This window comes from Methylocystis sp. H4A (genome assembly GCF_015709545.1).
Taxonomy (GTDB): domain Bacteria; phylum Pseudomonadota; class Alphaproteobacteria; order Rhizobiales; family Beijerinckiaceae; genus Methylocystis; species Methylocystis silviterrae.
The window spans coordinates 111,259-166,618 of record NZ_JADNQY010000023.1; the positions used below are offsets into that span (position 1 = coordinate 111,259).

Below are 55,360 nucleotides of genomic sequence, written 5' to 3' on the forward strand. Positions count from 1 at the left end.
GTCCAGGAGCGGCTTGGCAAGCCGATAACGAGCTGGGATCAGGTCCTGCGGCCGGAAAATTTAAAGAAGCTCGCCGACTGTGGCGTCTACATGCTCGACAGTCCGGAGGACATGTTCGCGATCGCGCTCAACGACCTGAAGCTCGATCCCAATTCGAAAAATCCGAAGGACCTTTCGCGGGCCGCCACCCTCTTAGGAAGTCTGCGCCGCTATGTGAAGAAATTTCATTCCTCTGAATATATCAATGCGCTGGCGAACGGCGACATTTGCGTCGCCATCGGTTGGTCGGGCGACAGCCTGCAAGCGCGCAATCGCGCCCGCGAAGCCGGAACCGACGTCGATATCGCTTACGTGATACCGACCGAAGGTTCGCTCCTGTCGCTGGACAATCTCGCGATTCCAAAGGATGCGCGCCATCTTGAGGAAGCCTATCTCTTCATCGACTATCTGCTTCGACCCGACGTCGCCGCGCGCAATTCGATCGCCACCAATTTCGCCAATGGCGTCGCGCCGTCGCGACCGCTGATTGACAAGGCGGTCGCGAATGATCCGTCGGTCTATCCGAACGACCTCACCATGCGGCGCCTGTTTACCGTCACGGCGCCCGATCAGACGGTTCAGAAACTGATCACCCGAATGTGGACGACGGTGAAGACCGGACGATGAAGAGATCTGGCGCCGACGTGCGCCCGACGGAACGCGTCACGCATGACGCGTGAACCCAGCCGAGCGCCGCAGTCTACTGCTCGCTCAAGATGCGCTTCAGAAGTTCGATGACTTCGGCGAGCCCTTTGTCCTTGGAGGCGAGCTCCTCGATTTTCCGCACCGCGTGCAGCACCGTGGTGTGATCGCGGCCGCCAAATCTACGGCCAATCTCCGGCAGCGAGCGCAGCGTCAGCACTTTCGAGAGATACATGGCGATCTGCCGAGGCCGCACCACATTAGCGGTGCGCCGGGAGGACAAAATGTCGGAGCGTGAAATATTGTAGTGGCTCGCCACGAGCTTCTGGATATCGTCGATCTTGACGCGTTTGGGATCCTGTGTGCGCACGAGATCGCGAATGGCCGTTTCCGCGGTCTCGACCGTCAGCGGCGCCCCGGTCAGCGTCGCGTGGGCGAGAAGCCGATTGACGGCGCCCTCAAGATCACGGCCGTTGGTCGCGATCGTCCGCGCCACATAGGAGATGACCTCCGGCGGCACGTGGAAACTGGATTGCGACTCCTTCGCCGATGCAATGCGCGCGGCGAGGATCTTGATGCGCAAGGACTCGTCTAGAGGGCCGATGTCGACGCAAAGCCCGCCCTTGAATCGCGACAGCACGCGCTCGTCGAGCGTGTCGAGCTCGGACGGCGGCCGGTCGGCCGCGACGACGACCTGACGGCCGGCGTCAATCAGCGCATTCAGCGTGTGGCAGAATTCCTGCTGGATTGATTTGCCTTGGAGAAACTGAACGTCGTCGATGATCAGCACGTCGATGCCGCGCAGCTTCTCCTTGAACGCCAGCGACGTATGCGTGGTCAGCGACGAGACGAAGCCGCTCATAAAGCGCTCAGCCGTCAGATAAATCGTATGGCGGCGGTTGTCGTTCGACGCATGCGCGAGCGCCTGCAGCAGATGCGTCTTGCCGAGCCCGACCGCCGCATGGGCGTAGAGCGGATTGAACATCGGAAGATCGCCGGAGCGCGCCTCCGCGACGCGGCAGGCGGCCGCGTAGGCGAGCTGGTTCGACGGCCCGACGAGAAAGGTCGAGAAAGACAGCCTACGATCAAGCGGCGAGCCGACGAAAGCGTCGGCGTCGTGACGCATGGTCATCGGGCGAACGGCGCGGCGTGCATTTCCTTCGTTGGCCGCTTCGAGAGCAGGCGCGAATGACGCGACGGCGCGCGCGGCGCAGTGCGTCGTGTTGGACTCGACCTGATCTGCGCCGTCTTCACGCGAGCGAGCTTTGCGCATAGGCGAACGTACGTCGATGACGACTCGCTCGACCTTCGAGAATTCGCTCGCGACGCGCGCCTTGATGCGCGGCGCATAGTGCGACTGCACCCAGCTTTTCAAAAATTTGGTGGGCACCGTCAGATGCACCGCGCCGCCGTCGATACGCTCGAGCTCCAATCGCGTGAACCAGGAATTGTAAACCGCGTCGCCGAGGTCGCTCCTCAGTCTGTGTCGGACTCGGTCCCATTTCGAGCGATCTTCAGCGGTTACTCCGTCGTCTGCCAATTGTTCTCTATGATCGGACATATCAGACCTTTTTTCCGAAACGAGCGCCAGAAAGGGAGCCCTCGGCGAATCTCGCCGCTGGCGCTGATCGAAAGGAACCTGGTTGGATCGCGTAATTGCGGCCGCGAACGGCGCTAAATCAACACTCTTGAAGGCGGCCCAATCGCGAGCCGCGCGCATCTGCCGACGCTGGCGTCTTGCGTGAAACAGACGCCGCAAGACGTCCCGAACGACCGCATGTTGATGCGATCGTTGACGCTGCGCGCTCCCTGGACTGTCTCGGCCAACCGCCCCTTCGCCATGGCAAAGCTCTCCCCTGGTCCGGGATCAGCGAGAATCCCGGATTGATGCGCGTCGCAGGAAACGGAATTTACTCTACGCCCTTGCGAACTGATCACTTGAGTTTTCAAGCCGAACGGCTGGAAGGCGGCAATGCGTCTCGCTCTGTGGGCCCCATCCGCGCCGGGGAACGCAGGTCGTTCCCCTCACTATTGCGCGCCCATGAAAAACTGACGCCGACCGCCCTTCGTTCGACCCTTCGAAGCTACACGTCAGCGCCATCACGCGCAACGACGCTCGCAATTAAATCTGTCATAATGATTGGACTTTTGTCGCGTGGCGCCGTGAACTTTCTTCATCTTCGACGATAAGCCGATGATTCGCCGCTCTTAAAATTCCGCGGGTGACATGCGCGTCGGGGCGACCGCTGCGCGCGGAGTAAGCGCCAAAAATAGTGTCAAGTGCCCGCGCTATTTCCCGTTCGTGACAGCTTGATTGCAAGAGATTGAATCGGGAGAATTTTGAATGATCACGACTTATTGCTGCGAAAAAAAATTCCTGGCCGTGTCATCTGCGCTTCATGCGACGAATTGCCGTCGCCGTCCTGCGCAATAAAAAAGCCCGGCTCTCGCCGGGCTCGAAAAATGCTGCGTCCACGTTACGCGCGGCGAATTCTCTATGCTTGTGCGGCCAGCGCCTTCACTCGCGCGGTCAGGCGCGAAACCTTTCGCGAGGCCGTGTTCTTGTGAATGACGCCTCGCTGCGCGGCGCGCATCACGATCGGCACGGCATTTTGCAGCGCGTCCGCCGCCACCGAGGCGTCGCCCGAGGCGATCGCCTCCTCGACTTTGCGCACAAAAGTGCGCATGCGGCTGCGACGCGCCCGATTGACCGAAGTGCGGCGGGCGATCTTGCGAACGGCTTTCTTGGCCGAACTCGTATTGGCCATGCTTTGCGTGTCCTTGAGAGTGACGGCGATGCCGCCCAAAAACCAAACGGCCGCGAAATCGCGGCCAAGTGGCGTGGTTTATAAGCGCGACGGCCACCTTTCGTCAATGGCCGCCCTATCGATTGGCGAAGGCCGGCTTCCGCTTTTCCACGAAGGCGTTCATGCCTTCCTTTTGATCGCCCGTGGCGAAAAGTGAATAGAAAAGCCCTCGCTCATGTCGGATTCCCTCCGCGAGCGTCGATTCAAAAGCGCGATTGACCGCCTCCTTGGCCATGAGAACCGCGGGAAGCGACATAGACGCGATCGTCGCGGCCGTCTTGATCGCCTCGGCGAGAAGATCGGCGGCCGGGACAATCCTCGCGACGAGGCCGGCGCGCTCGGCCTCCTCGGCGCCCATCATCCGACCCGTCAGTATGAGATCCATCGCCTTGGCCTTGCCGACGGCGCGGGTCAGCCGCTGCGTGCCGCCGGCGCCGGGAATCACGCCGAGCTTGATTTCCGGCTGGCCGAATACCGCCGTGTCCGCCGCGAGAATGAAGTCGCACATCATCGCGATTTCGCAGCCGCCGCCCAACGCGAAGCCAGAGACGGCGGCGATGATGGGCTTGCGGGCACGCGCCACGACGTCCCACCGGCCGATGAAATCGTCGAGAAAGGCGTCGACGAAGCCCTTGTCGCGCATCTCCTTGATGTCCGCGCCAGCGGCGAAGGCCTTCTCGGAGCCGGTGAGGACAACGCAGCCGACGCCGTCATCGGATTCAAACTTCGCGAGCGCGTCGTCGAGCTCGGCGATGAGCCGCGCGTTCAGCGCGTTGAGCGCTTCAGGCCGGTTGAGACGGATCAGTCCGACTCGGCCCTGCGTCTCGACTGCAATCGTGTCATAAGTCATGCGCGCCACCTCGCCAGTCCAGCGACTTCGCCGGCTCGCGCGCTTCATATCTCAAAATCGCCGCTCGCGTCCGCCCTTTCTCCAAAACCAAGCGTGACCGCGCGGGCGTGCAGATCGTCGAGCGTCACGTCGTCCAGTTGCCGGAGCGCGCTTTCTTCGGCTTCAGCGATGATCGGCTCCAGCACCGCCGAGAGCAGCGGCGGCGCCACGTCCGGCTCCTCCTCTTCAGCGCGCAAGGCGACGCGAACGATTTCGCCGACGGAGAGACGGCGCCTCTCGCGGGCCAGCGCATAGCCCCCCGCTGGCCCTCTTACGCTTTTGAGAATCCCCGCTCTCACCAGGGCCTGCAGGACCGTCTCCAAGCGTCGCGGGGGAAGATCGTGACGCGCGGCGAGCTGCTTTGACGACACCGGCCGACCGCGCGCATGAAGCGCCACGTCGAGCGTCGCCATGAGCGCAAAGCGAGCGGTGCGCGGCAGGAGCTTCATCACGCGCCTTCTCCGGTCAGTCCCGTCGACCCGAAGCCGCCGGCGCCGCGCGTCGTTGCGTCGAGATCGTCGACCTCCTCCAGCATCACATGCGTCACCGGCGCGATCACGAGCTGGGCGATGCGCATGCCGCGAATGATCTCGAAGGGCTGCCCCCCAAGATTGATCAGCAGTGTCTTGATCTCGCCGCGATAGTCGCTGTCGATGGTGCCCGGGGCGTTGAGCACGGTGACGCCGTGCTCCGCGGCGAGGCCCGATCGCGGACGAACCTGTCCCTCATAGCCTTGAGGCAGAGCGATCGAGAGTCCTGTGGGGATGAGATCGCGGGCGCCCGGCTCCAGCACCAGCTTTTGCCCCGGCGCCAGCGCGGCGTGGAGATCAAGGCCCGCTGCGCCTTCGCTGGCGTAAGCCGGGGATGGCAGACCATCGCTGTTCGGCAGTCGGCGGATCGCGACTTTCATGACGCTTCGCCGATCATCTGCGCCAGGCGCGCCACGAGCCGCTCGGCGAGGTCTTCCTTGCGAAGCCGCGGCCAATCTTCGACGCCCCCTCGCGAGACGAGGTGGGCCTGGTTCGTGGCCCCGCCAAATACGCCGGTCCCCTCGCTGACGTCGTTGGCGACGATGAGATCACATCCTTTTCGGTCGAGCTTTTCCTGCGCGTTGCGGATAAGGTCGCGCGTTTCCGCAGCAAAGCCGACGACCAAGCGAGGGCGGTTCGGTCCGCGTGAGACGCTCGCAAGAATGTCGGGATTTTCGACAAGCGACAGGCTTGGCGCGCCGCGCGCGCCTTTCTTGATCTTGTCGACCGCCGGCTCCGCGCGCCAATCGGCGACAGCCGCTGCGGCGACGAATATATCCGCCGGAAGCGCGGCCTCCACGGCGGCCAGCATGTCTCGCGCGCTCTCTATATGTATGGTTTCGCAGCCGGACGGATCTGAGAGGGCGACCGGCCCTGAGATCAACGTCACACGCGCCCCCGCGCGCGCCGCCGCCGCCGCAATGGCGTGCCCTTGCCGCCCTGAGGAACGGTTGGCGATGTAGCGAACCGGATCGATCGGCTCATGTGTGGGCCCGGAGGTGACGACGACATGCAGCCCTTCGAGCGCGCCGCCGCGCGTCCGCAAGCCTTCGGGCGCGGGCAACCGCGTGTCCTGCTTCAGCGCCGTCTCGATCGCTTCGACGATCTCCAGCGGCTCGCTCATGCGCCCTGGTCCATATTCACCACAGGCCATGTCGCCGACGTTCGGGCCGACAAACCAAGCGCCGTCGCCGTGCAGCGTCGAGACGTTACGCTGGGTTGCGGGGTGAAGCCACATGCGCACATTCATCGCCGGCGCAAAAAGAACGCGCTTGTCGGTCGCGAGCAGCAGGGTGGTCGCCAGATCGTCGCAGAGACCGCGCGCCGCGCGTGCGAGGAGATGCGCCGTCGCGGGGGCGACGACGAGAAGGTCAGCGTCGCGCGACAGCTGAATATGGCCCATCTCTTGCTCGTCGGTTGCGGAGAAGAGATCGTCATAGACTTTTCCGTTCGCGAGGCTGACGAAGGCGAGCGGCGTCACGAACTCCTTGGCCGCCGCCGTCATGACGACGCGCACCCGCGCGCCGCGCTCGCGCAGGCGCCGCACGAGATCCAGCGATTTATACGCGGCGATCCCCCCGCCGACGATCAGCAAGACGCGTTTAGCCTCGAGGCTCCGCGCACAACCCACGCCCGCCACTGAAAAAACTCCGATCGCCGCAGGCGGAGAATACAGATTTTATGCGTAAGGCCAAACGACTTCGCTCGTCCGATCGGGAGAGCTTTTCCGCTCGTGGGACGCTTGCGCCAACATTCGCCGCTCTGCGATAAGGTCGCGCGCGACGCTTTCCGGCAGGGCCACGCCGACAAGCATGGTCTCTCCCCGGTTAAAACGCGGCTTCGCTTGCCCCAAGAATTACCGAAACACGTTGGGCTTCAGCGATGCGACGCCTCGTCGCGCATGCCCAACCATCGCCCCTGCGGGGAATGACATTCGATTAGACCTTTCGCAGCGCGGTGCTAGTGTGCGCCGGCGCCGCATATGTCGAGTCGAAAGGAAAAGGTGTGCGCAATGCCGCTTAGCCTTGCCCCGCGTGTTCTTGCCCCGCGTGTTCTTGCGCTCGCTCTGGTCGTGAGCGCCTTCGTCACGGAGTGCGCGGCTCGCTCGCCGCCGTCGTCGGCTCAGCCCGTCATCGTCAGCCCCGACGCCACGACATCTGCTCCGGCGGAGAAACTCGCGCTTCGCGGGCGCACGCTGATTCCGCTGCATTCGACGCTCATCGGGCAAGGCGGCGTGACGCGGCTGAACTTCTCCGGCGCGCTGTCGATTCACAACGCCTCGGCGACGAATATTCTCGCGATCGAAAAGATTGAGTACCGCAGCGGCTCGGGTCAGTTGATCGAAAGCTACCTGAATGATCCCATCTATCTGAAGCCTTACGCCTCATTGCAGGTCACCATTGCGCAAGACGACGTTCGCGGCGGCACCGGCGCAAGTTTCACGGTCGACTGGTCAACGGCGCAAGGATCGGACGAACCCTTGATCGAAGCCGTGATGACCTCCTACACAGGTCCCCACAGCTACGCCATCCTCTCGCCGGGCCGCCGCGTTTCCCGGCCACAATGATCGCTCACGCGAAGGCGCCGCGTCGCTTTGACGCGACGGCGTCATGATGACCCTTGCGACAAAAAGCGCGCCGCGCGTGCGCCGCCTGACGCTCAGCGACTTCCGCTCCTATGCGGCGCTCGATTGCCGCTTCGAGTCGACGATCATTGCGCTCTTTGGCGAGAATGGCGCGGGCAAGACCAATCTGCTTGAAGCGCTGTCGCTGTTCTCGCCTGGCCGCGGCCTGCGCCGCGCGGAACTCGCCGAATGCACGAGACGCGGCGGCGCCGGCGGGTTCGCCGTGTCGATCGAAGTCGAGGCCGACGGGGTGGCGACGCAGCTCGGCCACGGGCTGACGCCGTCAGGCGAGCGGCTTTTTCGCGTTGATCGCATGCCTGTGAGCTCTGCGCGGGCCTTCGCGGATCATGTGCGGGCGCTCTGGCTCACGCCGGCGATGGATGGGCTTTTCTCGGGCGCAGCGGGAGAAAGACGGCGCTTTTTGGATCGGCTGGCGCTCGGCGTCGACGCCGAGCACGGCGCGCGCGCCAACAGGCTGGAGCGGGCGCTGCGCAACCGAAACCGGCTTCTCGAAGAAGGCGTCGCCGACCGGCGCTGGCTCGACGCCGCCGAGCAGGAGATCGCCGCGCTCGGCGTCGCCGTGGCCGCCGCGCGGCGCGAGACCGTTTCGCGGCTCGTCGCGCTGATCGCCGCCGGACGCGACGACGCCTCGCCCTTCCCTTGGGCGGACGTGACGATCGAGGGCGAGCTGGAGCGGCGGCTGGCGCTCGATCCGGCGCTCGCGGTGGAGGAGTGGTACCGCGGTGAACTCGCCGCGTCCCGACGCCGTGACGCCGCCGCCGGACGGACGCTGATCGGTCCGCAGGCCAGCGACCTCGCCGTGCGCCATGGTCCGAAGAACGAGGCGGCTCGGGCCTGCTCAACCGGCGAGCAGAAAGCCCTGCTGATGGGCCTGACGCTCGCGCACGCCCGCCTCGTCGCCGCCATGACCGGACAGGCGCCGCTGGTGCTGCTCGACGAAGTCGCCGCCCATTTCGACGCAAAGCGTCGCGAAGCCTTGTTTCAGGAGCTTGAAACGCTTGGCGGGCAGATATGGATGACGGGCGCGGACCCGCTGCTGTTTGCGTCATTGCAGGGACGCGCGCAGATCATGCGGGTGACGCCCGGGAAAGTGGAGGAAGCCTAGCCCTCCCCTGTGATGACCGAAGCACCATCGACCTGGCGCGTCCGCCAGCTTGCGTTCCTGATCGCCGCGTGGGCCTCTCCCATGCTATCCCGCCGCCATGGCCATGCTTCCCGCGCAGGCGCGCGTCCTGCTCAAATCCGTTTTCGGCTATGACGACTTCCGTCCCGGTCAGGCCGAGATCATCGCCGCCGTGCTCCGTGGCGGGCCGGTGCTCGCGGTCATGCCGACCGGCAGCGGCAAATCAATGTGCTATCAGCTTCCCGCGATCATGGAAGGCGCGCTGACGGTGGTCGTCTCGCCGCTCATCGCGCTGATGCGCGATCAGGTGCAGCAGATGCGGGCGCTCGGCATTGCGGCGGCGACGCTCAACTCCATGAACGGCGCGGAAGAGAACGACGAAGCCCGCCGCGCGATGCGGGACGGCGCGTTGCGACTGCTCTATGTCTCGCCCGAACGCCTGATGATGGACGGACTCATCGCCGATGTGCGCCGCGCCGGGGCGCGACGCCTCGCCATCGACGAAGCCCATTGCGTTTCGGAATGGGGCCATGATTTCCGTCCCGAATATCGCGAGATCGGTCGCGCCGCCGAAGCGCTCGGCGACATCCAGGCGATCGGCCTCACCGCCACGGCCGACGCCGCGACGCGCGAGGACATCGCCAGGAGACTTTTTTCCTCGCCGCCACAGCTCTTCCTGCACAGTTTCGATCGGCCCAACATCGCGCTTAATTTCGCTCTGAAGGACCAGCCGAAATGCCAGCTCTCGCACTTTCTCGAAAAGCACAAAAGCGAAAGCGGCATCGTCTATTGCTCGTCGCGCAAGCGCACCGAAGACCTTGCGTATTACTTTCAGGAGCAAGGTTACGACGCGCTCGCCTATCATGCGGGGATGGATCAGGCGACGCGCAATCGCAATGGCGACCGTTTCCTGCGTGAAGACGCCGTCATCGCCGTCGCGACCATCGCCTTCGGGATGGGCGTCAACAAGCCGGATGTGCGCTTCGTCGCGCATGCCGATATGCCGTCGTCCGTTGAGAGCTATTATCAGGAGATCGGGCGCGCGGGCCGCGACGGGCTGCCGGCCGATACGCTGACGCTCTACTCGCTTGATGACATGGCCTTCCTCCGCCGGCGCATCGACGAAAAGGACGTGAGCGAGGAGCGCCGCCGCATCGAACACGACCGCTTCTCCGCGCTGGCCATGCTGTGCGAGACGCCGCGCTGCCGGCGCCAGACGCTGCTCGCCTATTTCGCGGAAGAAGCCGCGCCTTGCGGATGCTGCGACGTGTGCCAGGGCAAGGTCGCGGTTTTCGACGGCGTCATCCCGACGCAAAAGGCGCTCTCCGCCATCTATCGCACCGGCCAGCGCTTCGGCGCCGGACATATCGCAGACGTGTTGAGAGGCGAAGCGACCGACGCCGTGCGCCGGCATGGGCATGACGCGATCAAGACTTTCGGCGTCGGAAAGGAATTTTCCAAATCGCAGTGGTCGTCGATCATGCGTCAACTCTTCGCCGCCGGCGCGCTGCGAACCGCAAGCGCGGAACATAGCCCGTCGAAAGACGGGCGTCCTTACGGACGCCCTATGGGCGGTTTCGCGCTGACGGCGAAAGGCGAGAAGATACTCTTCGGCCGCGAGACGATCATGCTGCGCGGCGATCCGCTGACGCGCAGCGACCGTCGCAAAAAAGCCGCCGCCGGCCTCGACGAGACGACGGATCGCATTCTCGCGGCCCTCAAGCGCAAGCGGCGCGAACTTGCGCAGGAGGAAGGCGTGCCCGCCTATGTCGTCTTCGCCGATCGCACGCTGATCGACATGGCCGAAAAGCGGCCGGCGACGCTCGACGACATGCTCGCGGTGCACGGCGTCGGCGAGAGGAAAGTCGCGCGTTACGGCGACGCCTTTCTCGAAGCCTTGGCGGAGGCGCTGCGTTAGCTTTTTCCCCGGCGCCGAGGCATAACCCTGGCCGGGAAGCCGGCGCGGGCCCGCCGCCCGGCGGAAAGGCTGTGAAACCGCCGGAAAGCGCAGTTATTTCCGTGCATTTTGCAACCATTCCGGGGTAAAATCGGCCTTCTCGAATCGAGGGTCGTTCGACCCCCCGACAAATAGGTCAAATGAGCGAAGAAACCGAACGGAACGACCCGGCGGAATATGGCGCAGGGTCCATCAGGGTGCTGCGTGGCCTCGACGCCGTGCGCAAGCGTCCCGGCATGTATATCGGCGACACGGACGATGGCACCGGCCTCCACCACATGGTCTACGAGGTCGTCGACAACGCGATCGACGAGGCGCTCGCCGGCCATGCCACCCATGTCGACGTGACGCTCAACGCAGACGGCTCCTGTACGGTCTTCGATAATGGCCGCGGCATTCCGACCGACATCCATCACGAGGAAGGCGTCTCAGCGGCCGAAGTGATCATGACGCAGCTGCACGCCGGCGGAAAGTTCGACCAGAACTCCTACAAGGTTTCTGGCGGTCTGCACGGCGTCGGCGTCTCCGTGGTCAACGCCCTCTCCGTGTGGTTGAAGCTGCGCGTCTGGCGCGACGGCAAAGAACACGCAATCGAGTTCGCCAATGGCGACGCGGTCGCGCCGCTCGTCGTTGTGGGCGACGCGCCGGTCGTCGACGGCGCGCCCAAGCGCGGCACCGAAGTGACGTTCCTGCCGTCCTCCGCGACCTTCACGATGATCGAGTTCGACTTCGCGACGATCGAGCATCGGCTTCGCGAACTCGCCTTTTTGAATTCCGGCGTGCGCATCGTTTTGACCGACGCGCGACACGCCGAGGTCAAGCGCGAAGAGCTTTATTACGAGGGCGGACTCGAGGCTTTCGTGCGCTATCTCGACCGCGCGAAGACGCCGCTTGTCTCGGCGCCGATCCTCATTCACGGCCAGCGCGACCAAATCAACGTCGAGGTCGCGCTGTGGTGGAACGACAGCTACCACGAAAATGTGCTGGCCTTCACCAACAACATTCCGCAGCGTGACGGCGGCGCGCATCTCGCTGGATTTCGCGGCGGGCTGACGCGCCAGATCACAGGCTACGCCGAATCCTCGGGCGTCGCCAAACGCGAGAAAGTCGACCTTACCGGCGATGACTGCCGCGAGGGACTGACCTGCGTTCTGTCGGTGAAAGTGCCGGACCCAAAATTCTCCTCGCAGACGAAGGACAAGCTCGTCTCCTCGGAAGTGCGCCCGGCCGTCGAGAATATCGTCAACGAATTGCTCGGCCAGTGGCTGGAGGAGCATCCGGCCGAAGCCAAGACCGTCGTTTCCAAAGTGTGCGAAGCGGCGGCGGCGCGCGAAGCGGCGCGCAAGGCGCGCGAGCTGACGCGCCGCAAAGGCGCGCTCGATGTCGCCAATCTTCCAGGCAAGCTTGCCGATTGCCAGGAGCGCGATCCGGCCAAGGCCGAACTGTTCATCGTCGAGGGCGACTCCGCCGGCGGCACGGCCAAGCAGGGCCGTAATCGCGAATTCCAGGCGGTGCTGCCGCTGCGCGGCAAGATCCTCAATGTCGAGCGCGCACGTTTCGACAAGATGCTGTCGTCCGAACAGATCGGCACGCTGATCACCGCGCTCGGCACGGGCATCGGCCGCGACGAGTTCAACGTCGACAAGCTGCGCTATCACAAGGTCATCATCATGACGGACGCCGACGTCGACGGCGCCCATATCCGCACGCTGATCCTGACCTTCTTCTACCGGCAGATGCCGGAGCTGATCGAGCGCGGGCATATCTTCATCGCCCAGGCGCCGCTCTACAAGGTGATGCGCGGCAAGTCGACGCAATATCTGAAAGACGAACGCGCGCTTGAAGATTATCTGATCGAAAGTCTGCTCGACGGCGCCGTGCTGCGCACCGGTTCGGAAGATCGCGCCGGCGCTGACCTGCGTCAAACGCTCGAAGATACCCGCGCGTTCCGCAATGTGATGCTCAGCCTGCATTCGCGCTACGACCGCGCTGTCGTCGAACAGGCGGCGATGGCCGGCGATCTGACGCCGCAGACGGATGAAGCGGAGGCGAAGCGCTACGCCGACGACATCTCGCGACGCCTCGATGCGATATCGGAGGAGACCGAACGCGGCTGGACGGGCGAGGTGCGCGACGGCGGCCAAAGTCTCGAATATGTCTTCAAGCGCACGCTGCGCGGCGTGACTCATGCCGTGACGCTCGACGCCTCGCTGTTAAATTCCAGTGAGGCGCGCAAGCTGCATGAGCGCGCCGAGAGCCTGCGCGAAATCTTCGCCGCGCCGGCGACTCTGATCCGGCGCGGCGACGAGGCCCCGCTCTCCGGTCCGCTGGCGCTTTACGACGCGATGAACTCGATCGGCCGCAAGGGCCTGATGATCCAGCGCTATAAGGGTCTCGGCGAAATGAACGCCGAACAGCTCTGGGAGACGACTCTCGACCGCGACGCGCGTTCGCTCCTGCAAGTGAAGGTGAAGGAAGCCGTGGAGGCGGACGACATTTTCGTCAAGCTGATGGGCGATGTGGTGGAGCCGAGGCGCGAATTCATTCAGGAGAATGCGCTGAACGTCGCCAATTTGGATGTGTGAGCCAAAGGCCCTCATCCTGAGGAGCGCGCAATGCGCGCGTCTCGAAGGACGAGGGCCGCCTCCAGAAACCAACGACAGTCAGCGCAGCCCTCGTGCTTCGAGACGGCGCCTTGCAGGCGCCTCCTCAGCATGAGGACTGCTTAGGCAAACGCGGCGCGAGCAAATAATGCGCTCTCTGTCCCAATTCGCCTGCGGGCGAATCCATCATTGTACGAAAGAGTTCGCGTTTGACACTGCGCGCAACGACGACGACATTCGCGTTTGGATTGATCGAGAAAGGTATCGGCGCCACGGAACTGAGTAATCATGACGGCGCATAGCCCACACTCAGATCTCGGCCTCTCCGCCGATCCCGAACTCGCCTCGGCTATCGCCGGCGAGTTGCGGCGCCAGCAAGAAGGCGTCGAGCTCATCGCTTCCGAAAACATCGTCTCGCGGCTCGTGCTGGAGGCGCAGGGGTCGATCCTCACCAACAAGACTGTCGAGGGCCTGCCCTTTGCGCGCTATTACGGCGGAGCCGAATTCGCCGACGCCATCGAGGCGCTCGCCGTCGAACGCGCGAAGAAACTCTTCAACTGTCGCTTCACCAATGTGCAGCCGCATTCGGGCTCCAACGCCAACGCCGGCGTGTTTCTTGGCCTCCTGAAACTCGGTGATGCGATCCTCTCGATGAATGTCGCCGCCGGCGGCCACATCAGCCATGGCCATCCGGCGACTTTGACCGGGCGCGATTATAAAATTGTCTTCTATGGCGTCAGCCGCGAGTCCGAACGCATCGATCTCGACGAGGTGCGCGATCTCGCGCGGCGCGAAAAGCCGCGCATGATCATCGCCGGCGGCTCCGCCTATGCGCGCGCCATCGATTTCGCGTCGATGCGCGCGATCGCCGATGAGGTCGGCGCCTATCTCCTTGTCGACATGGCGCATTTCGCCGGCCTTGTCGCAACCAGCCTCTATCCTGATCCCCTCCCCCATGCGCATGTCGTGACGACGACGACGTACAAATCGCTGCGCGGCGCGCGCGGCGGCATGGTTCTGTGGAACGACGAAGGCCTGAGCGGCCGGATCAACGCCGGCATATTCCCCGGCGTGCAGGGCTCGGTGCTGCTGCATGGCGTCGCCGGCAAAGCGGCATGCCTTGGCGAAGCCTTGCGGCCGGAATTTACGGCCTACAACCGGGCGGTGATCGACAATGCGCGGGCGCTGGCGCACGCTCTTGCAGATGCCGGCCTGCGCATCATCACCGGCGGCACGGATATGGGACTGATGCTCGTCGATCTTGCCGCGCGCGATTTGACTGGCGATGTCGCCGCCAGGGCGCTGGAGCGCGCCGGCCTCGCCGTCAACAAGAATATGATCCCCTTCGATACGCGTCCGCCCGAGGCGCCGTCGGGCCTGCGCCTTTCGAGCAACGCCGGAACGACGCGCGGGTTCGGCGCCGCCGAGTTCGAAGCGATCGCGGGATGGATCGATCGCGTGCTGAATGAGCCGAGCGATGACGGGTTGATCGAAACTGTCCGCAAAGATGTCGCGGCGCTCTGCGCGCAACACCCAATCTATTAAGCGCCCCCGTGAACGCCGTCCCCATTCGTCTTCTCGTCTGCGTCGGCCCGCGCTGCGACGCCGAAGGGAAAGGCCGCATGCTGCTCGCGTCGGTCGAGACGTCTTTTGCGCAGGCCTTTTCGCAGGAGCTGGCTTCCGGCCGTCTCGCCATTGCGACGCGCGACTGTCTGCGGCTCTGCACGCGCGATCCCGTCGTGCGTTTCGAACCGTCAGGCGACGCCCTGTCCAATCCCTCGCTCGACGACCTCTTGCGTCTCACCCGCGCCGCTCTTGCCGAGCAAGTCCCAGCGCCATCGCGAAGTTACGATGAACAGGAAAAGCTTAGTTGAACCCACTTTGCTTTTCTCAAGAACGGTTCTACGCTTAGTTTTGCGCATTGCAGACGCGTAGGTGTGAAAGGATCAACATGCGTAAGCTCATTCCGTTTTCGTTTCTCTTCCCATTTTTCTTGGCGTTCGCCGCCGCGACGCCCGCCTGCGCTCAGGGCACAACTCAGGAGCGTTCTGACTGCATGGGCGACGCCTTGAGATTCTGCAGCTCCAACATTCCTTTCGTCGAAGAGATCGAATCCTGCCTAAGCGACAATGTGGCGCGACTGAGCCCCGCCTGCCGCCGTGAGTTCGGCCCGACGCAGAGCACGAAGTTGCGCGAAGACCACTTCCAGTAAGTAACGCGCCAAACGCGGCCGTTTGCGCCGCGCTCTATCAGTGAAGCTTGCGCCGAAGGTCGTCGAGCCATGTCTTGGCTCGGCCCAGATCAATCTTTTTTGCTTCCTGCAAGCCGATCTCTTGCGCGAAACTCCCGCCCGACCTTGCAGCCGCTGGCGTGGACTCTCGGGCGCTCCCCGATTGAAAATAACGCGCGAAAATGCGCACGACCACGTAGAAGGTCGGCGTGAACGCGAGGCCGAACAGCGTCACGCCGAGCATGCCGAAAAACACCGCCGTGCCGATGGACTGACGCATTTCGGCGCCTGCGCCCTGCGCGACGGCGAGCGGTAGCACGCCGAGAATGAAGGCGAGCGACGTCATCAGAATGGGCCTAAGACGCGTGCGGGCGGCGGTGACGGCGGCGTCGAATTTCGATTGGCCGGCGTCTTCCGCCTGCTTGGCGAATTCGACGATGAGGATGGCGTTCTTCGCCGCGAGGCCGATCAGCACGACCAGACCGATCTCGACCAATATGTTGCGATCGAGCCCCCGTGAGACGACCCCGAGCATCGCCGCGAGAATGCACATCGGCACGATGAGGATCACCGAAACCGGCAGCAGCAGGCTCTCATAAAGCGCGGCGAGCAGCAGAAAGACGAAAACCACCGCAAGGCCAAACGCGATGGCGGCGGTATTCCCGGCAAGCTTCTCCTGCAGGGCGATTTCCGTCCATTCGAAGCCGAATCCTTGCGGCAGCTTCTCCGCCGCGAGCTTCTCGACCGCCGCGATGCCCTGGCCGGAGGAGACGCCGCGCGCGAGATTGAGCTGCACCTCGGCGGCCGGATAGAGATTGTAGCGCGGCACGCGGAACGCGCCCGTCGTGTCGCGGAACGCAGCGACGGCGCCGATCGGCGCCATCGCGCCCGAGGCGCTGCGGGTCTTCAGATTGGCGATGTCGCGCAGCGTCAGGCGAAAGGGATCATCCGCCTGCGCCATGACGCGGTAGGTGCGTCCAAGGACATTGAAGTCGTTGACGAAGGTCGAGCCAAGATAGACCGAGAGCGTCTCGAAAACGCGCGAGATCGGCACGCCGATGAGCTCGGCCTTCGTGCGATCGACGTCGGCGAAGATTTGCGGCGTGCGCGTGTTGAACAGCGTGAACGCCTGCGTGAATTCTCCCGACTGACCGGCCGCGCCGGCAAGCGTCCACGTCGCGTTGTCGAGCGCAGGAAGTCCGCGCCCGGCGCGATCCTGCACATAGCCCTTGAGGCCGCCGCCGGTGCCGATTCCTGGAACCGAAGCCGGCGCCAGCACGAAGACGAAGGCGTCGTTCAGCTTGGACAGTTGGCCGTAAAGGTCGGCTTGAATCTGCGCGGAGGACAGCCCCTTCTTTGCACGTTCCTCGAATGCCTCCAGCGTGACGAAGATCACGCCCGTGTTCGGCGCATTGGTGAATGTCGCGCCGTCAAAGCCGGTGAAAACGACAGCGTCCTTGACGCCTGCGCGCTTCAAAATAATGTCCGTCGCCGCGCGCATGACCTTGTCAGTGCGATCGAGCGTCGCCCCGGGCGGCAATTGGAAAGCGGCGATCACATAGCCGCGATCGAGTTGCGGAATGAGGCCGGTCGGCGTTCGACGCAGCAGATCGAAGGCGAAAAAGATGAGGATCGCATAGACGGCGAGCATGACGACGCCAAGCCGCACGAGACGGCCCGTCGCCGCGCCATATGCCGTCGACACCTTGTCGAACGCGGCGTTAAAGGCGTCGAAGAAGCGACGCAGCGGCGCATGCGCCCAGCTCAGCCGATGTGTCTTCTCCTCCTCCTCGACATCATGCGGCTTCAACAACATCGCCGCCAGCGCTGGCGACAGCGTCAGCGAAACAAAGGCTGAGATCAGCGTGGCGCTCGCGATGGTGATGGCGAACTGCTTGTAGAACGCGCCCTGCAAGCCGCTGATGAAGGCGGTCGGGATGAACACGCCGCAGAGCACGAGCGCAATCGCGATCAGCGCCCCGCCGACTTCATCCATGGTCTTGTGCGCGGCTTCTTTGGGCGAGAGCCCTTGCGCGAGATAGCGCTCGACATTCTCCACGACGACAATCGCGTCGTCGACGACGATGCCGATGGCGAGCACCAGGCCGAAGAGCGAGAGCGTGTTGAAGCTGAGGCCGGCGGCCTTCATCACGGCGAAGCTGCCGATCAGCGAAACCGGGATCGCCGCCACGGGAATGATCGCCGCCCGCCACGTCTGCAGGAACAGGATGACGACGAGAACGACGAGGACGATCGCCTCGAGCAGCGTATGGACGACCTCATCCACCGACTGCTGGATGAATTCGGTGGGATTGTAGACGACCGTGTAATCCACGCCGGCGGGGAAATTCTTCTTGAGCCGCTCCATCTCCTGCTTGACGGCTTCGGCGGTCTGCAAGGCGTTCGAACCGGGGCGCTGAAAGATGCCGAGCGCCGTCGCAACGTCGTGGTTGAGATAGGCGTTGAGCGTATAGTCCTGCGCGCCGAATTCGATGCGCGCGATGTCGCGCAGGTAAATCTGCCCATCGGCGTCGGCGCGGATGACGATGTCGCCGAATTGCTCCGGCGTGCTGAGCCGTCCCAGAGTCTGCACCGAAAGCTGGAAGGCGCCCGCCGAGGCCGCGGGCGGCTGATTGACCGCGCCCGCGGCGACTTGCAGATTGGCGCCGCGCAGCGCGGCGATGACGTCGCCCGCCGTCAGATCGCGCGCCTCGACTTTCGCCGGATCGAGCCAGACGCGCATCGAATAGTCTCTCGCGCCAAATAGGCGCGCGTCGCCGACCCCGTCAATTCGAGCGATGGCGTCCTTCACATAGAGCGTCGCGTAGTTCGAAATATATTGCTGGTCGCGCGAGCCGTCGGGCGACAGCAGATGGACGACCATCATCAGATCTGGCGAGGCCTTCTTCACCACGACGCCGAAACGCGTCACCTCCTCCGGCAAGCGCGGATTGGCGATGGCGACGCGGTTCTGAACGAGCACCTGCGCGAGATCGATGTTGACGCCCGGCTTGAATACGACGTCGATCGACACGCGTCCGTCGCCGGTCGATTGCGACGTGATGTAGAGCATGTCGTCGACGCCATTGACCTCCTGCTCGATGGGCGAGGCCACGGTCTCGGCGATCACGTCCGCCGACGCGCCGGGATAGGTTGCGCTGATATTCACTGTCGGCGGCGCGATTTCCGGATATTCGGAGACGGGAAGCGCGCCTTGCGCGATCGCTCCCGCAAGCGTCAGAAGCACGGAAAGCACCGCCGCAAAGATCGGCCGCTCGATGAAGAAGTGCGAAATGCGCATAGCGTTCCTGATCTCGACGTCTATCGGTCGCTAACCGCGACAGGCGCTTCCTTGATCTCGCCTTCCTTGGGCTGAACGGTCGCGCCAGATCGAACCATCGGATTCGCGAGCCCGCCGATCACGATCCGATCCTTCGCGTCGAGGCCAGATTGGATCACGCGCAGACCATTGTGAATGGGGCCAAGACTCACCGATTTGGCGATGACCTTGTTGTCGTCGGACACGACAAGCACGGTCTTGCTCGTCTGATCGGAGACGACGGAAGCATCGGGAATGAGCAGCGCCGAGACGTCGCCGCCGAACAGGCGCAGGCGACCAAACGTGCCGGGCGTCAGAAAATAGTCCTTGTTGTCGAAGACGGCGCGGCCACGGATCGTGCCGGAGCGCCGATTGAGCTGATTGTCCATGAAGTCCATGACGCCGCTGCGGGTCCACTCGGTCTCGTCGGCTAGCCGCACCGAAACGCGATTTTTAAACTCGCCCGAGGTTTCTTTCTGGCGCTCGGCTGAGCGCGCATAGCGAATGTAATCGGCCTCGGAGGCGTCGAAGATGAAGTGAATGGGATCGAGCGTCACGATCGTCGTGAGCAAAGTCGCATCCGCCTGTCCGCCCTGAACGAGATTGCCCGAATCGACTCGACGGTCCGACACGCGCCCGGCGATCGGCGCGCGAACCTGCGTCCATTCCAGATTGAGCTCCGCGTTGCGAAGCGCGGCTTCGGCGCTCAAGACCTGGGCCTTGGCGATATCATTGCTCGCTTTGCGCTGATCAACGTCGCGCGCGGTAATCGTGCGGCCCTGCGTCATCTCCTGCGCGCGGGCATAATCGCGGGTCGACGCCACGGCTTGCGCTTGCGCCCGAGTGAGTTCCGCACGCGCGCTGTCGACCGCGATCTGATACGGCCGCTGATCGATGACGAAGAGGACGTCGCCGGCTTTGACGAACTGCCCATCGGTGAAATTGATCTTCTCCAGAGCGCCGGAGACGCGCGCGCGCACCTCGACCTGCTTTAAGGCCTCGAAACGACCCGTATATTCGTCCCAGCGCGGAATCGTCCTGGCGAGCGGGCGGGAGACCACCACTTCCGGGGCCGGACCCTCTGCGCGCGCCACTGCTGATTGGGCGAGAAACACCAACGCCGCGAACGTTTTAAACAATGCGCTTGCGACTCTCCCGTGACCATCGCCGCCGCGCGCCGCCACAAAAGCCAACAGCATCTCACCTCCGGTTTTTGACGTTCGCATTGAACCGGCCGTTCTTGACCGGCGCATAACGCTGGCACGCAGTAAGGGCAGTGCTAGCGGAAGGCAAATCGCGCTGCGCAGCGTCTCTCCCGCCCCGCGTTGCCAAGCATTGCCGAAACGCGCAAACTGCCGCCTCCGGACGGAGGACGAAAACATGCCCTTGTTCCTGGCGCAGTTTGCCTATTCTCCTGCCGCTTGGTCCACCTTCATCAAGGCGCCCCAGGACCGCGCCGCGGCTTCCGAAGCGCTTCTCAGGCACTTCGGCGGCCGCCTCATCGGATTATATTACACGCCCGGCGCAGAATATGACGGATTTGCGCTCTTCGAAGCGCCCGATGAAACCACCGCCGCGGCTATTGAGATCGCGGACGTCGCCGCAGGGCATCTGAGCCGCAATCGCCTCACCAGAGTATTCTCGGCTGACGAGACGAGCGCGATGCTCCTGCAGGCGGCCACGGCCCCGAGCATGACGCCTAAAAGTACGGCGTAGCACATCAATAGGCGCTGAGCAGGTCGACTTTAGCGTTCGCAAGCACCAAACGCCTCGCCAATAGCGCTGCAAGATTTCGCATGATCCGCTCTCCGCTTGCTGGATGGCTCTTGCGGAACGAAGCATAGGCGTTCAGCGGCAGGCGCGGACGGACGCGCTTTCTTCGTTCGTTCCGCGCCGCTTTTCAATTTCCGGAGCGGAAGATCAGCGGCGAGGCGCTAAAAGAGGCGATCAACTCTTCGCGCCTCGTCCAGTGCAGGAGCGCCCGGCGAAAGAGCGAGGCGATTCCCGTCAGCAGGACGATGGAACCGAACTGCCAGATGCAGACCGACACTGCCGCATCCTATCTGAAGGACAACAGCAAGGCCGCCGCCGCCAAGGCCGTCGATGCGAGCGCGGCAAGCCCAATCGTCACGAATGGCGCGGTGGGCGCGCCGCGCTTGTCGACTCTGCGCTGGAGCGGGGAGTCCGCTAACGATGGTTTTATTCGATCAAGCGTCGGCGCGCCATCTCACCTGACTTGCTTGTGCAGAGGAACGCAGACTGTAACCTTTGACGCCGTCGCGACGAAATTGACCCTTGAGACGGCGAACGGTCGTCTTGATTAACGCTCCAAATACCTCAGGTTCCAACGATTGCCATTTTGGATGAACCGGACTCAAGCAGAGGGAGATCAGAATGTCAGACAAGAAGCTTTGCGCCGCCCTTGCGATTGCGGGCGCCTTCGCGACGGCCGTCGCTCTGGCTGAAACGGCTAAGGCCGCGAACGACCAAGAAAAGTGCTTTGGCGTCTCCTTGAAGGGCAAAAATGATTGCGCGGCGGGCCCGGGAACCAGCTGCGCAGGAACGTCAAAAACCAATTATCAAGCCGACGCATGGAAATATGTTCCGAAGGGCACGTGCACGTCTATCGTAACGCCCAAGGGCAAGGGCAGCCTCGAGCCGATTTCGCACTGAGGCCAGGCATGGGCACGCGTTCCGCCCCCGAACATTGCCGCGAGCGCGCAGCGTCCTCGCTGCCCGCTCGCGCTGGAGTCGGTTTCAAGAACGTGCATTTCGCCGACATCGAAGCCTCGGCGCGCGATGTCGGTTTTTTCGAAATCCACGCCGAGAATTACATGGGCGCCGGCGGGACTCCGCACGCGCAGCTTATGCATTTGCGCCGAGATTCGCCCCTGTCGATCCATGGCGTCGGCCTGTCGGTCGGCGGCGGTGAGCCTCTCGACCGCGAGCATCTTGGCCGCCTGAAGACGCTTGTCGAACGCTATGACCCGGCCGCGTGCTCCGAACATCTCGCCTGGTCGACGCAGGGCGCGCGATTTCTCAACGACTTGCTGCCCCTGCCCTACAACGCGACGACGTTGGCGCATGTCGTCGCTCATGTGGATGAAATCCAGGAGGCGCTCGGCCGACCGATCCTCCTCGAAAACCCAGCAGCCTATCTGCGATTCCGATCCTCCGAATATTCGGAGATCGAATTCCTGCGCGAGGTCGTGCGCCGCACGGATTGCCGGCTGCTGCTCGACGTGACCAACGTCTATGTCAGCGCAACGAACCTCGCCTATTCGGCGGACGACTACATCGACGCCTTCCCGATGTCCTTTGTCGAAGAGATTCATCTTGCCGGATATGCCGCGGATGTCGACGAGATTGGCGGCCCTCTGCTGATCGACGCGCATTGCGCGCCCGTCCCTGACGCGGTTTGGCACCTCTATGATCGCGCGCTGGCGCGACGCGGACCGGTCGCGACGCTGATCGAATGGGACAACGACATTCCCTCCTGGCCGACCCTCTTGGCGCAAGCCACGCAAGCGGAGGCGTTCCTTGGAAGGCGGCGGCGTGCTGTCGAAGACAGCTTGAGATCGGAGGCGCTTCATGACGATCTCGGCTGACTTCGATCAAGGCGCATTTGTCCGCGCCCTGCTCGACCCAGAGCTGCCGCCGCCCAACGAGCTCGAAACCCCCGGCGGCTTTCCGCCAGAGCGACGGTTCGCCGTCTATCGCAACAATGTGTGCGTCGGACTGGTCGACGCGCTGGCGGAGCGCTTTCCAATTTGCTTGCAGTTGGTCGGCGATGAATTTTTCCGCGCCATGGCGCAATGCTATGTGCGCGAATGCCTTCCGCGCACGCCGATGCTTTTCGAGTATGGCGACGCGTTTGCGACGTTCGTTTCGGAATTTGAGCCGGCGCGCGAACTTCCTTACCTTCCGGACGTCGCGCGGCTGGAATATGCCGTGGGCGCCGCCTATCACGCCGTTGACGCCGCGCCGCTGCCGTTGGATTTGATCCGCGCCCTGCCGCTCGATCGATTGGAAAGCGCAACGGCTGCCCTGCATCCCTCAACGCAGGTCGTAGCGTCCGCGTATCCGATCGTTTCGATCTGGCGGCGGCACATGTCGGACGACGAGATGACGCCAGTGGAACTGGACCACGGCGAAGAGGCGCTCGTCGTTCGTTCCGAGCTGGCGATCAGCGTATCAACGCTTCCTTCCGGCGGATCGGCTTTCGTGGACGCGCTTAGGCACGGTCGAACCTTCGGCGACGCCGTGAACGCGGCGACCAGCGTCGCGGCGGATTTCAAACTGACCGACTGCTTGCGCGAGCTTTTCTTGACTGGAGCCTTCGTGGCCGTCAGCGTCGCGCACTGAATTTAAAAAACCCGTTTTGGCGTGGCCGCGGCGATCATTGATGGAGCTTGAACGCGATGAGTTTCATAAGAACGATCGCACGCTGGTTGGATGCGATCCCCTATTCGCTGATCGCGCTATTTCTGCGCATCGTCGCCGCGCATCCGTTCTTCGTCTCGGGCCAGACAAAGATCGGGGGACCAACCCTAGGCCGCGAAATTTTCGGCCTCGATCTGTCGTTCCAAATCCCGACAGCGGTGCGCAGCGCGACCTTCGCGCTATTCGCCGACGAATATGAACTGCCGCTCATTTCGCCGACCGCCGCCGCCTATGTGACGAGCGGCCTCGAATTCATCCTGCCGTTGCTGCTTGTCCTTGGGCTTTTGACGCGCTTGTCGGCGTTCATTCTCCTGGGGATGACAATCGTCATCCAGATCTTCGTCTATCCCGATGCGTGGTGGACGGTCCATGCCTATTGGACGGCGATCCTCACCGTGTTGATCGCCCGTGGGCCCGGCGCGATCTCCCTCGACTATCTGCTGTTTCGGCGCCGAAGCTAAGCGAGGCGGCCCCTCTTGAGCGGCGGCGATAAGCGCCGTCGCTGTACCCGAGACGCAAGCTCCATCTGTTCGTCGCCCACGCCTGATTCACCGCTTACGGCGCCTCGACATAGACAACAGATCCTGTCTGCTGAGGCGCAGTATGAGCATGAGCCAAACCGGCGCCGACTCCGAAGAAGATGACCGACCCGACGATGGCTCCGACAATCGCGCTGGTGAATTTCGACATGACGTCCTCCTGTTGTTTTGCTGAGGAGAACGCTACCCGTTACAGAACCGTGCGAATGTGCGCCTTCGCACGCGGCCCTCACGAGGACCGATCGTCTCGCCTGGCTTCTCTGCGCCTTCAGCACGAAAGTGCCTCAGCGGCGGTTTGCCCACACGCCGAGGACCGCTCCGCCGATCGCGCCGGCGACGGCGCACACGAATGCAACGGAAAGTCCTGCCGCGGCAACGCCCAAACCTGCGGCCAGAGCCGAGCCGATTCCGGCAAAGGCGAGTGGAGCCGTCGCGCCGCTGATGTCGTCAGAAGTCTTTGCGTCGGTCGTGGCGTATGGCTTGGCGTATGGCTTGGCGTATCTCTTAGCCGTCTTCGGTGTCTCGGCCATTGTTCTGATCCTCGCTTGCGCTCAGGCTTTCCGCCAGATCGCGCTCGCAAGGACAGATAGGGCGCCACGCTTCGAAAGGACGAGGCGTGCTGGCGCAAGGCAGCGCTAAGGCTTTGAAGCAGCTAAGGAGTGCGCCCACGACCGCTGAGCGCTTGGGCGGCCAGCGCGCCTGACAGTGTTATTCAATCCGCCTTCAGGCGCTGCCGCCGCTCAGGCGATATACCCGGCGCTTTAGCGGCGGCGTAACGGGTAATCTTCGCTGTCGTAGAGCGGCCGAATCTCGCGGCCGAAAAAGTGCTCTTCATCCACTTCCAGGGAACAGCCGGCGAGCGCTTTTGGCGTAAGTTCCTCTACGGCGTAGCGAATAGCCTCTGAGGCGTGCTCGAAGCGCCGAAAATTGAGGGACTTCGAATGCGAATTGGCCGCCTTTGAAAAATAGAGGGCGGCTTCCGTTGTATATTGCTTCGCGTCCATCGATCGCCTCCAGAAACTATTGCATGAAGTCTTCCCGCGCGACGAGTTCGAGAGCGGATTCTACGGCGACCCTTTCCTGCCCATCGCGTTCCCTCTTCATCCGGTACTGCAGGCCAGCGCCGGCGTCCGGCAGATGGCGCGTGACGCTGAACGAATCGGTCCCCGTCGCGGCCCCGAATTTTTGGATCACGCGAACCCCGATCGCGAATTTATGCGAGGGAGAGGCCGTAAGCCTTTGCGCCGGACGCCGAAAGCTTCGGATCGTGTCGTTGTCATTGGTCATGTGGAGGCGCTCCTCGAGTGATCGTCATGAGCGCATTCAGGCGATGAGCCCGCCTGCGCTCGACTTACCGCCGTCGCTTCGCGTCGGCTTCGCGCGCCTGAAGCTTTTCAACGGTCAGCCAGGACGAATCCTTAACGACCGCCGCCGCACCCCCGTCGCGGGTTTTGTCTTTCTTGGGCTTTTTCGCTTCGCGATTACTGCGCCGTTGGCCTTTAGCCATGTCCGCCCCCTCGTGTGAATGGGCCTCGCGCTCAACGTCCACTGCTGCGCTTTTCTGCGCGGACGCTTAGTAGTCTCGTTCCTCCTGAAAGGAACTCGCCGCCCCCTAGCGACCGGCCGCATTGCGGCCGGTCCACCAGGGGCCGGGAAGATGATTAGGCTGCGACCTGCAGCTGATCGGCAGAAGATTTTCCGCTACGACGATCGATGGCGATTTCGTAGTTGAGCTTCTGGCCTTCCGCGAGACCCATAAGTCCCGCGCGCTCAACCGCGCTGATGTGGACGAATACGTCCGGGCCGCCGGACTCCGGCTGGATGAAGCCAAAGCCTTTTTGGGCGTTGAACCATTTTACGATACCGGTCTGCATTGACGTGTCCTTTCGAGAACAGCTGTCTGCGCCATGCAAGATTGCGTGGCGCTTGGGGATCGAAGTTCTGGAGAGGAAGTCAGAAGCCGACGCGCCAAGGGAGCGGAAGCAAGATCGTTCGGCCGAAACTCGATAGGTAATATTTAGCGCATATCGGCGAAAATACAAGCTGTAACGCGGGAAGAACTGAGCGAATATGAGGCCTCGGCCGGCCTTCGAAGGCGAAACATTCCGACCCGTTGATGGATGCAAGAATAGGCTCAGCTTCACCTTCGAGACGAAATAAGGCCCAAAGGAAATTGCTTTCATCGGTCGCAGCGCCCATTTCGTGAACACGCCCGGCTTCGCGGCAGAGCGCCAAGCGAAGGAGCAAGGGTGATGAATGAAAAAGCCGCCCTCCGATTTGCATCATCCGCGTGGTGGGCTGAACATCCCCGGACCAACCTCGTGGTTGTGCACGCGATTCTTTCTCTCTCCACCAATGACCGGACCCCAGAGGAGATATGGCTCTCGCCGACCACCGACGAGTGGCGAAAAGTTACTGAACTCGCCGCGGACTGCTGCGATGACGACGATTTGGCGTTGACCGGCGATAGAATGGCTTGGCGGATCCTATCGAGAACATTTCGCTGAGACGCGCCGCCCTTCTCGATCTAAAGGCGTCGGGAAGCCTCCGACTTTCTGCCCCATTCCGCCTAAATAGACGGCTGACTCGCCAGCTCCCGCGCGTCATCCGCAACGCTCGCGAGTAGGCCAGCAATTCAATTCGCATTCGATCGCGGAAACTCCAGCTTGAACGTCGCGCCGCCGCCGGGCGTGTCCTCGACCCAGATATGGCCGCCGTGTGCGTCCACGATTTCCTTGGCGACGGCGAGGCCAAGGCCCGTGCCGGGAGTGGTTTCGTTCTTTCGCCAGAAGGCCTCGAAGACCAATTCGCGGTCCGCTTCTTCGACGCCGCAACCGTGATCGATCACTTCGAGCGTTGCGTTCTCGGCGACACGAACATGAACCGCGCCGCCTTCCGGCTCGGCGCGCAGCGCGTTGTCGATGACATTCGCGATGACCGACTCGAGCGCCGGCCGATTCCCCTTGACGAGCACCGGCGCGCTCGGCGACTCCAGAACGATCCGGCGTCGCGCCTTCAACGCGAGAAGCGCGGCGTCTGCGATCATCGTTCGCGCCAACGCGACGAGATTGATCGTTTCATCTAGCTTTGTCGTTTGTTCTCCGAGCCGGGCCGAAGCGAGCAGCTGCTCGACGATGTTGCGGATCCGTCGATGGTCCCGTTTCAGATCGTTCTTGAAGGTCGGCTCCTCCGGCGCGTCGAGCCGTACGCCAAGAACATTGACGGGGGTGCGGAGTTCATGGGCCGCATTTGCGGCAAAGCGCTTCTGTCGGGCGACGCCAGCGTCGAGCCGCGCCAAGGCGTCGTTTACCGCGTCAACGAGCGGCCCGACTTCGCTCGATACGTCATTTGCGTCGAGGCGTTGGTGCAGGGAGTTCATGTCGATGCCGGCGGCTTGTTCCGCCGCGCGTCTGAGCGGCCTCAATCCCCATCGCACCGCGAACCAGGCCGCGCCTGCCGACATTACTGTCGCCATGACGAAGTACCAGATCAACCAGCGCATGTCCTCGACGGCGACGTAGAAAATGTCGCTCCAGCGGAATTTCTGTCCGTAGACGGCGATGTGGAGCCTGCCAAAGGGAGTCCACAGCGGCTCCATAAGGCCTGCACGGATGGCGCTTGGGTCGCCCGGCAGAACAAAATGCACATGGGTCGGGCTGATCTCGATGAGCGGCCTCAGCATCGCGACAAGCTCGGGGGATGAGCCTGCAACGGGGTCGCGGCTCAGACCTTTGAACGCGGCGAACTTCATGCCGGGCGCGCGCGCGAGGTCTTCGACCAAGTCGGGCGGTGGCCTGAACTCCAGCATCATTGCGTCATTCATCGCTAATGCGGCGACGACCTGCTTTTTTGCGCGAATCGCTGACAACTCGTCAAGCGAAGTGGCGAAAATGTCGACGCCCGCGAGGCCAAGGCCGATCGTAAAGAGCCAGGCGATCGTAAAGGCGATGATCTGAGCAAAGAATAGACAGCCGACAATACGCAATACCAGAGAATATCGTCTCAATTGAACGGCTCCGTCGCCATATAGCCAACGCCGCGAACCGTGTGGATGACGACTCCGGCATCCCATGCGATGAGTCGCCGCCGCAAGCGGGAGACGGCCGTGTCCAGCGTATTGTCCTGAACGTCGTCGTGTGGAGAAAAGACCTCGTCGAGAAGCGTGTCGCGCGAAACCACACGATTGACCCGCCGCAGAAGAGAATCGAGCAGGACCAATTCTCGCCGGTGCAGTGTGACGATTTTGTTCGAGATACGGACGTCGCGCGTTGTGAGGTCAAAAGATAGCGCGCCCACGACGATCGGCTTTGGCGCGCCGCTTCCCGGACGCCGAACGCAGGCCCGTATTCTCGCGACCAACTCCTCTCCTTGAAAAGGCTTCGTCACATAGTCGTCCGCGCCGAGATCGAAGCTCGACACCTTTTCTCCCGTGTCATCCATAGCCGTCAGCACCATGACGCGAATGCCCGGCCGCAGTTGCCGCGCAAGCGGCATGAGCGACAGCCCATCACCGTCAGGCAGACGACGATCGAGAAGCAAGAGGTCATAGTTTGATCGTTCGACAGCTTCTCGCGCAGCGCTCAGACAGCGGGCTTGATCAACGTCGAAACCGGCCTGGGCGACTAACGACGCCGTCAAACGCGCCGCATCCAGCTCGTCTTCAACCAACAATATTCGCATGTGGGCGCCGCTCCCCTTCGCGCCGTTGATTATCGAATTTGGTCGCTAAATTCGCAAGACAGAACAGATCCGCGCGAAGGGCCGGCTGTTGCCCGAAAGACACAGCGTCTCGAATTCGCGCCAAAATTTCTCGCGTCAGACTCATGTCAGGCGCATCGGCCCCGCTTTGGCTATTTATTCTCCACCAGGCGAAGAACGGCGACGATGCGGCAGATCGGAAGTCCCGCGACAAAGACGAGCGAGAACGCTGATAGGCGTCTCGGACGCGTTCGCGCGGCTCTGTTCGGCTTTGTCGCATTTGTCATGGCGCTTCAAGGAGTTGTTCTCGCTTCGCCCTGGGCGCGAAGCGCTTCTCATGAAGAGATTGCGGCGGTCTCGATCGCGGCGATCGTCGATTGTGCGCAAGTTAGCTCGCGCCTGCCGGCGAACGACGGTCACGCGCATAAGTGCTCTTTGGCTGGCCTCTGTTGCTTGGCAAGTTGCAAGGTGCAGACGTTTGGTCTCCCGGGAGCGGCATTTAGCCTAGCGCCCTGGCGCCGATTGGCGGCCGATGCTGTTAAGCCACACGCGCCCGCACGCAGCCGACTCGCGCTTGCCGGTTGGGCGAGCGCCTGGTCGTCGCGCGCCCCGCCGCAGGCGGCCTAATTCGCGGCTCGCGCCCTGAGCTCAACCTGCTTCTTCTTCTCGTCTGCTCGAGCGCCGTGACAGTCGCTCTGGAGTTTCTCAATGAACTCGTCCGTTCTACTGCGCGGCGTTTCCGCCGGCGCACTGACCCTGCTCATCTCTTGTGACGCCCGCGCCCAACAGGCGCTGCCGACGATCGACGTTGGTGGAGCGCGTCGCGCGCCGACGGCACGCGGCGCGGGAGAGCCCAATTCGACGCCGAGCGCGGCCGCCGGCCAAGTGGCCGCTTCTGAGCCGGGGGGCGCATCTCGCTTCCCAAGTGAGCCGAAGACGCCCGAGGAAGGCTATGTCGTGCGAAACGCCTCGACAGGCACGAAGGCGGATATTCCGATAAGACAGACGCCCGTTTCAATTAATGTCGTTCCCAAGCAGGTCATGATCGACCAGAACGCCACCAACATCCAAGAAGCTCTCGAAAATGTGCCCAGCGTTCATTCCAATAACAACGAGCTGGAAGGCTATAATTTCACCATTCGCGGATTTAGAAGCCTTTACATCTATCGCAATAACCTCGCGATCCCGGCTGGCGAGGGCAATCCAGGCGGGTTCGACACAGCCAACCTGGAGCGCATCGAGGTCTTGAAAGGTCCGGCCTCCGTTCTGTACGGGCGCGCGGAACCTGGCGGCCTCATAAACCTCATCACCAAAGAACCGCTGGCCCACCCGCTATATCGCGTCGAGCAGCAGATCGGCTCTTTCGACTACTATCGCACGCAGTGGGATTTTTCGCAGCCGGTCGCGCAAGTCCCCGGTCTCGCTTACCGCGTTTCCGGCGCTTACCAGAACAACAGATCGTTCCGGACCTTTCAGGGCGGCGAGCGCGTGCTCATCGCGCCGGTCGTCAGCTATCGACCGAGCGACTGGACGGAGTTTACCGTCGACACGCAATTTCTCGGTCAACATGCGCAGAGCGATACAGGCGTCCCGATTTTTGGCGCTCGTCCCGCGCCGATCCCGTTGAGCCGCTCCTTTCAGGAGCCGAACGATCCGCGCGATCGAGTCGAAAGTTTCAACATTGGCTACAAATTCAGACAAAACCTCAATGAGGATTGGAAGGTCACCAACCGTTTCAATTACGCTGCGACGCCATATTTCTCCAAGCCTAATATTGTAGGCTTCTGTGTCGACGTAACCTATTGCGTCGATGCCGACGGCCGGACGCTGCAGCGCTATGCGCAATATCAATTCATAAACGGCAACGCATTTTCAACAAATATTGATCTCGAAGGCAAATTCAACGCGCTCGGTGGGAAGCATATTTTCCTGATGGGGCTCGATTATCTCAACGGCTATTATGACTATTATTTCAGTAGCGGAGCCGGAACCTATCCCATCGATATGTTATCTCCGGTTTATGGAACCGTGCCGCCCTTCGCTTACTTGGACAGTTTGATCGGCACCGGCTTCAAGGGCCATTCGTCGGTGCTCACACGGCAAAAGGGCTTCTATGTTCAGGACCATGTGACTTGGTTCGATACGCTGCATGTGATGCTCGGCGCGCGTTATGATGTTGGCGACGTGACGGTCGGAAGCGTGAACGGCGGCTTCGACGACGTCACGGGCGCGCCTCTCTACAATTCGAGCAAACAGCTGGCGATCGCTGATCGTCTCGCTTCGCCAACGCTAGTCGATACAGGTTGGAGCCCGCGCGCCGGCGTCGTCTATGATGTTTTGCCTCAGCTCAGCGTCTATGGGAGCTATTCGCAGTCATTTGGCCTGAACAATGGCATCTCCGCCGATGGGCAGCCGTTTGCGGCGCAGCGCGGCAAGCAATGGGAAGTTGGCCTTAAGTCGGAGCCTCTTCCGGGCCTATCGGCGACGCTCGCCTTTTATCAAATCACCAAGTCTGGCGTTCTGACCCGTGATTTTTCCTCGGCTAATCCAGCCGCCGTTATGGCGGGAGGTTTGCAACGTAGCCGCGGAATCGAGCTCGACGTTATCGGGCGGGTTTACGATCGCATCGCGATCATCGCCAATTATGCATATATGGACGCGAAGGTGATTTCAGACTCCGCTAAGGATCCCCTGGATCCGTACGGCAGCGGCTTCCTGTATAATCACCTCGTCAACGCGCCGCGCCACGCGGGAAAAATATTCGCCACTTACGATTTCGGCGAAAATGGCCTTGGCTTGCGCGTAGGCGTCGGCGTGACCGCCTCGACCCATGTGTGGGGCGATCTGCAAAATACTTTTCTGCTGCCCGGATGGGCGCGACTCGACGGATTCGCCAGCTACGCGACGCTTGTCGAAGGCCATAAGGTCACCGCTCAGCTCAATCTCAAGAACATCAACAATGCGCAGTATTATACCGGCGTCGACAATTACTATAACGCGTCGGCGCGTTTCAACGCGCTGCCCGCCCCGCCCTTCACGGCGACTGGGCAGATCAGAGTGGAGTTCTAGCGATGCCGCGCGCGCTGTTGGTATGGCTGCATCGCTGGGCGGGATTGGCGATGGCGGGCTTTTTGATCGTGGTCGGGCTGACGGGATGCCTGCTCGCCTTCTGGCTTGAGATCAATCAATGGCTCACGCCCGAACTCTATCCCGGCTCCCGCGCCGGGATAGAGCTTGACGCAGCGACGCTTGTGCGGCGGGCTGAAACCTTGGTTCCGGGCGCGCAAGCGCGCACCGTGTATCTCGGCTACCCTGGTTCCGCTCAGATCGGCATGGAGGCGCGCGACGGCGCGCCGCCGCTCGATTTCGAATACATCCATCTCGATCCGATCGATGGCCATGAACTCGGGCGCGTCACATGGCATGGGCTGCCGAGACGCAAGAACGACATCATGCCCTTCGTCTACGGCCTGCACATGTATCTCGCGATGAGCGGCATCGGCGAGTGGATTCTCGGCGCCGTGGCGCTCATCTGGACGCTCGATTGTTTCGTCGGTTTTTATCTGACGCTGCCGGCGGGCGGCGAGCGCTCACGAAAAGGGTTTTTCGTCCGCTGGAAGCCGTCATGGCTGGTGAAGCTCAAGGGCTCCTTCTACCGCGTCAACTTCGATCTGCATCGCGCCGCAGGCTTGTGGCTGTGGGCGATGCTTCTCGTCTATGCCTGGTCGAGTGTTTTCTTCACGCTGCCGAACTTCTACACGCGCGCGACGCAGCTCGTTCTCGATTTCGAGCCGCCGTATTGGGCGCAGGCGGCAGCGCCGCAGACCGACGCGCGCGCGCCGATGGAATGGGAGGCGGCGCAGGCGAACGGCGACCGGCTGATGGCCGATGTGGCGCGCGAGCACGGCTTTGCGATCGAACGACCGCTGGCGCTCTACAATCTGCGCGACAAGGGCCTTTACGAATATCGCGTGCGCTCGTCACGTGACATTGGCGACAAGGCGGGCTCGACCTCGATCCTGTTCGACTCGCGCTCGGGGGAACTGAAGACCCTTCGCCTGCCGACAGGCCATCGCAGCGGAACGACGCTGACCACCTGGCTCGTCGAGTTGCACACGGCCAATCTCTTCGGTCTTCCCTACCGCATCCTCGTCTGCGCGCTGGGGCTGGTCATCGCCATGCTCTCTGTCACTGGCGTTTACATCTGGTGGAAGAAGCGGGCGGCGCGGCTGGCGCATGTTCGACAAGCGGCGCCGCGGCCTGCGCCCGCGGAGCGAACGCCCGCATAATATTGATGCGGATGGAGCGACGAATGGATTTCGATCAGGTCAAACGCGGTCATTTCATCCATAATCTGCGCCGCGCGCTGCCGCTTTCGGCCCACGCCCGGCCGGCGCTCATCGCATTTCTGCGCGGACGCGGCGTCATCGCGCGCGGCGCCACGCGACTCGTCATTCTCGATATTTTCGACGCCGGTGACGCGGGCGGCGTCATGTGCCGCTTCGCCATCGCCGAGGATAGCGAGGCATCGAGCTTCATCGCGCCGCTGGCGCAAGTCGCGCTCGAGCGCAGATATCCCGACCGCTTGCGCGCCGGGCGCCGGCGACAGCCGCCGCCTGGCGCGACATGAGGGCGACGCTCGTCGCTTTGCTTTGCTTATGCGTCGGCGCCGCGCAGGCGCGCGCCGAGGAGCTGCGGGAGGACGAAGGCAAGGAGACACTGCAAAGCGAGGGAAAGAGGCGCAGCAAAGAGAAGAGCGGCGCCAAAGAGCAGAACAAGGAGCAGAACAAGGAGCGCAGACAAGTCGAGCGGCGCGCCGACGCGCCCAACGCGCAGACGCTCGGGCGCGACCAGAGCGGCGTCTATGTCAACGCGCCGGCGACCAACTCGGCTTTTTCGCCTGAATTCGTCATGCGCGGCTTTCCCGCCGGGGTGACGCTGTTCGACGGCGCTTCGCACGGCTTCACCGCCCAAAACGTCGATCTCTCCACCGTCGATCATGTCGAATTCTTCAAGGGTCCGGGCGCCATGCTGTTCGGCAAGGCGCTCGGGGGTTATGGCGGCGCCGCCAATTACATCCGCAAGGCGCCGACGCAGGAGACCTTCGCCCGCGCCGTCGCCACCAAGGCCAGCTTCGACGTCACGAGGTTCACCGCCGACGTCAACGCGCCGCTCAACGACGAGAAGAGCCTCTTGTTTCGAATGACCGGCTCGGCGCAGAGCCTCGGGAGCTTCGTCGATTTCACGCGCACCCGCAGCTTCGATATCGCGCCGATGCTCGCTTTCACCGCCGATAACGGCGATCGCGTCAGCCTGCGCGCCGAGCACAATGGCGCAAGGCTCGTCTGGCGCGACGGCCTGCCGGCCGATCCGGTGTTTCTGCATGTCCCCAAGGAGTTCTACGCCGGACTTCCGGCGAATGAACATGAAACCCCCTTCTTCGACGATCTCACCTTGCGCTATGAGCACGCCTTCAGCGCCGACTGGAAGGTCGCCGCGGTCGTCGACTATTTCCTCTATGCCGACCGCTGGGGCTGGTTCACCGGCTGGGGCTATGACGGATTCCAATCCGTCGTCTTCGGCAGTCCGGTTCGCGCCCGCACCGCCAACCGCAGCTTCGACGCTCAATTGCGCCTGAACGGGCGTTTCGACACCGGCGCCCTCGCCCACACCGTCTTTCTCGGCCTCGAACATTGGGACTTCTATTTCGGCTACAACAATGACGTCGCCCGCTATGAGGCGGCGCCGCTCAACATCTTCGCGCCCGTCTATTCGCCCGGCGTCAGTTACGCCGGGGCGTTCTGGTCGAATGGCGTCGCGCGCGCCATCAGCCGTTCGGTCTACGGCCAGGACCTGATCGACCTCAACGAGAACTGGCGCATCCTGATCGGCGGGCGCTACGATCTCCTCGCCCAGCGCGAACGCGTGTTCGACCCGCTCGGCGCACTGACCGGCGAGCCGACATCGAGCCTGAGCAAAGGGACCAGGGGCTATTTTTCGCCGCGCGCCGGCATTCTCTATAGGCCCGACGAAGAGACGCAGTTCTTCGCCGCTTACGGCAAATCGCTGATCCCCAACACCGGCGTGCGCATCCAAAGCGGCGAAGCGCCGCCGCCGTAGCAGGACACCCAGTATGAACTCGGCTTCAGGCGCGAGTTGCTGGATCGCAAGGTGAGTTTCGAAGTCGGGCTCTTCGACATCACCCGCGACAATGTCGCGATCCCCAATCCAGCCAATCCGAGCGGCTTCTATTCGGTCGTCACCGGCCAGCAGCACAGCCATGGCGTCGAGGTCAACCTCGGCGGCGAGATCCTGCCGAACCTCAAAATCAACGCCGCCGCCACTTTCCTGCATGCGCTCGTGTCGAAGGACGACAATATCCCCTCGCAGCGGGGTAGCGATCTCTTGGGCGCGCCGCGCCGCGTCTACAACTTTTCCGTCAACTACACATTCGACACGGGCGACCTCAAGGGGCTCGAACTCGGCGCAAGCTACTACTACGCCAGTCGCCTCGAAGCGACGCTGCCCAACACCTATGGCTTCACCCTCGCGCCCCAGCAAATGCTCGGCGCCACGCTCGGCTACGCCCTCAACGACAATCTCAAGCTCGAAATCAACGCCGGAAACCTCACCAACCAATCAAACTGGACCTCAAACGGCGCGCTCTACCATGGCGAGCCGCGGACCATCGCCGCGAGCCTCTCGTACAAATACTGATGGCTTCGACGTTCGCGCATGGCGGCGAGCAAGCGTCGTTCGGCAGCTGAGAGATCTTCTCTCTCCTGCTCCGGTTTGGCGTGTCGGCAGCGCGGCGCTGACCGCGCCGCTGGTCGTGAGCAGGCCGACGCTTCTGACACTGATGCGCCTTTACGAGGCCATCGAGAACGGCGTCGCCGATCTTTCCGATCCGAGGCTCAAGGAGCGCGTTGCCGAGCTAACGGCGATCCGGGATCAATCGCGCATCGACGCGGAGCACGCGGCGGCGGAAATGGAGAAAGCGGGGCCGACGCTCACGCCGCAGGCGCTCGCCACATTCGCCCGGCAGGCGCGCAAGCGGATGCGCGGCGCCAAGGGCGGCTACCGCCGCGACCATCTGCGCGCCCTCGCCCAGAGGGGGTCGAAGTCGGCGAGCGGGAGGTCCGCATCGGCCGCAAGAGCGCCTTGCTCCGCACCCTGGTCGCCGCGTCAGGCGGGAAATCGGCGGGAATTGGCGTCCCCAGTTTTGTTCGGAAGTGGCGCGCCCGAGAGGATTCGAACCTCTGACCTCTGCCTTCGGAGGGCAGCGCTCTATCCAGCTGAGCTACGGGCGCAGGCGCAGAGCTTTTCTACAGGAAGGACCGTTGCGCCGCAACGGCGGCGTCTGCCCGAGACGACGTTCCGGCGACATGCTAAGGCCAAGACCTGAATCCTAAGGGTAAGACCTGAATCTTGAGAGACTGTCTTGGCGTTACTCGATCAATGGCTCGAGCGACTGCGCAACGCGCGCGACGAGCTTGTCGCCAATCCGCGATTCCAGCGCTGGGCGTTGAAAAATCCGGTCACGCGGCCTTTTGCGCGGCGCGGCGCGCGCGCTGGCCTCGATCTCGCCGCTGGCTTCGTCTACTCCCAGGTTCTCGTCGCCTGCGCCCAACTGAAGCTCTTCGACGTTTTGCGCGACGGCCCGTTGAGCCTCGACGCGCTGGCGTCGAAACTCGCGCTTTCTGAGCCCGCCACGCGGCGCCTGCTGGAGGCGGCCGCTTCGCTGGGCCTTGCCGAGCGACGCGGCGCGAAATACGGGCTCGGATTGCTCGGCGCCGCCTTCGCCGGCAATCGCGCGGCGCTCGCGATCGTCGAACACCAGCCGCTGCTTTACGCAGATCTCGCCGACCCCGTGGCGCTGCTGCGCCAGGAAAAGCGCGGGCGGCTCGCCGATTATTGGCCCTATTCGGATGGGGATGCGCCCGAGGCGTTGTCGGCGCAACAAATCGGTCCTTACAGCGCGTTCATGGCTGCGACGCAGCCGATGGTCGCGCAGGAGGCGCTCGACGCCTACGACATTTCGCGTCATCGGCGCCTACTGGACATCGGCGGTGGCGAAGGCGTGTTTCTCGCGGCCGCCGCGGCCCGCGCGCCGCATTTGCAGCTTGCGCTCTTCGATCTTCCCGCCGTGGCGGCGCGCGCCAAAGAGCGGCTCGAAGAGTCGGGCCTGCTCTCGCGCGCCGACATTCATGGCGGCGACTTCCTCAATGACGCTCTTCCAGAGGGCGCCGACGTCGCGACCCTTATTCGCATCGTGCATGACCATGACGACGCTTCGGCGCTGAAGCTCTTGCGCAATGTGCGCAAGGCGCTCGCGCCCGGCGCGACGCTGCTCATCATCGAAGGCATGTCCGGCGTCAAAGGCGCCGAGCCGCTCGACGCCTATTACGGCTTCTACACGCTGGCCATGGGACGCGGCGAGCCGCGCCGCGTCGAAGAGATCGAGGCGCTGCTGCGCGAAGCGGGGTTTGGCAAATTTCGGCTCTTGCGGAATGCATTGCCGGCGCTTGCGAGCATACTTTCAGCTAAGGCAGTCTGAGGCCGTTTGGACTGGATTCTCGATCGCGCTTCGCGCGTCGGGAATGACAGCCAATGGAACGAAGCTGCAGAATGTCATTCCCGACAGGCCGCAGGCCTGATCGGGAATCCCGTTTAAAGCCGAAAGAAAGCTGCGTCTTCGCGCCTTTGGCGGTCGACTCAGTGCGCCCTTCTCCACGCGATCAAGCCTGCGGTCGAGCCGTCCAGCCCTTGCGTCGATTCGTTCCTGTTCTCGACGATCGGCGCCAGGCGGTTGGCGAGTTCCTTGCCCAGTTCAACGCCCCATTGGTCGAAGGGATTGATGTCCCAGATCACCGACTGAACGAAGACCTTGTGTTCGTAAAGCGCGACGAGTCGACCGAGCGTGCGCGGATCGAGATGTCGGTAAAGCAGAACGCTGGACGGGCGATCGCCTGGAAACGTCTTATGCGGCGCGAGGCGTGCGATTTCCTCCTCGCTCAGCCCCTGCCCGCGCAATTGCACTTTCGCTTCCACTAGCGTTCGACCGCGCATAAAAGCTTCGGCTTGCGCCAGGCAGTTGGCGAAAAGCAATTCATGATGATGTTCGTCGGCCGCGGTCGGCTCGGCCGCGACCAGGAAGTCGATCGGGACGACGTCCGTTCCCTGATGCAGCAGCTGAAAGAATGCGTGCTGGCCATTCGTGCCGGGCTCGCCGAAAATCACTGGGCCGGTCTCATAATCAACGGGCGCGCCTTCGCGCGTGACCGACTTGCCGTTCGACTCCATGTCGAGCTGTTGCAGATAGGCGGGAAACCGCGCGAGTCGCTGATCATAGGGGATGACCGCATGCGCGCCGCATCCCATCACGTTTCTGTGCCAGACGCCGAGAAGTCCCATCAGCACGGGGATGTTTTGTTCGAGTGGCGCTTCAAGAAAATGCGTGTCGATGTCGTGTCCCCCCCGCAGAAACTGCAGGAAGCGCTCCGGTCCCACGGCGATGGCGAGCGCAAGGCCGATCGACGACCACAGCGAATAGCGACCGCCGACCCAATCCCAGAAGCCGAAGACGCGCGCGGAATCGATTCCGAATTCGGCGACCTTGTCGAGCCGCGTCGAAACGGCGGCGAAATGCGACTTTACCGCCGCTTCGCCGAGCGCGGCGACGACTCGGGCGCGCGCACTTCTCGCGTTCGCCATCGTCTCCTGAGTCGTAAACGTCTTCGATGAGACGATGAACAACGTGCGCGACAAGTCGAGATTGTGCAGCGTGTCGGAGAGGTCGGCGCCGTCGACATTGGCGACGAAATGCATGCGCGGACCCTCGCCGCGATAGGGCGAGAGCGCGCGCGAGGCCATCGCCGGGCCCAGGTCCGAACCGCCGATGCCGATATTGACCACATCGCTGAACGGCGCGCCTGTCGCGCCGCGAATATCGCCGGAGCGCACGGCGCGCGCGAAGGCGAAAACCTTGTCGCGTTCGGCTTCGATCAGCGGCCGCATGTTTTCGCCGCCGACGAGAAGCGGACGCGACGAGAGATCGCGCAGCGCCATATGCATGGCGGCGCGCCTTTCGGTGTTGTTGACGCGTTCGCCAGAGAACAAGGCTTCGCGCCGCGCGTCGAGATCACGCGTCTTCGCCAGCGAGGTCAGCAGCGCGATCGTCTCGCGCGTCACTCGGTGCTTGGAGAAGTCGAAGAGAAAATCGTCAAGCTTGACGCTGAAATTTTTAAAACGCGCGGAGTCCTCCGCAAAGAGATCGAGCGTTCGCGTCCGCGCCAAAGCGGAAGCGTGGAACTTCAGCGCCTCAAAAGCGACGGCGACGGCGTCCGACATTCTTTTCTCGAAAAGCAAGCGTGTTTCCTTAGCGATTTGTAGCCGATTCGAAGGCGGAGGGCGCGCAACGACTTTACGCCGAAAGGCTGGACCCTAAATTTTTACTGTATTGTGACAGAGGGATGTGAAATCCATATCTGTTCAATGACGGTTTTCTGACAGCAAGGACGACGATGGACGCGATTCACTTCCTCGACGTGCGCGACGGCGGCCCGGTCGCCCATGCGACGGCGCGGATCGACGCGGCGGCCGCGCTTCGCAAGGCCTGTCTTGGCGTGGTTGCGCCGATGGGCCGGGTTTGCCTTCCGCCCATTGATCGTATTGCGGCGAATTGGCTGAAGCGCTCCGCCTCCGCCTATCGGGGGGAGCTTGAGCGCATCGTCGCCATTCTCGGCTTTCCCGGCGCGATGACGCTGAACATGTCCTATCTCTTCGCCTGCACCACCCAGGCTTACGAGGATGAAAGCGGTTTGCCGCGCCTGCGCCGCACGCTCGACTGGCCCTTTCAGGGCCTCGGCAGGGGCGTCGAAATCGCGTTGCAGTCCGGCGCGGCCGGCGAATTTTACAACGCCACCTGGCCGGGGGCCGTGGGCGTGCTCAGCGCGATGGCTCCCGGCCGCTTTTGCGCCTCGATCAATCAGGCGCCGATGAAGCGGCGCACGCAGGGCTCCATCGGCTTCGCCTATGACGCCATCCTCAATCTGCGCGACGCCCTCGCAAGCGAAGGCGGTTGGCCGCCGGACCATGTGCTGCGCTATGCCTTCGAACATTGCGCAAATTTCGAAGCTGCCGTCGAGTTTATCGCCGGCGCGCCGATTGCGCGTCCAACGCTCTTCACCCTGGCGGGGGTCAGGCGCGGCGAGATGGCGCTGATCGAGCGCACGGAACATGAGGCGCGCGTGCTGCGCGGGCCGGTCATTGTCGTCAATGATTGGCAGAAGCCGCAGGCCGGCTGGCAGGCGCGCATGAGCTATGAAAACAACGTCAATCGCAAGGCGGCGATGCGCGCCGTCGCGCCCGACGCGCCGCCCTTTTCCTGGGTGCGGGAGCCCGTGCTCAACCGCCTGACGCGCCTCGCGGTGGAAATGTGCGCCGTGGGCGCAGGCGATTTCGCTGCCCGCGGCTACGAGTGCCCCTATTTGAAAGGCCAGCCGGAGCCAGTGACGCAGGATTTCTTTCTGAACGCGGCCACGCCGACGGCGCTCGCGGCCTAAGCAGGTTCCGAAAAAGTTGCTAGACTTTTTCGATAAGAACCTGCTCCAAAATTTTGACTTTGAGCGATTCCTAATCGATCACATGATTTCATGTGATCGGGAAGCGCTCTAATCAAGTTTCGGCGCGCTGGCGCGCCGCAGCCGATCATTGATCGCCTCGCCCAGCCCCCGCTCGGGTATATGCGCCACAGCGACATCGGCGATTTGGCGCGCGTCGAACTCCCGCAAATGGGCGAAGAGATTAGCCGCCGCCTCCACGAGATCGCCTGATGGCGAAAGATCGAGCACCAAGGTCCCGGGTTCGGCGCGCGCGGCGAGCCGGCCGCCAAAATCAAGCGCCGCTTCGCCTTCGCTGAGTTCATGCGCCTCCAGACGCAGGCGCGCGGCGGGCGCGTAATGGGACGGCGTCATGCCCGGCGCGAGGATTTCAGCGTGCGCCGGCGCCGCAAGCTTTGCCCCGAGGATCTTCTCGATCGCCTCCCGCGCGACCGCGCCGGGACGCAGCAATACGGGGGAGCTTTCACAAAAGGACACGATCGTCGACTCCAGCCCGGCGGCGGTGCGGCCGCCGTCCAGGATCATGTCGACCTTGCCCGAAAGATCTTGCGCGACATGCGCCGCCGTCACCGGGCTCACATGCCCCGACCGGTTGGCCGAAGGCGCCGCGATCGGCCGGCCGAGCGCCGCGATCAGCGCTTGCGCGACAGGATGCGCGGGCGCCCGTACCGCAACGCTCGGCAGGCCGGCCCGGACGAGATCGCAAACCGCCCCGCCCGGCGCGACCGGCGCGACGATCGTCAGCGGCCCCGGCCAGAAGGCCGCGGCAAGACGCAGCGCGAGCTCAGGCAGCATCGCCTCGCGACGCGCGGCTTCGAGATCGGCGACATGCGCGATCAGCGGATTGAACGAGGGACGGTCTTTGGCGTCGTAGATCCGGGCGACCGCCCATGCCTGCGTCGCATCGGCGCCGAGGCCATAGACGGTCTCTGTCGGGAAGGCGACCAGTCCGCCCTCGCGCAGGATCGCCGCGGCGCGAGCAATGGCGGCGGCGTCAGCCGGCGCTACAATCGTCACGCGTTGCGGCCGCTGTAAGGCGGCTTGGGGATCGCCATATGCGCCTCGCGCAGCGCCTTCGACCAGCTTTCGCGCAAATCGCGAAAATACGGATCGTTCGAACCGATCCGGGTCGCCACCTCCGTCTGCAGCGCGTCGCGGCGCAGCAGCGCGATATCGATCGGCATGCCGACCGAGAGATTCGAGCGCATCGTCGAATCCATCGAAATAAGCCCGATCTTCAACGCATCATAAATGTCGGTGTCATAGGCGACCGCCCGGTCGAGTATGGGCTTTCCGTATTTGTGCTCGCCGATCTGCAGATAATTGGTGTCCGGCGTGCATTCGATGCTGTTGCCGGCCGTATAGATCATGAAAAGCCGGAGCGGCCCCCCGGCAATCTGACCGCCGAGCAGCAGGGACACGTCGAAGCTGACGCCCTGCGCCGCAGGTTCCCCCTCGGCGTTGCCCATCTGGGAGCGCGAAAGGCGCACCGCGCGCCCGACGAGCTGCGCGGCATGCAGCATGTTGGGCGTGTTCATGACGCTTTCCACGACGCCGCTCTCGGGATGTTCGATCCCGTCGCCGATCAGGTTCACGACGCCCTGCGTCACCGAGAGATTGCCCGAGGCGGCAAGCATCAGCACGCGCTCGCCGGGCCGCTCGAAAAGATACAGCTTGCGGAACGTCGAAATGTTGTCGAGCCCGGCGTTGGTGCGGGTATCCGCGATCATCACCAGTCCATCGCGCACCAGAATGCCGCAACAATAGGTCATGTGCCTCCGCAGCGGTTCGCGCCAAACCCGGCAGGACTTACAAGTTTCAGGCCATGAGGCAAGTGCGGCAGGGCCACAGCGAAGGAAAATCAGTCGCCGTTTTCGCTCTTGTAAGGAAGCTCGGCCGCATGTTCGGCGGCCCATTCCGCCACCGCTGCGCGCTCGCGCGCCAGATAGTCCGAAACCGCCTCGGCAAGGCGCGGGTCTGCCAAATAATGGGCCGAATGGGTGATCACCGGCCGATAGCCGCGCGCGATCTTGTGCTCGCCCTGCGCGCCGGCCTCCACTCGTTTGTATCCGCGGCGGATCGCAAATTCGATCGCCTGGTAGTAGCAAACTTCGAAGTGCAGGAACGGCAGCGCTTCCACCGCGCCCCAATTGCGCCCGTAGATTGCGTCGTCGCCCAGGAAATTGATCGCTCCGGCGATGTGCCGCGCGCCGCGGCGCGCCATGACCAGCAGGATGCGGTCCGCCATGCGCGCGCCGATCTCGTCAAAGAACGCGCGAGTTAAATAGGGGCGGCCCCATTTGCGCGCGCCTGTGTCCATGTAGAACTCGAAAAACGAGTCCCAGTGCTCCGGACGAATGTCGCTTCCCGTGAGCAGATCGATCGCGAGGTCGTCGCCGAGCGCTTCGCGCCTCTCGCGTTTGATCGCCTTGCGCTTGCGCGCCGTGAGCCGCGCCAGAAAATCCTCGAAGTCGGCATAGCCTTCATTGACGAAGTGGAATTGTTCTCCGGCGCGAGAGATGAAGCCGGCGCCGCTCAGCGCAACGCGTTCCTCCTCCGTGCAAAAAGTGACATGAATGGAGGACGCGCCGCTCGCCTTGCGCAATCCCTGCAAGGCGGCGATCAGCGCGTCGCACGCGCCTTCCGGCGCATCACGCGCGATCAGCAGGCGGTGCCCGGTCACAGGCGTGAAAGGCGCGGCCACCTGAATCTTCGGATAGTAGCGCCCGCCCGCAAGCTCATAAGCCTGCGCCCAGCTCTGGTCGAAGACATATTCGCCGAGGCTATGCGTCTTGATATAGGCCGGCGCGCAGGCGACAAGACGACCCCGCGAATCCTCGACGAGCACATGCGCCGGCGACCAGCCGGCGCGCGCGCCGACCGACTTCGACGATTCGAGCGCGCGCAGGAACGCGTGCGAGACAAAGGGATTGTACCGCTCGCCGACCGCGTCCGGCAGGTCGGGCGGATTGGCGCAGGCGTCCCAAGCCTCAGCCGCGACGGAGTCGAGCGATTCGGCGTATCGAACCGAAAATTCTTGCGCCGAAAATTCTTGCGCCATGTGTCCAGTGGAGCAGCCGCGTTTCAAAGCTTTCTAGCACAGCGCCGCAGCGCCCTCTAACATGGCGCGAAGGGCGACCTCATCCAAGCGCGACGTTTTGATGGAAGCAAAAAGCGAGCCGCATGAGAATTAACAGTCGCGACTACAGAACGATCTGGCTCGATTCGGACGGGCGGCGGGTCCATGTCATCGATCAGACCGCGCTCCCGCATCGCTTCGAGACGAAAACGCTCGCGAGCTGCGAAGACGCCGCTGCGGCGATCAGCGCGATGACGGTGCGCGGCGCGCCGTTGATCGGCGTGACCGGCGCCTATGGCATGGCGCTCGCCGCCTGGCGCGATCCAAGCGACGCCGCGATCGAAAGCGCCCACGCTCTGCTGCTCGCCACGCGGCCGACGGCCGTCAATCTGCGCTGGGCGCTCGATCGGCTGCACGCGCTTCTGCTCGCGGCGCCGGTCTCCGTTCGCGCCGACCTCGCCTATGCGGAGGCCGCCAAGATCGCTGAAGAAGACGTCGCCGCCTGCCAAGCCATCGGCCGCTTCGGCGCCGAACTCATTCATAAAGCGCGTCACGGCGACGGCCCCGTCAACATCCTCACCCATTGCAACGCCGGCTGGCTTGCCACCGTCGATTGGGGCACAGCGCTGGCGCCGATCTACACGGCGGCGCGGCAAGGCGCGTCGATACATGTTTGGGTGGACGAAACGCGTCCGCGCAACCAAGGGGCGAGCCTCACGGCCTTCGAACTGCTGGGCGAAGAGGTTCCACATACGATCATCGCCGATAACGCCGGCGGCCATCTGATGCAGCACGGTCTTGTCGATCTCGTCATCGTCGGCAGCGATCGCACGACGCGCGCCGGCGACGTGTGCAACAAGATCGGCACCTATCTCAAGGCGCTTGCGGCGCATGACAATGGCGTGCCGTTCTATGTCGCCCTGCCGTCTTCGACCGTCGATTGGCGGATCGCCGACGGCGTCCGTGACATTCCAATCGAAGAGCGCGCCGCGCGCGAAGTCACCCATATCAGCGGACGCGGCGCCGACGGCGCGCCGATCGAAATTCAGCTCACGCCCGACGGCTCTGCGGCGCGTAATTTCGGCTTCGACGTCACGCCGTCGCGCTTTGTCACGGGCCTCATTACCGAGCGCGGCGTCTGCGCCGCGACGGAGGAAGGGTTGAAGGAGTTGTTCCCGGACCTCGCCGGCTAACGCTCACTCATGACATGCCGCACTTAGTTTGACGCCTCACGCGTTCCGTAAGTCTTGAAGCGCTCCACCGTGCGCATGATCTCATCATCGGAAAGCACGACGGGTTCGCCGGCGAGCGCGCCGAGGTAGAAGACTTGCGCCAGCGCTTCGAGCTCGACGGCGCGCCACAATGCTCTTCGCATAGTCGCGCCGGTGACGATCGCGCCGTGATTGGCGAGGAGCACGCCGTCGCGATCCGCAAGCCCAGCGACGACAAATCGCGACAGTTCAGCCGTGCCGTAAGGCGCGTAACCGACGCAGCGCACGGTCGGGCCGCCGAAGGCGGCGATCATGTAATGCACAGCCGGAATATCGCGCCGCAAGGTCGCGATCGTCGTCGCATAGGGCGAATGCATATGCGCCATGGCGTTCACGTCGGGTCGGGCGCGATAGATGTCGAGGTGGAAGCGCCACTCGCTCGACGGCGGCAGTGGACCGTCAAACGCGCCATCGCCGTCAAGCGGCATGTGCGCGATCAGACCGGGCGAGAGTTCGCGGCTGGGAACGCCGCTCGGCGTGACAAGCGCGGCCTCGCCGACCCGCAAGGACAGATTGCCAGCCGAGCCGTGATTGAGCCCCAGCCGCTCCATTTCCCGCGCGGCGTCGACGATCGCCGCGCGCGCGTCGCGTTCGTTCATGCGAGAAGCCTTACAGGCGAGGCGCGGGCCGTGGCAAGACAAGCTGTCGTATGCAGACGGCCCGCGCGCCAGGGCGAACGCGAGCGCGCGATGAGAGCGATTGCATGCAAGCCCGCGATATTGCGCGCGCTCGGGTTGCGGTATAGGACGGGCCTCCCCGTCTCGGGGCCGGTAGCTCAATGGTTAGAGCCGGCCGCTCATAACGGTCTGGTTGCAGGTTCGAGTCCTGCCCGGCCCACCAGCAATTCAATTACTTAAATTACGCTTTGAAACCAGTAGCTTGATCACCCCTCCAGTTCACGCACTCAACCGCTGCAGATCAGTCCGGTCCATGTCCGCCGTAGCTCCCTATATATTTCAAAGCGCCCTTTAGCGCCCGCACCTTTCGATCGCTATTTGTCCAAAGCATTATTCCAGAACGGCCAGGGCGCCACCCAGTTTCAGTTCATCCTCACGATCAGCCGGTTATAATCAAATCGATTTGTCAGCCCTCGCCTGGCCCCGCTTCCTCGTGACTTGCGCGGAACGAACGCTGGCAAGCTGCGTTATAGGGACGCTCGCTTCCGCAAACGCGAACGTAAGCTTTCGATCCGTCGAAGCGACGATCTCCCTAAGATGCTTCAAAGCTTGGCTGAGGGATTTTGCGCATGTACATGACGCCCATCGACTTTATCGACCTCGGGTTTCGCACGTTCATGCGCAACCCATTTTCCTGTCCCGAACATATCTCCCTGCGGCAAGGGGAAAGCGACTTTCGCTTGTTGGGCGCACGCGAGGGGATCGTGGTGACGCTCGGTCCGGAGACGTCCTTTTTTGATCGGCCAAGCAGGTCTGTTTGCCGGTGGCCTGGAACACGGACCATCCCGCGCCAAAGTCCTCACTTCGTGCCGAAACGCGCCTGGATCGCAAATGAGTTCGCGACATTCCTTTACGTGTTCTGCGGCGGCGGAGACGTGAAACTCAATCGGATCGCCACTTCGGAGAAGCAAAGAGAGATTTTGCTGACGGCTGGCGAAGGCAACGTCGTCGAGAAAATCGATCTGACGAAACTTGCAGGAGACAATTCGCCGCCGCTTCTGTTTCTCCAGCCTGCCTATCTTTGTTCATCCGCCAATGTCGCGATTGAATCCGTTCCGTGTGACGCATCGACCATGAGTTGGGCGCGAGCGCCCTATGTCTACAGGACTTGCCCAGTCGACGATTCGTCGACGCCTGCGATCCTGTGTCTTGCCGGCAAGACGATGATCTGGTGCGAACGGATCGAGCCCGGCGAGAGTCGGGACTATGCTCTGGGAAACGTCATTGCGATGACCGCCAATGTCGTTTCCAAACTGCGGCCAACCAGCCAGACTCATCCTGAGGATCGCAGGGTCGCAGTCAAACAGGATCGCTCCAGAGCGAATGCAATCATTTCGGCTTGCGCAAAATCCAGCCGCAACAGTTCGATCCGCATGCGACTGCGTGAATGCGCCGCCGCCACGAAAATCCTCTTTGAATCGATACGCGCCCGTGAGGGATTCTTCGTGTGCGAAGTGACGAATGAATCTGACGCGCCGGCCCATGTTTTTATCCAACTCAACAAAAGCGATTTTTATGGCGGCTCAGGGCTCGTTGGTTTCATGATAAAGTTCATATCCAGCATCTTCCGTATGTCGCACCTGTCGCTGGGTCATTAGTCGACTGGCGGACGCGCGCGAGTCAAAGCCGAGCGCCGCAAGGCGCGCCGGTGAAACTCAGGCCAGCGGCAGCTTTCTATCGTGGTTAAATGAACGATGTCGTGGCGAGAAAAAGCCGCTTCGCGACGCGGTCAGTCGAACATCGGGTTGCACGTTGAGCAGGCGCGCATGCCGAACTCGTCTTATTGACGCGCCCCCGCTCTTGAAAACAACGCGGGCCTGCTTAATTCGCCACTGCGGCTCTTTCACGAGGACGTTGCAATGGCTGATGACGAAAATCCCATCGTTGAGAAGAAACTGTCCGACGAAAACCCCACCGTTAAAAAGAACAAATACCTCTTTGCCGGCGTCGGCGCCGTTCTCGGCGGCCTGACTGGCGTCGCAATCGGCGGCGCGCTCATCGCAGTCGTCGGCGCGGGACTGGGCGGTCTGCTCGGATACAATATGCTGAAGCGGCTGTGACGCGTTAATCGTCGCGCTGACCTAGAAACAGCATCACCAGCGCCGCGCAGCCGATGAAGCGGAACGCCGCCTGCTGCATATCGGGTCCGGAGCGCCACATCTGGAACCACTCGCCGCCAACGGCCATGAAGCCGAACAGGTAAAGGCCGACGGCGAGCGCAAGCCCCGCAGTGGCGACATCCTTGGCGGCGTTGAATTGCGTCGCCTGCGCCTTGCGCGCCAGCAATAGCCGCCACACGCCGGCGAGAATGAGCGCGGCGGCGGCGAATTCGATTGCGATGATGAATGCATAAAATATTCGATGCGGCGTAGCACTGGTGACGGCGCGCCACTCGAGCGGGCTGCCGAGCGGCACTTGGTCCATCGACATCACATGGCTGACGACCTGGTAGTTCGTGTCGTAGTCCGTGACATTATTGATCGCGACGAGCAGAATGAGCGCGCCGAGCGCAGCCGTCAGCAAAATCTTCGAATATCTCATCAACATGTCGACCACTCCCGGGCCCAGCCTAGCATGACCTGAGCCATTGATCTTGCGACGCGAGGGCTTACAACACAGTCTGCTCTCCCGTCGGACATGCGACATGATTGATCTTTATTACTGGCCGACCCCCAACGGCCACAAAGTCACGATTTTTCTGGAGGAAGCGGGACTCGCTTATCAGATCAAGCCCGTCGACATCACGAAAGGGGACCAATTCAAGCCAGAGTTTCTCGCGATTTCTCCCAATAATCGCATGCCTGCCATGGTCGACCGCGCGACGGCCGACGGCGGCGCTCCGGTCGCGCTCTTCGAATCGGGCGCGATCCTCGTCTATCTCGCGGAGAAGACCGGACGGCTTTTTCCCGCGGACCTCCATGCCCGCGCGCGAACGCTGCAGTGGCTGTTCTGGCAGGTCGGCGGGCTTGGCCCCATGGCCGGTCAAAACCACCACTTCGCCAAATACGCGCCGGCGAAAATTCCCTACGCGATCGAGCGCTACCGTAACGAGACCGGCCGGCTCTACGGCGTGATGGACGGTCAGCTCGCCAAGACGCCTTTTCTCGCCGGCGAATATTCGATCGCCGACATCGCCTGTTATCCCTGGATCGTTCCGCATGAGGATCAGGGCCAGGATCTGCACGACTTCCCGCATCTCAAGCGCTGGTTCGAGGCGATCCGTTCCCGGCCGGCGGTGATCCGCGCCTATGCGGCGGGCGCGCCCTATGAGCGGTCGCGTCTCGATTTTACGGCGCTGGAGCGCGAAATACTTTTCGGTCAGACCAGCGAGCGCGGCGGCGCGAAATAGGCTATGGCTGCGCGGCTTTTTTAACCAGGGACTCGCCGCATCCATGTCGAACGACCGCCAAACCGCCGCGCGAGAGACCGCCAAGGCGCTGATCGAAGTGCAAGCGGTGCTCGTGAATGTCGATAAGCCCTTCATAACCACCGCCGGCTGGGCGTCGCCGGTCTACATCGACATGCGCAAGATCATCGCCTTTCCGCGGCTGCGGCGGCGCCTCGTCGAATTCGCGACGCGGACGATCGAGCGCGACATCGGCTATGAGTCGCTCGACGTCGTGGCGGGCGGCGAGACGGCCGGCATTCCCTTCGCGGCCTGGATCGCTGACAGCCTCATGCTGCCGATGCAATATGTGCGCAAAAAGCCCAAGGGCTTCGGCCGCAACGCCCGCATCGAAGGCGACGTGATGGAGGGCGGCCGCGCCCTGCTGGTCGAGGATCTGGCGACCGACGGCGGCTCGAAGAAGGACTTCGTGCAGGCGCTGCGCGACTCAGGGCAGCGCTGCGACCATGTCTTCGTGTTCTTCTTCTACGATATATTCGCTGGCGCCCGCGAGGAGCTGGCCGCGCTCGGCATAAGCCTGCATGCGCTCGCAACCTGGCGCGACGTGCTCGCCGTGGCCCGCGAGCACAAATATTTCCCCGATGACGCGCTGAACGAAGTCGAAGCCTTCATCGCCGATCCCGTCGCCTGGTCGGCGGCGCATGGCGGCCTCGCCAAGGCGAAGGGATAGCCCGGCCGAAGCGGGCGCTTTAGCTGCAGCGGATAAATTCGCGATAGAGCCAGCCGAGCCGCTTGCCGCCGGGGCTCGCCACATAGGCCCAGGGCCTGCCGTGATCGTCCTCGCCATAGCGCTGCACGATAATTGCCTTCCCGTCTTCAATGGCGCCGATGACATTTTTGCGCTGATCGCGGATGGCGATCGAAGCGCCCATGACGCCCGTCGCCTTGCAACGATCGCCAGCCAGCGCCGTCGCGCCCCACGCGATCGCGGCGGCGAGAGCGGCGAGAGTGAGGCCGGCGAAAGGCGCGAGTTTCTCGGACATGAAAGGCCTCCCGATTGCGTTGGAAAGACCTATAGTCAGGGTTCGAGAGTTACGAATTGCGCCAACGCACGTGGAGCCGCCATGCGCAGAGTGATGTTTCTTCTTATCGGGGTGTTTTCCGCGCCATCGGCGCACGCCAGCGAACCGCCGCCAGGCTTCGCGCGCCTTGCTGACGTCGCGCCGGGCATCGCTCAGGAGATGCGCTATGCCGGCGCCAATAATTTCACCGGCGCCCCCGTGCCCGGCTATGACGCGCCGCAATGCTGGCTGCGCACTGAGGCCGCCAAAGCGCTGGCCGACGCGCAGAAGGACGCGCGCGCCCGCGGGATTTCGCTCATCGTCTACGATTGCTACCGACCGCTGCGCGCTGTTTCGGCCTTCGTCGACTGGTCGCGCAACGCCGATCAGCGGACGAAGACCGAACATTATCCGCGCCTCGCCAAGAGTGCGCTGTTTCCCGAGGGCTATATCGCCGAACATTCCACCCATTCGACGGGATTGGCCGTCGATATCGGCGTCAAAGGCTGGAATTTCGGCACGCCCTTCGATTTTTTCGATACGCGCTCATGGACGAAAGCTAAAACCTCAAAGACGGCGCGGGCGCATCGCGACGCGCTCGTGGCGCTGATGCGCCGCCACGGCTTTGAAAATTTTCCGCGCGAATGGTGGCATTTCACCTACAAGGGCGCGGACGGCGCGCCGAGCTACGATGTCGAGATCAAGTGACCCGTTCCGCGCCGGCGAGCTGAACTGAACCTTCATGCGTCCCTCCCTGCTTGACCCCTTCTTCGGTCGCGTCGCCTCACTGCCCGGCGTCGGACCGAAAACCGCCAGGCTGTTCGACCGGCTGCTCGCCAAGCCGGGGACGGAAGCGCGGCTCGTCGATCTGCTTTTCCATCTTCCGTCGACCGTCATCGACCGGAGCGTGCGGCCCACGATCGCCGCCGCGCCGCTCGAGACGATGGTGGTGTTGAAGGCGCGCGTCACCGAGCATCGTCGCCCTCAGGGCCGATATTCGAAATCGCCCTATCGCGTGCTTGTCGAGGATGACACTGGCGACGTCGAACTCGTGTTCTTTCTCGCTAATCCCGACTGGATCGAACGCAGCCTGCCGCTTGGCGCGACGCGTTGGATTTCGGGGCGCATCGAGCTTTATGACGGGCGCCGCCAAATCGTGCATCCGGACCGCGTGCTCGACGAAGCCGGATTGGCGAAGCTCCCCGCATATGAAGCCGTCTATGGCCTCACCGAGGGCTTGCAGGCGCGGTATGTCTTACGCGCGACGGAAGAAGCGCTGACGCGCCTACCGAATCTCCCCGAATGGCAGGACGCCAGCGTTCTCGCCGCCAATAAGCTTCCCGCATTCGCCGAGGCGCTGCGCGCGGCGCACCGGCCGGCGAGCGCCGATGCGCTCTCGCCGCAGCATCCTGCCCGTCAGCGTCTCGCGCTCGATGAATTGCTCGCGAGCCAGCTCGCGCTGCGCCTCATTCGCGCCAAGTTGCGGCGTCCCGCGGGTCGCGCGCATAAAGGCGACGGCCGCTACGCCCGAGCGATCGAATCCGCCCTGCCGTTTCGCTTGACGCGCGCGCAGCAGCGCACGCTTGACGAAATCCGCGCCGATCTTGCGTCGGAACAGCGCATGCTGCGGCTCGTTCAGGGCGACGTCGGATCCGGCAAGACGATCGTCGCGGCGCTCGCCATCGCGAGCGTGGCCGAGACCGGCCGGCAAAGCGCCTTGATGGCCCCGACCGAGATCCTTGCGCGTCAGCACTACGATCGGCTTACGCCAACGCTCGCATCCGCGGGACTGCGCATCGCGCTGCTGACAGGCCGCGCCAAACCGAGCGAGCGCGCAGCGCTCCACGCCGCCATCGGAGCTGGCGAAGTCGACGTCGTCATCGGCACGCATGCTCTCGTGCAAAGCGATCTCGCCTTTCACGACCTCGGTCTCGCCGTCGTCGACGAACAGCATCGCTTCGGCGTCGAGCAGCGGCTGGCGCTCGGCGCCAAGGGCGACGCCGTCGACGTGCTGGTGATGACCGCGACGCCCATTCCGCGCACGCTGGCGCTGACCGCCTTCGGCGACATGGACTGCTCGGCGCTCGACGAAAAGCCGCCCGGCCGCACGCCGATCTCAACGCGCGCGCTCCCGGCCGAGAGAATCGACGAAGTAATTGCGGGGCTGCGCCGCGCCTTGGCGGAGGGCGCGCGGGCCTATTGGGTCTGTCCGCTTGTTGAGGAGAATGAGGAGCTGGACCTCTCCGCTGCGCAAGCGCGCCATGCGGATCTCTCAAAGCTTTTCGGAGCGGCGGTCGGCCTCGTTCACGGCCGCATGAAGGGCGGCGAGAAGGACGCGGTGATGGAAGCCTTTCAGCGCGGCGAGGTCAAAATTCTGGTGGCGACCACGGTCATCGAAGTTGGCGTCGACGTTCCGGAAGCGACGATCATGGTCATCGAGCACGCCGAGCGCTTCGGCCTTGCGCAGCTGCACCAGCTGCGCGGGCGCGTTGGTCGCGGCTCGGAAAAGTCCTCATGCCTGCTTCTATACAAGGGCCCGTTGAGCGAGGCGGCGAAGGCGCGGCTGATGATCATCCGCCAGACCGAGGACGGATTTCGTATCGCTGAAGAAGATCTCCGGCTGCGCGGCGAAGGCGAAATTCTCGGCGTGCGGCAGGCCGGTCTGCCGAGCTTTCGGCTCGCCGACCTTTCCGCCCACGCGCGACTCCTCGCGATGGCGCGCGATGACGCCGAATTGATTCTGCGTCGCGATCCCGAGCTTGCGAGCGACAGAGGCCAGGCCTTGCGCGCCCTGCTCTACCTTTTCGAACGCGACGACGCCGTGCGCCTGCTGCGCGCCGGCTGATGCGATGTCAAAAGCGACGCGCGATCACGATTCGGTTGCTGTTGACGCCCTTCACATTATTGGCGACGCCCCAGCAGTTGCTAGTTTTCGTGAAACTTTGCTCGTTGACGAGCACGCCCAATCGCTCAAAGGGAAGATCGTCGAGCGCGCGCCAGACCAGTTGTTCGAGCGGCAGCGCCCCGCCCCTGACCTCGCCAACCTCGTAAGCGACGTGACCGCCCGGTTTCACGACTCGCGCCAGTTCCGCGAAGACGTCGCGAGTCATCGCGCGCCAGTCTTCCGGCGCGCGAAGCTGCGACAGGCGGATGCTGTCGACGTCGATTCCCGCGAACCAGTTGCGCAGCCAATTGTCGCCGCGATAGTCGACGACGTCGAGAAAAGGCGGCGACGTGACGACGAGATCGACCGTCGCATCGACGATGTGCTCCAAACGGGCGGCATCCGCCACGACGAGTTGCGCGTCGCAGGCCGTCGGCGCGTCCTCGGCGAGCAAAGCGCGCGATTTCTTGAAAATCAGCTCCCCGATGTCGCGCCGCGGCGGCGTTTGTTCCCGACGCGCATTGATTTTCAATTGCGCCTTAACAGACACGGCCTGGTTCGGGGGCATCGTATAAACTGAAAAGAATCCGGGCGAGTGGCCCGTCAATCGATTGAGCGCCACCATGCGGATCCAGCTGTCCACGGCGTCGAGACAGCCATCATTTGCGCGGATCAGCAGATAGCGGCGCAGCGCGCATATCTGCCGCAGCGTCTCAGAGTGGTAAAAAGCGAGAAGGTCTTCGCGATCAACTTCGCCGCGCCCCCAGGGCGCGGCCGCAAGCCGCGCCTCGATATCACAAAGCGCAGGAGGCCGCAGCCGCGGGCGCGTCAGCAGCAGCGACAGCGGATTGGCGTCGGAGCCGATGGGCCTCCGCCCCATCAGCGCCGCTTGCAGGATGGTCGTGCCGCGGCCCATGAACGGGTCGCAGACGACGTCTCCCGGCTGCGTCAGCCGATCGATGAAAAAGGCCGGGAGCTGCGGCTTGAAACAGGCGCGATAGCTGATCTCATGCAGCGGATGCGCGCGCCTTTGCCCGGCGGTCCAGAAGGCGTTGAGGTAATAAGGAACGCCGTCTGTGATGACGACGCGGGTTGGCGCGCCAAAATTAGACCGCCGCAGCTCCTGGAAAAATCCGTTTTCCGCGAGCTTTCGCGCAGCGCTCATGCTCAGTCGCGCTGACGATCGGCGAGGCTCGGCAGCGACTTGATCCTCGCTCCGGCCGCGCGGCGCGCGAGAGAAAGCTCATATTGCGTCTGTAGCTCCAGCCAATCTTCGGGCTGGACGCCGAACCAGTGTCCGAGTCGCAGCGCCGTATCGGCGGTGACGCCCCGCTGGCCGTTGAGGATGGCGGTGACCCGATTGACCGGCACGTCGATATCTCGCGCCAGATCCGACGCCGTCAGTCCGAGTTCCTGCAAATGACGGGCAAGAATTTCGCCAGGATGCGACATCCCATTCTCCATCGACGCCAGTTTGGATTTTGACGGGCGCGCGCGAACGCTCTCGCGTCGCAGATGCGTCGGTCGACGCGCATTTGCTGGCGCTTCCCGCCGAACGCCGATCAAAAATCTTCTGGTGAGCTCTTCATGGTAGCGGCCCATGTTCCGCCCCCGCCGAATATTGTTTTCGTAAACCATATTATCTGGTCCGTAAACTCGGCTGAGGTCGTTAAGCGCTTTCGCCCTCGATCCATTTGGCGCGCGTTTCGGCGATGAAGTCGGCGAGGCGCCCGGCGCCGATGGCTGCGCGCAGGCCCGCCATCAGCTCCTGGTAATAGGCGATATTGGCCTGCGTCAGCAGCATCATCCCGAGGATTTCCCCTGCTTTGACGAGGTGATGCAGATAGGCGCGCGAATAATCGCGCGCGGCCGGGCAGGAAGACTGCTCGTCGAGCGGCCGCGAATCGTCGGCGTGGCGCGCATTGCGCAGCGTCACCCGTCCGTGGCGGGTATAGGCAAGGCCGTGTCGGCCGGCCCGAGTCGGCATCACGCAGTCAAACATGTCGATTCCCCGCGCGACGGCCTCAACGATGTCGTCAGGCGCGCCCACGCCCATCAGATAACGAGGTTTTGATTCGGGCAAATGCGGGGCGGTCGTCTCGAGCATGTCGAGCATCACGTCCTGAGGTTCGCCGACGGCCAGACCGCCAACAGCGATCCCATGGAACTCCATGCCGGCGAGCGCCTGGGCGCTTTCGATCCGAAGCCGCTTCGATTCGCCGCCTTGCACGATGCCGAACACCGCCCTGCCCGGGCGCTCGCGAAACGCCTTACGCGAACGCTCCGCCCAGCGCAGCGAAAGACGCATGGCGCGTTCGGCCTCGCCTTCCGAACATGGCAGGCGCACGCATTCGTCGAGCTGCATCTGGATGTCCGAGCCCAAGAGATCCTGAATTTCCATCGAGCGCTCGGGCGAAAGATGATGGCGCGAACCGTCGATATGCGACTGAAACGTAACGCCGCTTTCATCGAGCTTGCGCAGCTTCGCAAGCGACATCACCTGAAAGCCGCCGGAATCCGTCAAGATCGGATAGGGCCAGCGCATGAATTCATGCAGTCCGCCCAGCCGCGCGATCCGCTCTGCGCCCGGTCGCAGCATCAGATGATAGACGTTGCCGAGCAGAATGTCGGCGCCGGCGGCGCGCACATCTTCGACGAACATCGCCTTCACCGTCGCCGCGGTGCCGACCGGCATGAAGGCCGGCGTACGGATTGTTCCGCGCGGCGTCTGAATCTCGCCCTGGCGGGCAAGACCGTCGGTCGCGAGGACAGAAAAGGAAAAACCCTGCGTCACTTGTTGTCCTTCGCGCCGAGTACGGCGAGCTTCACGATGCGATAGCGACCGCTGTCGCTTTCATTGAACCACACGGAGAACTCTGACCCGACCATTATCGTCGCCTCGCGCAGGTCAGATCGCCAGCTCTCTCCATGACCGAAGTCGATTCGTCCGTCGCGCCG

54 protein-coding genes, 2 tRNA genes and 1 pseudogene (1 of these 57 cut by a window edge) are annotated in these 55,360 nt (G+C 63.1%); 28 read left to right on the forward strand and 29 right to left on the reverse strand.

Going from position 1 to position 55,360, the window contains the following annotated elements:
- Positions 1–666, forward strand: a 666-nt coding sequence (locus IYW40_RS09675; protein ID WP_196400445.1) for an extracellular solute-binding protein, incomplete at its 5' end; no start/stop codon positions are given.
- A gap of 73 nt (positions 667–739) precedes the next feature.
- Here IYW40_RS09675 and dnaA read toward each other — a convergent pair.
- The 6 genes from dnaA to coaBC form a co-directional block, all read right to left on the reverse strand.
- Positions 740–2,242: a chromosomal replication initiator protein DnaA gene (dnaA, locus tag IYW40_RS09680; RefSeq protein WP_196400446.1), complete on the reverse strand. Its 1,503-nt coding sequence runs from the start codon at positions 2,240–2,242 to the stop codon at positions 740–742.
- 934 nt (positions 2,243–3,176) lie between these two features.
- Entirely contained in the window at positions 3,177–3,449 is a 273-nt protein-coding gene (gene rpsT, locus IYW40_RS09685) for a 30S ribosomal protein S20 (protein ID WP_014893140.1), read from the reverse strand.
- Between the two features lie 115 nt (positions 3,450–3,564).
- Positions 3,565–4,338: an enoyl-CoA hydratase gene (locus IYW40_RS09690; protein WP_175094405.1), complete on the reverse strand. Its 774-nt coding sequence runs from the start codon at positions 4,336–4,338 to the stop codon at positions 3,565–3,567.
- A gap of 44 nt (positions 4,339–4,382) precedes the next feature.
- On the reverse strand, positions 4,383–4,826 hold the full coding sequence (locus IYW40_RS09695; RefSeq protein WP_196400542.1) for an Rrf2 family transcriptional regulator: 444 nt from the start codon (positions 4,824–4,826) through the stop codon (positions 4,383–4,385).
- The gene (dut, locus tag IYW40_RS09700; RefSeq protein WP_196400447.1) at positions 4,826–5,287 is read right to left on the reverse strand and encodes a dUTP diphosphatase; all 462 of its coding nucleotides are present in this window, start codon (positions 5,285–5,287) and stop codon (positions 4,826–4,828) included. The genes IYW40_RS09695 and dut overlap by 1 nt, the downstream gene beginning before the upstream one ends.
- Positions 5,284–6,546 carry a bifunctional phosphopantothenoylcysteine decarboxylase/phosphopantothenate--cysteine ligase CoaBC gene (gene coaBC, locus IYW40_RS09705; RefSeq protein WP_196400448.1) on the reverse strand — a complete coding sequence of 421 codons (1,263 nt, stop codon included), beginning with the start codon at positions 6,544–6,546 and terminating at the stop codon, positions 5,284–5,286. The genes dut and coaBC overlap by 4 nt, the downstream gene beginning before the upstream one ends.
- 372 nt (positions 6,547–6,918) lie before the next feature.
- Between coaBC and IYW40_RS09710 the strand changes: the two genes are divergently transcribed.
- From IYW40_RS09710 to IYW40_RS09740, 7 genes are all read left to right on the forward strand, one after another.
- The gene (locus IYW40_RS09710; protein WP_246720740.1) at positions 6,919–7,473 is read left to right on the forward strand and encodes a DUF3124 domain-containing protein; all 555 of its coding nucleotides are present in this window, start codon (positions 6,919–6,921) and stop codon (positions 7,471–7,473) included.
- A 43-nt stretch (positions 7,474–7,516) separates the two neighbouring features.
- Positions 7,517–8,656, forward strand: coding sequence for a DNA replication/repair protein RecF (gene recF / locus IYW40_RS09715; RefSeq protein WP_196400450.1), 1,140 nt, complete (start codon positions 7,517–7,519; stop codon positions 8,654–8,656).
- A 97-nt stretch (positions 8,657–8,753) separates the two neighbouring features.
- Positions 8,754–10,592, forward strand: coding sequence for a DNA helicase RecQ (gene recQ, locus IYW40_RS09720; RefSeq protein ID WP_196400451.1), 1,839 nt, complete (start codon positions 8,754–8,756; stop codon positions 10,590–10,592).
- Positions 10,593–10,771: 179 nt separating this feature from the next.
- The gene (gene gyrB, locus IYW40_RS09725) at positions 10,772–13,216 is read left to right on the forward strand and encodes a DNA topoisomerase (ATP-hydrolyzing) subunit B (protein ID WP_196400452.1); all 2,445 of its coding nucleotides are present in this window, start codon (positions 10,772–10,774) and stop codon (positions 13,214–13,216) included.
- A gap of 306 nt (positions 13,217–13,522) precedes the next feature.
- Complete coding sequence (gene glyA, locus IYW40_RS09730; protein WP_196400453.1) at positions 13,523–14,779, forward strand: serine hydroxymethyltransferase; 1,257 nt, start codon at positions 13,523–13,525, stop codon at positions 14,777–14,779.
- Between the two features lie 8 nt (positions 14,780–14,787).
- A complete protein-coding gene (locus IYW40_RS09735; protein ID WP_196400454.1) occupies positions 14,788–15,108 on the forward strand; it encodes a (2Fe-2S) ferredoxin domain-containing protein in 321 nt (106 codons plus the stop codon).
- Positions 15,109–15,185: 77 nt separating this feature from the next.
- Positions 15,186–15,446 (forward strand): hypothetical protein, encoded by a 261-nt coding sequence (locus tag IYW40_RS09740; protein WP_196400455.1) that lies wholly within the window; start codon positions 15,186–15,188, stop codon positions 15,444–15,446.
- Between the two features lie 37 nt (positions 15,447–15,483).
- Here the strand turns inward: IYW40_RS09740 and IYW40_RS09745 are convergent, their stop codons facing one another.
- Both IYW40_RS09745 and IYW40_RS09750 read right to left on the reverse strand, forming a co-directional pair.
- Positions 15,484–18,765 carry a multidrug efflux RND transporter permease subunit gene (locus tag IYW40_RS09745; protein WP_196400456.1) on the reverse strand — a complete coding sequence of 1,094 codons (3,282 nt, stop codon included), beginning with the start codon at positions 18,763–18,765 and terminating at the stop codon, positions 15,484–15,486.
- A 20-nt stretch (positions 18,766–18,785) separates the two neighbouring features.
- Positions 18,786–19,922, reverse strand: a complete 1,137-nt coding sequence (locus IYW40_RS09750) for an efflux RND transporter periplasmic adaptor subunit (protein WP_246720741.1) — start codon at positions 19,920–19,922, stop codon at positions 18,786–18,788.
- A 241-nt stretch (positions 19,923–20,163) separates the two neighbouring features.
- Between IYW40_RS09750 and IYW40_RS09755 the strand changes: the two genes are divergently transcribed.
- Entirely contained in the window at positions 20,164–20,499 is a 336-nt protein-coding gene (locus IYW40_RS09755) for a GYD domain-containing protein (protein ID WP_196400458.1), read from the forward strand.
- A gap of 184 nt (positions 20,500–20,683) precedes the next feature.
- Here IYW40_RS09755 and IYW40_RS21790 read toward each other — a convergent pair whose 3' ends face one another.
- On the reverse strand, positions 20,684–20,833 hold the full coding sequence (locus tag IYW40_RS21790) for a hypothetical protein (protein ID WP_246720742.1): 150 nt from the start codon (positions 20,831–20,833) through the stop codon (positions 20,684–20,686).
- Between the two features lie 344 nt (positions 20,834–21,177).
- Between IYW40_RS21790 and IYW40_RS09765 the strand changes: the two genes are divergently transcribed.
- From IYW40_RS09765 to IYW40_RS09780, 4 genes are read left to right on the forward strand one after another with little or no spacing between them, the layout of a single operon-like run.
- Positions 21,178–21,456 carry a DUF2282 domain-containing protein gene (locus IYW40_RS09765; protein ID WP_196400459.1) on the forward strand — a complete coding sequence of 93 codons (279 nt, stop codon included), beginning with the start codon at positions 21,178–21,180 and terminating at the stop codon, positions 21,454–21,456.
- A gap of 8 nt (positions 21,457–21,464) precedes the next feature.
- Positions 21,465–22,391 (forward strand): DUF692 domain-containing protein, encoded by a 927-nt coding sequence (locus IYW40_RS09770; protein ID WP_196400460.1) that lies wholly within the window; start codon positions 21,465–21,467, stop codon positions 22,389–22,391.
- Complete coding sequence (locus IYW40_RS09775) at positions 22,375–23,148, forward strand: DNA-binding domain-containing protein (RefSeq protein ID WP_196400461.1); 774 nt, start codon at positions 22,375–22,377, stop codon at positions 23,146–23,148. The genes IYW40_RS09770 and IYW40_RS09775 overlap by 17 nt, the downstream gene beginning before the upstream one ends.
- Before the next feature lie 56 nt (positions 23,149–23,204).
- A complete protein-coding gene (locus IYW40_RS09780; RefSeq protein ID WP_196400462.1) occupies positions 23,205–23,687 on the forward strand; it encodes a DoxX family membrane protein in 483 nt (160 codons plus the stop codon).
- A 94-nt stretch (positions 23,688–23,781) separates the two neighbouring features.
- On the opposite strand, the gene IYW40_RS22090 is transcribed toward IYW40_RS09780, so the two are convergent.
- The 6 genes from IYW40_RS22090 to IYW40_RS09805 form a co-directional block, all read right to left on the reverse strand.
- Positions 23,782–23,916 (reverse strand): hypothetical protein, encoded by a 135-nt coding sequence (locus tag IYW40_RS22090; protein ID WP_281432876.1) that lies wholly within the window; start codon positions 23,914–23,916, stop codon positions 23,782–23,784.
- Between the two features lie 133 nt (positions 23,917–24,049).
- Positions 24,050–24,295 carry a hypothetical protein gene (locus tag IYW40_RS09785; protein WP_196400463.1) on the reverse strand — a complete coding sequence of 82 codons (246 nt, stop codon included), beginning with the start codon at positions 24,293–24,295 and terminating at the stop codon, positions 24,050–24,052.
- Positions 24,296–24,526: 231 nt separating this feature from the next.
- Entirely contained in the window at positions 24,527–24,769 is a 243-nt protein-coding gene (locus IYW40_RS09790) for a hypothetical protein (RefSeq protein WP_196400464.1), read from the reverse strand.
- Between the two features lie 16 nt (positions 24,770–24,785).
- A complete protein-coding gene (locus IYW40_RS09795) occupies positions 24,786–25,052 on the reverse strand; it encodes a hypothetical protein (protein ID WP_196400465.1) in 267 nt (88 codons plus the stop codon).
- Between the two features lie 64 nt (positions 25,053–25,116).
- Complete coding sequence (locus IYW40_RS09800; RefSeq protein ID WP_196400546.1) at positions 25,117–25,314, reverse strand: hypothetical protein; 198 nt, start codon at positions 25,312–25,314, stop codon at positions 25,117–25,119.
- Between the two features lie 112 nt (positions 25,315–25,426).
- Positions 25,427–25,639, reverse strand: a complete 213-nt coding sequence (locus IYW40_RS09805; RefSeq protein ID WP_014893112.1) for a cold-shock protein — start codon at positions 25,637–25,639, stop codon at positions 25,427–25,429.
- Positions 25,640–26,017: 378 nt separating this feature from the next.
- Between IYW40_RS09805 and IYW40_RS09810 the strand changes: the two genes are divergently transcribed.
- Positions 26,018–26,272, forward strand: coding sequence for a hypothetical protein (locus IYW40_RS09810; RefSeq protein WP_196400466.1), 255 nt, complete (start codon positions 26,018–26,020; stop codon positions 26,270–26,272).
- A 128-nt stretch (positions 26,273–26,400) separates the two neighbouring features.
- Here the strand turns inward: IYW40_RS09810 and IYW40_RS09815 are convergent, their stop codons facing one another.
- Positions 26,401–27,771 carry a HAMP domain-containing sensor histidine kinase gene (locus tag IYW40_RS09815; RefSeq protein ID WP_196400467.1) on the reverse strand — a complete coding sequence of 457 codons (1,371 nt, stop codon included), beginning with the start codon at positions 27,769–27,771 and terminating at the stop codon, positions 26,401–26,403.
- The gene (locus tag IYW40_RS09820) at positions 27,768–28,445 is read right to left on the reverse strand and encodes a response regulator transcription factor (protein WP_196400468.1); all 678 of its coding nucleotides are present in this window, start codon (positions 28,443–28,445) and stop codon (positions 27,768–27,770) included. Before IYW40_RS09820 ends, IYW40_RS09815 begins: the two co-directional genes overlap by 4 nt.
- A 726-nt stretch (positions 28,446–29,171) precedes the next feature.
- Between IYW40_RS09820 and IYW40_RS09825 the strand changes: the two genes are divergently transcribed.
- The 4 genes and pseudogenes from IYW40_RS09825 to IYW40_RS09840 all read left to right on the forward strand — a co-directional run bounded on the left by IYW40_RS09825 (position 29,172) and on the right by IYW40_RS09840 (position 35,180).
- Positions 29,172–31,532: a TonB-dependent siderophore receptor gene (locus tag IYW40_RS09825; protein ID WP_196400469.1), complete on the forward strand. Its 2,361-nt coding sequence runs from the start codon at positions 29,172–29,174 to the stop codon at positions 31,530–31,532.
- Between the two features lie 2 nt (positions 31,533–31,534).
- Positions 31,535–32,752, forward strand: coding sequence for a PepSY-associated TM helix domain-containing protein (locus IYW40_RS09830; protein WP_196400470.1), 1,218 nt, complete (start codon positions 31,535–31,537; stop codon positions 32,750–32,752).
- Positions 32,753–32,775: 23 nt separating this feature from the next.
- Positions 32,776–33,093, forward strand: a complete 318-nt coding sequence (locus IYW40_RS09835) for a hypothetical protein (RefSeq protein ID WP_196400471.1) — start codon at positions 32,776–32,778, stop codon at positions 33,091–33,093.
- Positions 33,090–35,180: pseudogene (locus IYW40_RS09840) on the forward strand (TonB-dependent receptor). The gene IYW40_RS09835 and the pseudogene IYW40_RS09840 overlap by 4 nt, the downstream one beginning before the upstream one ends.
- A gap of 516 nt (positions 35,181–35,696) precedes the next feature.
- Here the strand turns inward: IYW40_RS09840 and IYW40_RS09845 are convergent.
- A tRNA-Arg gene (locus IYW40_RS09845) sits at positions 35,697–35,773 on the reverse strand.
- Between the two features lie 131 nt (positions 35,774–35,904).
- On the opposite strand from IYW40_RS09845, the gene IYW40_RS09850 reads away from it, so the two are divergent.
- Positions 35,905–37,020, forward strand: coding sequence for a methyltransferase (locus IYW40_RS09850; protein ID WP_196400472.1), 1,116 nt, complete (start codon positions 35,905–35,907; stop codon positions 37,018–37,020).
- 158 nt (positions 37,021–37,178) lie between these two features.
- On the opposite strand, the gene pgi is transcribed toward IYW40_RS09850, so the two are convergent.
- A complete protein-coding gene (gene pgi / locus IYW40_RS09855; protein WP_196400473.1) occupies positions 37,179–38,813 on the reverse strand; it encodes a glucose-6-phosphate isomerase in 1,635 nt (544 codons plus the stop codon).
- Between the two features lie 173 nt (positions 38,814–38,986).
- Between pgi and IYW40_RS09860 the strand changes: the two genes are divergently transcribed.
- Positions 38,987–40,027 (forward strand): hypothetical protein, encoded by a 1,041-nt coding sequence (locus tag IYW40_RS09860; protein WP_196400474.1) that lies wholly within the window; start codon positions 38,987–38,989, stop codon positions 40,025–40,027.
- A gap of 108 nt (positions 40,028–40,135) precedes the next feature.
- On the opposite strand, the gene IYW40_RS09865 is transcribed toward IYW40_RS09860, so the two are convergent.
- The 3 genes from IYW40_RS09865 to IYW40_RS09875 all read right to left on the reverse strand — a co-directional run bounded on the left by IYW40_RS09865 (position 40,136) and on the right by IYW40_RS09875 (position 43,145).
- Positions 40,136–41,101: an L-threonylcarbamoyladenylate synthase gene (locus tag IYW40_RS09865; protein ID WP_196400475.1), complete on the reverse strand. Its 966-nt coding sequence runs from the start codon at positions 41,099–41,101 to the stop codon at positions 40,136–40,138.
- Positions 41,098–41,856 carry a peptidase gene (locus IYW40_RS09870; protein WP_175094433.1) on the reverse strand — a complete coding sequence of 253 codons (759 nt, stop codon included), beginning with the start codon at positions 41,854–41,856 and terminating at the stop codon, positions 41,098–41,100. The genes IYW40_RS09865 and IYW40_RS09870 overlap by 4 nt, the downstream gene beginning before the upstream one ends.
- A gap of 89 nt (positions 41,857–41,945) precedes the next feature.
- Complete coding sequence (locus IYW40_RS09875; protein WP_196400476.1) at positions 41,946–43,145, reverse strand: GNAT family N-acetyltransferase; 1,200 nt, start codon at positions 43,143–43,145, stop codon at positions 41,946–41,948.
- Between the two features lie 122 nt (positions 43,146–43,267).
- Here IYW40_RS09875 and mtnA point away from each other — a divergent pair, with 122 nt between their 5' ends.
- A complete protein-coding gene (gene mtnA / locus IYW40_RS09880) occupies positions 43,268–44,356 on the forward strand; it encodes an S-methyl-5-thioribose-1-phosphate isomerase (RefSeq protein WP_196400477.1) in 1,089 nt (362 codons plus the stop codon).
- Positions 44,357–44,379: 23 nt separating this feature from the next.
- Here the strand turns inward: mtnA and IYW40_RS09885 are convergent, their stop codons facing one another.
- On the reverse strand, positions 44,380–45,033 hold the full coding sequence (locus IYW40_RS09885; protein WP_196400478.1) for a class II aldolase/adducin family protein: 654 nt from the start codon (positions 45,031–45,033) through the stop codon (positions 44,380–44,382).
- A gap of 165 nt (positions 45,034–45,198) precedes the next feature.
- Between IYW40_RS09885 and IYW40_RS09890 the strand changes: the two genes are divergently transcribed.
- From IYW40_RS09890 to IYW40_RS09900, 3 genes are all read left to right on the forward strand, one after another.
- Positions 45,199–45,274 (forward strand) — tRNA-Ile (locus tag IYW40_RS09890).
- Positions 45,275–45,680: 406 nt separating this feature from the next.
- Positions 45,681–46,709 carry a hypothetical protein gene (locus IYW40_RS09895; RefSeq protein WP_196400479.1) on the forward strand — a complete coding sequence of 343 codons (1,029 nt, stop codon included), beginning with the start codon at positions 45,681–45,683 and terminating at the stop codon, positions 46,707–46,709.
- A 261-nt stretch (positions 46,710–46,970) separates the two neighbouring features.
- On the forward strand, positions 46,971–47,171 hold the full coding sequence (locus IYW40_RS09900; protein ID WP_196400480.1) for a hypothetical protein: 201 nt from the start codon (positions 46,971–46,973) through the stop codon (positions 47,169–47,171).
- Between the two features lie 4 nt (positions 47,172–47,175).
- Here IYW40_RS09900 and IYW40_RS09905 read toward each other — a convergent pair whose 3' ends face one another.
- Complete coding sequence (locus tag IYW40_RS09905; protein WP_196400481.1) at positions 47,176–47,658, reverse strand: DUF2165 domain-containing protein; 483 nt, start codon at positions 47,656–47,658, stop codon at positions 47,176–47,178.
- 97 nt (positions 47,659–47,755) lie between these two features.
- On the opposite strand from IYW40_RS09905, the gene IYW40_RS09910 reads away from it, so the two are divergent.
- Together IYW40_RS09910 and IYW40_RS09915 are read left to right on the forward strand one after the other, a co-directional pair.
- Positions 47,756–48,460 carry a glutathione S-transferase N-terminal domain-containing protein gene (locus IYW40_RS09910; protein ID WP_196400482.1) on the forward strand — a complete coding sequence of 235 codons (705 nt, stop codon included), beginning with the start codon at positions 47,756–47,758 and terminating at the stop codon, positions 48,458–48,460.
- Between the two features lie 43 nt (positions 48,461–48,503).
- On the forward strand, positions 48,504–49,187 hold the full coding sequence (locus IYW40_RS09915) for an orotate phosphoribosyltransferase (protein ID WP_123176393.1): 684 nt from the start codon (positions 48,504–48,506) through the stop codon (positions 49,185–49,187).
- Between the two features lie 19 nt (positions 49,188–49,206).
- Here IYW40_RS09915 and IYW40_RS09920 read toward each other — a convergent pair whose 3' ends face one another.
- The gene (locus tag IYW40_RS09920; protein WP_196400483.1) at positions 49,207–49,500 is read right to left on the reverse strand and encodes a peptide-binding protein; all 294 of its coding nucleotides are present in this window, start codon (positions 49,498–49,500) and stop codon (positions 49,207–49,209) included.
- A gap of 81 nt (positions 49,501–49,581) precedes the next feature.
- On the opposite strand from IYW40_RS09920, the gene IYW40_RS09925 reads away from it, so the two are divergent.
- Positions 49,582–50,226 carry a M15 family metallopeptidase gene (locus IYW40_RS09925; protein WP_196400484.1) on the forward strand — a complete coding sequence of 215 codons (645 nt, stop codon included), beginning with the start codon at positions 49,582–49,584 and terminating at the stop codon, positions 50,224–50,226.
- 34 nt (positions 50,227–50,260) lie between these two features.
- Positions 50,261–52,363: an ATP-dependent DNA helicase RecG gene (gene recG, locus IYW40_RS09930; RefSeq protein WP_196400485.1), complete on the forward strand. Its 2,103-nt coding sequence runs from the start codon at positions 50,261–50,263 to the stop codon at positions 52,361–52,363.
- Positions 52,364–52,370: 7 nt separating this feature from the next.
- Here recG and IYW40_RS09935 read toward each other — a convergent pair whose 3' ends face one another.
- From IYW40_RS09935 to IYW40_RS09950, 4 genes are all read right to left on the reverse strand, one after another.
- Positions 52,371–53,567: a DNA methyltransferase gene (locus IYW40_RS09935; protein ID WP_196400486.1), complete on the reverse strand. Its 1,197-nt coding sequence runs from the start codon at positions 53,565–53,567 to the stop codon at positions 52,371–52,373.
- A gap of 2 nt (positions 53,568–53,569) precedes the next feature.
- Positions 53,570–53,854 (reverse strand): HigA family addiction module antitoxin, encoded by a 285-nt coding sequence (locus IYW40_RS09940; protein WP_246720743.1) that lies wholly within the window; start codon positions 53,852–53,854, stop codon positions 53,570–53,572.
- A 217-nt stretch (positions 53,855–54,071) separates the two neighbouring features.
- Entirely contained in the window at positions 54,072–55,196 is a 1,125-nt protein-coding gene (gene tgt / locus IYW40_RS09945; protein WP_196400488.1) for a tRNA guanosine(34) transglycosylase Tgt, read from the reverse strand.
- Positions 55,193–55,360, reverse strand: the 3' portion of a protein-coding gene (locus IYW40_RS09950) for a hypothetical protein (RefSeq protein WP_196400489.1). Its footprint extends 165 nt past the window's final position; the window shows 168 of its 333 coding nt (coding positions 166–333); its start codon lies off the right edge, out of view — the gene reads right to left on this strand; the stop codon is at positions 55,193–55,195. Before IYW40_RS09950 ends, tgt begins: the two co-directional genes overlap by 4 nt.

Excerpts from the sequence above, each read along its gene's own strand:
- dnaA (WP_196400446.1), bottom strand. The coding sequence starts at position 2,242 with ATGTCCGATCATAGAGAACAATTGGCAGACGACGGAGTAACCGCTGAA.
- rpsT (WP_014893140.1), bottom strand. The coding sequence starts at position 3,449 with ATGGCCAATACGAGTTCGGCCAAGAAAGCCGTTCGCAAGATCGCCCGC.
- IYW40_RS09690 (WP_175094405.1), bottom strand. The coding sequence starts at position 4,338 with ATGACTTATGACACGATTGCAGTCGAGACGCAGGGCCGAGTCGGACTG.
- IYW40_RS09695 (WP_196400542.1), bottom strand. The coding sequence starts at position 4,826 with ATGAAGCTCCTGCCGCGCACCGCTCGCTTTGCGCTCATGGCGACGCTC.
- dut (WP_196400447.1), bottom strand. The coding sequence starts at position 5,287 with ATGAAAGTCGCGATCCGCCGACTGCCGAACAGCGATGGTCTGCCATCC.
- IYW40_RS09710 (WP_246720740.1), top strand. The coding sequence starts at position 6,919 with ATGCCGCTTAGCCTTGCCCCGCGTGTTCTTGCCCCGCGTGTTCTTGCG.
- recF (WP_196400450.1), top strand. The coding sequence starts at position 7,517 with ATGATGACCCTTGCGACAAAAAGCGCGCCGCGCGTGCGCCGCCTGACG.
- recQ (WP_196400451.1), top strand. The coding sequence starts at position 8,754 with ATGGCCATGCTTCCCGCGCAGGCGCGCGTCCTGCTCAAATCCGTTTTC.
- gyrB (WP_196400452.1), top strand. The coding sequence starts at position 10,772 with ATGAGCGAAGAAACCGAACGGAACGACCCGGCGGAATATGGCGCAGGG.
- glyA (WP_196400453.1), top strand. The coding sequence starts at position 13,523 with ATGACGGCGCATAGCCCACACTCAGATCTCGGCCTCTCCGCCGATCCC.
- IYW40_RS09740 (WP_196400455.1), top strand. The coding sequence starts at position 15,186 with ATGCGTAAGCTCATTCCGTTTTCGTTTCTCTTCCCATTTTTCTTGGCG.
- IYW40_RS09745 (WP_196400456.1), bottom strand. The coding sequence starts at position 18,765 with ATGCGCATTTCGCACTTCTTCATCGAGCGGCCGATCTTTGCGGCGGTG.
- IYW40_RS09755 (WP_196400458.1), top strand. The coding sequence starts at position 20,164 with ATGCCCTTGTTCCTGGCGCAGTTTGCCTATTCTCCTGCCGCTTGGTCC.
- IYW40_RS09765 (WP_196400459.1), top strand. The coding sequence starts at position 21,178 with ATGTCAGACAAGAAGCTTTGCGCCGCCCTTGCGATTGCGGGCGCCTTC.
- IYW40_RS09770 (WP_196400460.1), top strand. The coding sequence starts at position 21,465 with ATGGGCACGCGTTCCGCCCCCGAACATTGCCGCGAGCGCGCAGCGTCC.
- IYW40_RS09775 (WP_196400461.1), top strand. The coding sequence starts at position 22,375 with ATGACGATCTCGGCTGACTTCGATCAAGGCGCATTTGTCCGCGCCCTG.
- IYW40_RS09780 (WP_196400462.1), top strand. The coding sequence starts at position 23,205 with ATGAGTTTCATAAGAACGATCGCACGCTGGTTGGATGCGATCCCCTAT.
- IYW40_RS22090 (WP_281432876.1), bottom strand. The coding sequence starts at position 23,916 with ATGTCGAAATTCACCAGCGCGATTGTCGGAGCCATCGTCGGGTCGGTC.
- IYW40_RS09785 (WP_196400463.1), bottom strand. The coding sequence starts at position 24,295 with ATGGCCGAGACACCGAAGACGGCTAAGAGATACGCCAAGCCATACGCC.
- IYW40_RS09790 (WP_196400464.1), bottom strand. The coding sequence starts at position 24,769 with ATGGACGCGAAGCAATATACAACGGAAGCCGCCCTCTATTTTTCAAAG.
- IYW40_RS09795 (WP_196400465.1), bottom strand. The coding sequence starts at position 25,052 with ATGACCAATGACAACGACACGATCCGAAGCTTTCGGCGTCCGGCGCAA.
- IYW40_RS09805 (WP_014893112.1), bottom strand. The coding sequence starts at position 25,639 with ATGCAGACCGGTATCGTAAAATGGTTCAACGCCCAAAAAGGCTTTGGC.
- IYW40_RS09810 (WP_196400466.1), top strand. The coding sequence starts at position 26,018 with ATGAATGAAAAAGCCGCCCTCCGATTTGCATCATCCGCGTGGTGGGCT.
- IYW40_RS09820 (WP_196400468.1), bottom strand. The coding sequence starts at position 28,445 with ATGCGAATATTGTTGGTTGAAGACGAGCTGGATGCGGCGCGTTTGACG.
- IYW40_RS09825 (WP_196400469.1), top strand. The coding sequence starts at position 29,172 with ATGAACTCGTCCGTTCTACTGCGCGGCGTTTCCGCCGGCGCACTGACC.
- IYW40_RS09830 (WP_196400470.1), top strand. The coding sequence starts at position 31,535 with ATGCCGCGCGCGCTGTTGGTATGGCTGCATCGCTGGGCGGGATTGGCG.
- IYW40_RS09835 (WP_196400471.1), top strand. The coding sequence starts at position 32,776 with ATGGATTTCGATCAGGTCAAACGCGGTCATTTCATCCATAATCTGCGC.
- pgi (WP_196400473.1), bottom strand. The coding sequence starts at position 38,813 with ATGTCGGACGCCGTCGCCGTCGCTTTTGAGGCGCTGAAGTTCCACGCT.
- IYW40_RS09860 (WP_196400474.1), top strand. The coding sequence starts at position 38,987 with ATGGACGCGATTCACTTCCTCGACGTGCGCGACGGCGGCCCGGTCGCC.
- IYW40_RS09870 (WP_175094433.1), bottom strand. The coding sequence starts at position 41,856 with ATGACCTATTGTTGCGGCATTCTGGTGCGCGATGGACTGGTGATGATC.
- IYW40_RS09875 (WP_196400476.1), bottom strand. The coding sequence starts at position 43,145 with ATGGCGCAAGAATTTTCGGCGCAAGAATTTTCGGTTCGATACGCCGAA.
- mtnA (WP_196400477.1), top strand. The coding sequence starts at position 43,268 with ATGAGAATTAACAGTCGCGACTACAGAACGATCTGGCTCGATTCGGAC.
- IYW40_RS09885 (WP_196400478.1), bottom strand. The coding sequence starts at position 45,033 with ATGAACGAACGCGACGCGCGCGCGGCGATCGTCGACGCCGCGCGGGAA.
- IYW40_RS09895 (WP_196400479.1), top strand. The coding sequence starts at position 45,681 with ATGTACATGACGCCCATCGACTTTATCGACCTCGGGTTTCGCACGTTC.
- IYW40_RS09900 (WP_196400480.1), top strand. The coding sequence starts at position 46,971 with ATGGCTGATGACGAAAATCCCATCGTTGAGAAGAAACTGTCCGACGAA.
- IYW40_RS09905 (WP_196400481.1), bottom strand. The coding sequence starts at position 47,658 with ATGTTGATGAGATATTCGAAGATTTTGCTGACGGCTGCGCTCGGCGCG.
- IYW40_RS09910 (WP_196400482.1), top strand. The coding sequence starts at position 47,756 with ATGATTGATCTTTATTACTGGCCGACCCCCAACGGCCACAAAGTCACG.
- IYW40_RS09915 (WP_123176393.1), top strand. The coding sequence starts at position 48,504 with ATGTCGAACGACCGCCAAACCGCCGCGCGAGAGACCGCCAAGGCGCTG.
- IYW40_RS09920 (WP_196400483.1), bottom strand. The coding sequence starts at position 49,500 with ATGTCCGAGAAACTCGCGCCTTTCGCCGGCCTCACTCTCGCCGCTCTC.
- IYW40_RS09925 (WP_196400484.1), top strand. The coding sequence starts at position 49,582 with ATGCGCAGAGTGATGTTTCTTCTTATCGGGGTGTTTTCCGCGCCATCG.
- recG (WP_196400485.1), top strand. The coding sequence starts at position 50,261 with ATGCGTCCCTCCCTGCTTGACCCCTTCTTCGGTCGCGTCGCCTCACTG.
- IYW40_RS09935 (WP_196400486.1), bottom strand. The coding sequence starts at position 53,567 with ATGAGCGCTGCGCGAAAGCTCGCGGAAAACGGATTTTTCCAGGAGCTG.
- IYW40_RS09940 (WP_246720743.1), bottom strand. The coding sequence starts at position 53,854 with ATGTCGCATCCTGGCGAAATTCTTGCCCGTCATTTGCAGGAACTCGGA.